Source organism: Alphaproteobacteria bacterium (genome assembly GCA_035625915.1).
In the GTDB taxonomy this organism is placed as follows: Bacteria; Pseudomonadota; Alphaproteobacteria; order JACZXZ01; family JACZXZ01; genus DATDHA01.
This window is the reverse complement of the sequence record DASPOR010000122.1, coordinates 1-57,004: the sequence shown is the minus strand read 5'-3', so window position 1 is coordinate 57,004 and position 57,004 is coordinate 1. Positions and strand designations below refer to the sequence as shown.

Sequence of the window (57,004 nt, the reverse complement as noted above, 5' to 3'; positions counted from 1 at the left end):
AGCGTTCGTCCGTCGGCTCTGGCGCCAAAGTTGGAGAGCCCCAGGGCGCACGGGCAGCCGTCGCTTCGCGCGACAATGCCGACTTGGCCGCCGCCACCCGGCTTCTGCGCCTTGAGGCGGCAGCGCTCGACGGTCTCATTGCCGGCCTCGACGGTGCTTTTGTCGCGGCACTCGATCGGCTTCAAGCGGTTGCCGGCCGCGTGGTCGTGAGCGGCATGGGAAAAAGCGGGCACATCGCGCGCAAGATCGCGGCGACTTTCGCTTCCACCGGAACGCCAGCGCTTTTCGTCCATCCCGCCGAGGCAAGTCACGGCGATCTTGGCATGATCACGCGCGACGACGCCGTACTGGCACTCTCCAACTCTGGCGAGACGAACGAGCTTGGAGATCTTGTCGCCTACACGCGCCGATTTGCGATCCCGCTCGTCGCAATCACAGGCCGCGCACAAAGTGCTCTCGCGGAGGCAGCGGATGTAGCACTCTTGGTGCCGAACGTGCCGGAGGCTTGTCCGCTAGGCTTGGCGCCGACCACCTCGACGACGGCGATGCTCGCACTCGGCGACGCAATCGCGATTGCGCTGCTCGAGCGTCGCGGATTTTCCGCGGACGATTATCAGGTGCTCCATCCCGGCGGCTCGCTCGGCCGCCGCCTGTTACGCGTGTCCGACATCATGCATGTCGGCGATCAGATTCCCGTAACGCGGCCCGAGACTTCCATGTCGGAGGCGCTCCTCGTCATGACCGCGAAGCATTTCGGCTGCGTCGGCGTCATCGACGACGCGGGGAAGCTCATCGGGATCGTGACGGACGGCGACCTGCGACGTCATATGGGAGGCGCACTCCTCGAAAAGCGGGTCGGTGACGTCATGACCCACGGCCCGCAGACGATCCGTCCGCGAGCACTCGCGGTCGAAGCGCTCAACCTGATGAATTCGCGCGGGATCGACAATCTGGGGATCGGTTGTCTTTTCGTGGTCGAGGACGGTCGGCCGGTCGGCATCCTCAACATCCACGATTGCCTTCGCGCAGGCGTAAGCTGAGCTTCGGAGAAAACCAGCGAATGGCGCAAGCCAAGGGTACCAATCCGACGGTCGAGAAACGCACGCGCATGCGGATCCAGGCGCCGCGCGTGCGTGCCGAGCTCGCCGGATCGAATTACAGCTCCTTCGTGGGGGCCATGAAAATGGTCCTGCCGGCGGTGGGGCTTGCGCTCGTCATCATGGTGATCGTTTGGCCTGAGTTCCGAAAGCACGAGCATGAGATCGTGGTCGGCGTGGCGAACATCACCCAGGACGACGTGGAGAAGCAGCGTCTGACCAATCCGCGCTACCAAGGTACCGACAAGCAAGGGGAGCCCTACACCGTCACGGCGCAGTCCTCGACCAAAAAAAACCCCAATTCGGACGTGTGGGACCTCGAGCAGCCGCAAGCCGACATCACGCTCTCACGTGGCGCTTGGGTGACGCTCCGATCCGACTTCGGCGCGTATCGCGAGGCGGATCAGCAGCTCGACCTTATCGGCAATGTCAACCTCTATCGCGACGACGGCTACGCCTTCCGCACGCTCTCGGCCCATATCGACTTCGTCAAGAACACGGCCGAAGGCGACGATCCCGTCGAAGGCCAAGGCCCATCGGGCGAAGTCACGGCGGAGGGGTTCCGGATCTACGACAAGGGCGATCGCGTCATTTTCACGGGCAAGGCTCACCTCAATCTTCGGCCGCATGCGGGCGATACCAATCCACTTGGTGGATGAAAATGCGCGCGCGCCTGCCTCATCTCGCCGTCATCTTGTCGCTTTCGCTCTCGGCGGCACTTGCCCTTCCGGGTACTTCAGCACTTGCGCAAGGGGCGAAGTCAACCGCCGGCAGCAGCGGCACAAGTCAAGCACCCTCCGAGCAAGCGCTTCCCGATGCGCCGCCTGCTTCGGTTACCGGCCCAGCGCCGAGTACGCCGCCGGCTCAACCCAAAGCTCAGGACCAGAATACGGGCAAATCTCAGGACACGGGCAAGGCTGTTGGCGCAGAGCCAGCACCCGATCAGGGTGTTCTTGGCCTCTCGGGCGGCAAGAATGGCGAGCCGGTCGCCGTCGAAGCGGAGCAGGGTATTGAGTGGCAGCAACAAAAGCAGCTCTATATCGCACGTGGCAATGCCAAGGCAAAGCGCGGTGACGTAACGGTTTATGGCGATATCCTCCAGGCCTATTATCGCAAGACCGACACGGGTGGGTCGGACGTCTGGCGGCTCGAAGCCAATGGCGCCGTCAAGATCACGACTGCGACGGACACCGCCGTCGGCGACCGCGCGGTCTACGACGTCGACAACGCGATTTTTGTGTTAACCGGTCAAAAACCCGAGCTTGATACACCCAAGGCGCGCATCACCGCGAGGGACAGCTTGGAGTATTGGCAACACCGCCAATACGCCGTCGCGCGTGGCGACGCCACCGCGATTCAAGAGGATAAATCGGTCCGCGCCAATGTCATGGAGGCCCATTTCAAGCCCGACGCCAAAGGTAACCTCCAGATGAGCAATATCGAGGCGTTCGGAAATGTTGTGATCACGTCCCCGAATGCAACCGCACGTGCGCTCTACGGCGACTATAACCTTGATAGCGGTATCGCAATCCTCAAGGGACAGGTTAAAATCACGCGCGGTCAGGATCAGCTGAACGGTGAATGCGCGGAGGTGAACACGAATACGGGGATCAGCCGGCTGTTCACCTGCGCCAAGGAAGATAGAGTGCGAGGTCTGCTGGTGCCCAAACCGCCCGACGACAATGGGACCGGACAGGACTCGTCCTCCTCGGGTGCTGCGTCGGGCGGCAAGCCAGCCAGCAAACCGTCTGCGAGTAAGGATAATTAGGAGGTGGAGCGCGTGAGCGACGGACGCAGCGAAATAGTTCGGACACCGGCGTTCGGCGAAGTGCCGCCTCGTCCGCGGCTCGTCGCGGACAATTCGGGTCTTCAGGCCAGGAACCTCGGAAAACGCTTCAAAAAGCGTCCTGTCGTGCGCAACGTCAGCATTTTTGTCCAGCGCGGCGAGGCGGTCGGATTGCTCGGCCCCAACGGTGCGGGTAAGACGACGTGCTTTTATATCATAACCGGACTCATTTCCGCCGATTACGGCAGTATCCTGCTCGACAGCCAAGACATCACGGACTTGCCGATGTATCGGCGTGCGCGTCTCGGGATCGGCTATCTGCCCCAAGAGCCGTCGATCTTTCGCGGCCTTTCGGTCGAACAGAACATCCGCGCCGTACTTGAAGTCGTGGAACAGGATCGCGACAAGCGCGAAATCATGCTCGACGACCTGCTCGCCGAATTTTCGATCACGCATTTGCGGCGCGCGCCGGCACTAGCCCTTTCCGGCGGCGAACGACGGCGCTGCGAGATTGCGCGGGCCCTTGCCTCCCAGCCGCACTTCATCCTGCTGGATGAGCCGCTGGCCGGCATCGATCCCATAGCACTCAGCGACATCCGGGACCTCGTGTCGCATCTCAAGGATCGCGGCATCGGCGTGCTTATCACGGATCACAACGTGCGCGAGACCCTCGATATCGTCGACCGAGCGTACATCATCCATAACGGTCAGGTGCTGATGGAGGGCAAGCCCGACGAGATCGTGGCGCACGAAGACGTACGACGCGTCTATCTTGGCGAACGCTTTAGCCTCTGAAGGCCGGCGTCATGGCGATCACCACGCGTCTCGATCAGCGACTAACGCAATCGCTGGTGATGACGCCGCAATTGCAGCAGGCAATCAAGCTGCTGCAGATGTCGAACCTCGAGCTCGCGGCCTTCGTCGAGCAGGAGATCGAGCAGAATCCGCTGCTCGAGCGCGTCGAGCCGACTGAGGACGCGATTGCAAGCGGCGAATCGCCGTCGGCCGAAGCGGCAGAGGAGAATGGCATCGGCGCCGCCGGCTCGGAGAGCGCCGAGGATGACGGCGAGCCTGGCGAATCCCTCGACGTAACGCAACGCGATACGGCTGAACTCGCTAACGAGACCTCGCTCGGGTCGAAGAACGACGCCCCACTCGACACCGAGTATGAAAATCTTTGGGAAGAATCGAGCGCCGCGGAGATCGCCGGCCCCCTACCCGACGGGGGATCGAGTTGGGGCAACGGGCGTGGCGGCAGCTTTGACGATCCAAGCTTCAATCTCGAACAGACGCTCACCGATACGGTCAGTTTGCGAGACTACCTGGTCGAGCAGCTCAACATGGATTTGACCGATCCGGTCGACCGCATGATCGGCGTGCACCTTGTGGATCTGCTCGACGAGGCGGGCTACCTTAGCGCCGAGCTCGAGTCGGTCGCGCAGCAGCTCGGCTGCGGCGCCGAGCGGGTGGAGGCGACACTCCTTCGGCTCCAGCAACTCGATCCGCCCGGCATCTTCGCGCGCGACCTAAAGGAATGCCTGGCCCTCCAGCTCCGTGATCGCGGCCGCTTTGATCCTTGCATGGCGAAGCTGCTCGACCATCTCGACGTACTCGGTAAGCGCGACATGGCCGCCTTGCGCAAGCTTTGCGACGTGAACCAGGAAGATCTCGTCGAGATGATGGCCGAGATCAAGGCGCTCAATCCCAAGCCCGGCCTGGCATTCGACAATATCGTGGCGCAACCGGTAACACCCGATGTCATCATGCGCCCCCATCCCGACGGGGGATGGCAGATCGAACTCAACAATGACACGCTCCCGCGCGTACTCGTGAACTTGCAGTATTACGCGCGCGTCAACAAGGAGATCAAAAACAAGGACGAGAAAGACTATCTTTCCGAGCGCTTTCAATCGGCCAACTGGCTCGTCAAGTCGCTGCACCAGCGCGCGACCACAATTCTCAAGGTCGCGAGCGAGATCGTGCGTCAGCAGGATGATTTCTTCGCCTATGGCGTGCAATTTCTCAAGCCACTGGTCTTGCGAGACATCGCCGACGCCATAGAAATGCACGAGAGCACGGTCAGCCGTGTCACCACCAATAAATATATGTCGACGCCGCGTGGCATGTTCGAGCTCAAGTATTTCTTCACCTCGTCGATCGCGAGTTCGGAGGGCGGGGCGGCGCACTCTGCCGAGGCGGTGCGGCACCGCATCAAGACGCTCATCGATGCCGAGAAGCCGGATGAGGTTCTCTCGGATGATCGCATCGTGGAAATCCTTAACAAGGACGGCGTCGATATCGCGCGCCGCACTGTCGCCAAGTATCGGGAAGCATTGCGAATTCCTTCCTCGGTGCAGCGCCGGCGGCTGAAATCGGCAGAATAATGAAAGACTTGTGTGAGAAGGGGAGGTGCGCTTGACTTGGGTTCACGGTCTCACTATGGTCCGGCGCCTCGATATCAGGCCCCCACGCGGGTGGGCCGACGCGTGAGTGTTTGACCGGGCGGATTGCGCGGAACAGATCGACCATGCAGGTTTCCGTATCAGGCAAGCAGCTCGACGTCGGCGATGCGCTGCGGAGCCATGTCGAGACGACCCTTGCGGCGGCGGTCGACAAATACTTTGGCAACGCGCTCGACGCTCACGTCGTGTTGTCGCGTCACGCGCACCTTTATCGCGCCGACATTGCGGTCCGCGTTGGGCACAACATCATGGTGCAGGCGCATTCGGATGCGGCCGAGCCCTATCCGGCGTTCGATACCGCGGCGGAGCGTGTCGCCAAGCGTTTGCGGCGGTACAAGCGGCGCTTGCGCGACCACCACAAGCGACAGGACCAGGCCGAGGCTTCGCTGGTGGCCCAGCAATACGTCCTGGCGGCGGGAAGGGACGATGATCGCGAGGAGGATCTTACCAATGGCGACAAGCCAGTCGTCATCGCCGAGCTTACGACCGCGATCGACACGATGACCGTGGGCGAGGCCGTGATGCGTCTCGATCTCGCGGAACTTCCCGCCATGCTGTTCCGCAATATTGCGCATGGAGGGCTTAACATGGTCTACCGACGGCCGGATGGAAATATCGGCTGGGTCGACCCCGCGGCGGCGAATGTCAAGTCGCCGCGGCAGAGGAGTAAAGATGGAAATTAATAATCTGATCACCCTGCAAAGCGTCGTGCCGCACTTGAAAGTAACGAGCAAGAAGCAGGCACTTCAGGAGCTCGCCAAGCGCGCCGCCGAGTTGACGAGCGTGCCGGAGCGGCGGATTTTCGAAGTGCTCATCGAGCGCGAGCGTTTGGGCACCACCGGTGTCGGAAACGGCATTGCAATTCCGCACGGAAAGCTCGCCAATCTCGACCGGCTTTATGGACTTTTCGCGCGCCTTGAAACGCCGATTAATTTCGAAGCAATCGACGAACAACCCGTCGATCTCATTTTCCTGCTCCTCGCCCCCGACCAGGCCGGCGCAGACCATCTGAAGGCACTCGCCCGCATTTCACGCCTTTTGCGCGACCGCGGTATTTGCGAAAAGCTGCGCGGCTCCGACACGGCGGAAGCGCTCTATGCGCTTCTAACCGACGCGACCGCGAGCAGGGCCGCCTGAAACCGTCAGCCAGGAAATGAGGCTTCGCCGCGGCGGCGGCACATGTGCATGCCGCAAGCGACGATGCAAAAAGTTTCACTCATTGTCGCGCGCGATTCGCTCGACCGCGGAGCGAGGTGCGCCATCGCCCCTTGAGCGGCGCAGATATCCCCGATAAATCCGGAAAATCAATGCACGCTGAGCGGTTCGAGGTCGTGCTGCTTCAAGGCGGCAATAGCAAGATCGCGCGTTTTGGCAAGTCCCAGGCGGGAACCATCTGCCGCATGAATTGCAAAGGCGGTTACACCGTCTTCGACCACTTCCTTTACATAGGCGATGTTCTGCACCCCGAGGGCAAAAAATTCCCGGGAAGACAAGTGTCGGATATCGTTGATCATGTCGCTCATGGTCGTTCTCTAATCTCTCGCGGCCCCATCATAAGCGCCGGCGTCCTCCATCCCTGATTTTTCGCACTTCACGCTCCTCGGGTCTCGATTCTCGCGGCGGGCGCCTCAATCGTCTCCACCTTCCGATTTTGACGCTTGTTCGGCGTGTCGGATTTTGCAGAGTCGATCTTGATCTGACGAATTCGACTCGCCGCGGGCGGGCGCCGCAACTCGACGTGAAGCAGGCCGTTATCCAGATAGGCCCGCACCACCTCGATGCCATCGGCAAGGATAAAACTACGTTGGAACTGTCGTGCCGCGATCCCGCGATGGAGGAAGACGCGGTCGCGCTCGTCCTCGATCTGCTTGCCGCGAATGACAAGTTGATTGTCCTCGAGCTGGATCGCGAGCTCGCCTTCGGTGAAGCCCGCCACCGCAAGCGTAATGCGCAGACCATCCTCTTCGCATTGCTCGATATTGTAAGGCGGATAACCATCCGCCGCGGCCTTCGAAACCCGCTCGAGAGCCTCCTCGAAATGGTCGAAGCCGAGCAAGAGCGGACTGTTGAAAAGCGTCAGGCGGGACATCCTGCAACCTCCTCGTCGGCGAGCGAAGTGCCATCATCCGGGCCCCTTTCGGGCGCCCCTGTGGCGGCCGGCATGGCGCCGTCACACCGTATTATCTGGGCATGCGACGCGACCCAATCAAGGAGGGCTAATGACCGCACCGAGCCGCGGCGAATTATCGACAATCGGGTCGACTGAAATTCGAATAATGGCGTTGCATTGCACTCTAGAAATTGCGCACGGCGGGAACACCGCAGTTCACGTTGAGGAGCGCTTGACGCTTCTCGACCTTGATGGCGTGCATCGCGCGTTCGAAGGCGGGCGCCAAATCCTCCAGCGTTTCGACGCGTTCGCCATAGCCGCCCGACGCCTCGACGACCTTTTCAAATGCAGGCGAGGGCTCGAGGGTCGAAAGCGGCATGCGGTTGGCGCGCAGGCTTCGGCCGTCGGGATACATCGTTTCGGTTGCTTTCCGCACGGCCGCCCAGCCCGCATTGTTCATCACGACATAGAGGATCGGCAGGTCGTGAGCGCGCGATATGTAATGGGCCGGCGTGGGATTACCGAACATGTATGAGCCGTCACCGATCGCGGCGATCACCAGGCGTTCGGGCGATGCGAGTTTGGCACCGAGGGCTGCACCGAGGCCCCAACCTAAGCCACCCGCGGAACTCGAGGAGAAATAGGTGCCGGGTTTGGTGAAATGCATGAAGTCGACGAGCACACCGAGCTCGTTGACAAGGATGCCATCCTCGCCGCGCACGCGGTCGATCGCGCGGCTTACGGCCGCGGGATGAATCGGCGTCTCGCGTGAGAATCGCGTCAGGTCTTCTTCGATCTTCTCGCGCATCGCCTTGCGCTTTGCGGCCAATCTCGGCCGACGCGCATCCACTTTCGATTTGAGGACAGCACCCTTTACCTCAAGGGCTGACTCCAGCATCTCGAGTGCCGTGCGCGCATCGCCCGTGAGCGCCAGATCTGCGGGAAATGTGCGCATCGGATATCGACCGAACAGCGGATCGGCGCCGATATGAACAATCCTCGCATCGGCGCGAGGTGCTGCACGCGATGGAACCCAAGGCACGTCACATTCGATGACGATGACGACATCCGCCTCTGCGAGGAAGGGTGCGGGATCGAAGCCGAAATGCATCTTGTGCGCCGTCGACAGGCAATAGGTCTTCGGTATATGGCACACGACCGGCAGCGCAAACCGCTCGGCGATGGACTCAAGTGCCCGTACCGCGCCAAAGTCGCGCCCAACGCTCGACGTGATGATGACCGGCCGCTCCGCCTTTGCAAGCAAGGTTGCGGCCTCCGCGATTGCATCTTTTTCGGGTGCGGCGGGCCGCGCCGACGCTTGGGCGCGATGCGCTTTACCGTAGTCCGCCGGTAAGTGTGCGGCGAGCGTTTCGCGCGGCAGCGTCAGATAAACGGGACCCTTGGGCTCGCTCTCGGCGAGAGCGAAGGCGCGTTCGACGGCTTGGCCCACCTGATCGGGCAGCTTCAGTTCATAGTCCCACTTGACGATCTCGCGCAGCATGGCCGCCTGATCGAACATCTCCTGCCCCCAATGGATATAGAGGCTGCGCGAACCTTCGTGGCCGGCATCCGTGAAGGGTGTGCGGCCGGTCGCGACCATCATTGGAATCCGTTCTCGTGCCGCGTTGAGGAGGCCGCAGATCGCATTCGCCGTGCCGACGTTCACGTGCAGCATCACGGTTTGTGGCCGGCCCGACACCATCGTATGGCCATGAGCCATTGCAATCGCCAGATTCTCGTGAGGTATTGCCAAAGCCTTCGGCGTAGGCGTGGCCTCCTCGGCAGCACGGGTCAGCGCCTCGATGATCGGTGGAAAATCGGTCCCCGCGTTCGCGAGAATGTATTCGATGCCCCTCTCGCCGAGATGCCGCAGATAGGCCTCGGCCACGGTTGGCCCAATATTGTCGTGCCCTGGCTTGCTTCTTTCCGTCACGATCGAAGCCCTCCCACGTCACTCGGCGCGATAAACTCAGTGCCGTTGCTCGCTTCACGTGTCTTGCCGAGGCATTTTGATTGAATTCACGGCGCTTGCAATCTTTATGGTAGGCTGATGCACCCTCGCAACATGAATTCGATCGAATGCGGCACAGGCAATGCATGGTCGTGCTGCAGTTGACTGCGAGTGGTGCGGCAGTCAATGCCAAGACGCGCATTGACGGGGGAATGGGCGCGGGTGGAAGCTAGGGGACGGCCCCGGGGCAATTTCCCCCGGGGAAGGAGGATGTTGTGAGTCGCGCGTTTACGAAAGAGCCCGATGAGGATCGCCTCACCGACGAACAGCTCAATCTGCCGTCGATCGAGGGGCCTGTCCTTTTGTCGCCGGCTGGGCTCGCGCGACTCGAGACGCGGCTCGCGGAGGCGCATGCGAACGTAGCGCGACTGCGCGACGCGACCTCGCCCGACGAAAGGCTTGCCTATGCGCGCGCGATGCGCGAATTACGCATTCTGGAGCAGCAGCGAGCGGCTGCGGTCGTGATCGATCCCGCGCAGCATCCGGATACGATTGCATTCGGCGCACGCGTCACCGTCGAAGACGAGGACGGCAAGTCGCATACCTACACGCTGGTCGGTGAGACGGAGGCCGATCCAGTGCGGGGACTCATCAATGTGAAATCGCCGCTTGCAGGGGCACTTCTCGGACAGCGGGTGGGCGACACCGTGACCTGGCGAAGGCCCGCGGGGGACACCACGCTCGAAATCACCTCGATCGAATACCCCGAAGCATAATCGTTCAGGATCGGGCGGATGGTCCTGCCAGGGGCGGCCTGGATACAGCAAGTCGTATGCACCCACCTCTGCGCGTCGAGCGCCAAATCCGCGCTGAATAGCTCGACCGGACGCAAGCGTTTTTCAAAGGTGACGATTCATGAAGCAACCATTTATTAAGTATCGCCGCGCACAATCGAAGATCGACACGGGAATTGACCGCCATCCTGTGCCGCGGCAATGGACGTTCGGTAGGCGCCCTTAGCCGCTCGGACGCAAGATTTGAATGAGCCGCAGATACCCGGACGCCCCTGCAATCGAAGGAACGACCTCCACGGCGCTTTCTTCCCCGACAGGATGACCGGCACCCCCATGCAAACCCGAGCAACGGCGAATTGATGCGCAAAAAAGAGAACCCCAGCGACACGCACGAGCGAATGCCGACGGACGAGGAAATTGCGGCCGCGGCAGAGCGACTGAGCCAGACTTGGCGCAATCCATCGCCGCGCGCTCATAGTGCTGGCGCAGGCCAAATCCATCAGAGTCTTACCCGAGGCCGCTCCCACACGGTGACCTACGAGATCAAGCGCTCGCCGCGCAAATCTGGCCGTACACGCTGAGCAGGGCCGCCCAAAAGGCCCTTGTCGCCGCCACGAAGCTTGGCTCGCCCCGTTCAAGCAAGATCGATGTGTGAGATCAATCGGAACCGACCCGGGTGTGCGACGCGTCTGCGCCGTGCGCCAAAGTGACGCGCGTCAGGTTCCTGACCCACCGGAGATTGGTGGAGCCGAGGGGAGTCGAACCCCTGACCTCTTGAATGCCATTCAAGCGCTCTCCCAACTGAGCTACGGCCCCGTCTGAATCCGTCTCTTCGAATCGCGCCCAATCCGTCGCCCGGCGTGCGAAGCGGGGAAAATATGTGGCCGCGGCGAGCCCGCGCAAGAAAAAACTTCGCTCGACCAGCATGCCGAGCCCTCGGCGGCTAGTCCCGATCTCCCGACCTCCGAGTGGCGCCGAGCCAGGGAGCGCGCTTACCGCTCGCCCTCCTCCTCCTCGACGTTTTCGATCACTTCGGCGACGTCGTCCTCGTCCTCCCCAAGTTCCGACGCATCCTCGATGACTTCCTCTTCCTCGCCTTCCGGGACCGGCGTGCCCGCCTCGCCTTCCTCGGCGAGTTCGGGCTCGGCGGCCGGGATCGGGGCCACGACAACGGGTGCCGCGACCGCCCGCGGCCGGCGCGCCTTCACGAGGGTTTCGGGATCGAATATTGTGCCGCATTTCGGACATTCGATCGGGCTGCGTCGCATGTCGTAAAACCGCGCGCCGCAGCTTTGGCAATTCCGCTTGGTTCCCCATTCCGGTTTCGACACCGGCAATCTCCTGCATGTGGTCAGCAAAGGGGTGCCAATGCCACTTTCCAAAAGCCCTGTCAAAAGGAAAAGGAGGCCGGTTCGGCGACCGCGGCTGACCCCCCTTCTTTGAGGCGGTGCGGGCCGGTCCGGTCATCGCGACCGACCAAGGCGCCCGTACTTTGCCGATTCCCGTCGTTTATGCTACGGACTGCCTCAGGAAGCTTAAGTGCAGTGCATCGACTGGAAATTGCGAAAGAGGACACGTGAGATCGCTCATCTCGAAGCCGATTGCTGACGCCAAAGCACCACTCAAAGGTTCGCCCTCATTGCCGGGCGATAAATCGATTTCGCATCGCGCCCTGATTATCGGTGCGTCGACCGTCGGCAAAACCGTGGTGCACGGCTTGCTCGAGGGCGATGACGTGCTTCACACGGCGGAAGCCCTCCGCGCCCTCGGCGCCGAAATTTCCCGCAACGATGAGGAAGTCTCCTGGCACGTCAACGGCGTCGGGGTCGGGGGCCTCGGTGAGGCTTCGCGCGTGCTGGACATGGGCAACTCCGGCACAGCGGCACGGCTTCTCATGGGTGTCGTTGCGAGCCATCCGTTCGTGACGTTCTTTACAGGCGACGCCTCGCTTTGCCGGAGGCCGATGGGCCGGGTCGGCGAGCCGCTGGAGCGCATGGGCGCACGCGTCGCCGCGCGCACGGGCGTGCGAATGCCGCTCGCCGTGATCGGCACGACGGAGCCGCTACCGATCACCTATCGCGTGCCCGTGCCTTCGGCGCAGGTGAAATCCGCGATCCTGCTTGCGGGGCTCAATGCACCGGGAACGACCACCGTGATCGAACAGCAGGCGACGCGCGACCATACCGAACGGATGCTCCGCGCCTTCGGCGCCAATATCGAGGTCGGGGAGCGCGACGACGGCTCCCGCGCGATCCAGCTTACCGGACAGCCCGAGCTTAGGCCGCAGGTGGTAAAGGTTCCCGCCGACATTTCGTCGGCGGCATTTCCATTGGTAGCGGCACTTTTGGTTCCGGGCTCGGATGTGGTTTTGAAAGGGGTGGGGGTGAATACCCTCCGCGCGGGCCTGCTCGCCAGTCTTTCCGAAATGGGTGCGGCCTTTCGTGTCGACCCTCTCCGCGAGGAGGCGGGTGAGCCCACTGCCGACATTGTCGTCGTCAATGCGAACAAGCTCAAGGCCGTGCACGTTCCCGCAGCTCGCGCACCGTCCATGATCGACGAATACCCGATCCTTGCCGTTGCGGCAGCCGTGGCCCACGGCGTTTCGCGCTTCGATGGCCTCGGGGAGCTGCGCGTCAAGGAAAGCGACAGGCTTGCCGCGATTGCCGCCGGCCTTGTCGCAAACGGCGTCAAGGTGGAAATCCAAGGCGAAAGCCTGATCGTCCACGGCTGCGCCGGCCCCGTTCCTGGCGGCGGCAGCGTTGCAACCCATATGGATCATCGTATCGCGATGGCATTTCTGGTGCTCGGCCTCGCCGCCAAAGCCCCGATCGCGGTCGACGACGGTAGGATGATCGACACGAGCTTTCCGGGGTTCGTCGATCTCATGAACGGGCTTGGCGCAGCCATCTCGCAGATCGAGGCGTCATGATCGTCGCGGTTGACGGACCGGCGGCGTCGGGCAAAGGGACCCTGGCCCGGCGCATTGCGAACCGCTTCGACTTGGCCTTTCTCGATACGGGCCTTCTCTATCGCGCGGTCGGGCACAAAGTGCTGGCCAAGGGTGGTAACCCTGCCATCGTCGAAACAGCCACGGCGGCAGCCCGCGAACTCGCGCTGAGCGATCTCGAGGACCCAGCCCTGGCGGAAGCCCTCAGAAGCGATGAGGTAAGCAAAGCAGCCTCCCAGGTTGCCGCCCTCGCCGAGGTCCGTGCCGCCCTTCTCGGCCTGCAACGCCGCTTTGCTCACCACCCACCGGGGCGGAAAAAGGGGGCGGTGTTGGACGGGCGGGATATTGGAACGATCATTTGCCCGAGCGCGGACGTTAAGATTTTCGTAACCGCAAGTCCCGAAGTGCGCGCCGAGCGGCGGCATAAAGAGTTGATCGCGCGGGGCGAAACCATTATATATGCGCGCGTCCTTGAGGACCTGAAGGAGCGCGATGCGCGGGATTCTGCGCGCGCGGCCGCCCCGCTCAAGCCAGCACCCGATGCTTACGTGCTGGATACGAGTGCGCTCGACGCGGATCAGGCTTTCGACGTAGCGGTCAACCTCATCCTGACCAGGATCGGCAGCCGGCTCACCTGACCGAGATGGCATGGTCAGCATCCCTCGAGGACATCGGTGCCGGGGCCCGCTTGTAGGAAGGGCTCTGAAGCGCATATCGCAACTGGGCAAAGACCACCGGATTCAACCGGCTGGCCGGAAACGACAAACGATTGGAGTTATCGATGTCTGAAGCCACTGCCCTCGCCCAAAGCGAGGAAAATTTTTCATCCCTTCTTGAGGAGAGCCTTCGCACAACCGAATCATTCGAACACGCCGTCGTGAAGGGACGGGTGGTCGGGGTAGAGGGCGATTACGCAATCATCGATGTCGGTCTCAAGGCAGAGGGCCGCATCCCGCTCAAGGAATTCGGCCATGGCCCAGGCGCCAAGGTGCAGCCGGGCGACACGATCGACGTTTATGTCGAGCGTATCGAGGACAAGAACGGCGAAGCGGTCCTGAGCCGAGAGAAGGCGCGGCGCGAGGAGTCCTGGACCGCACTCGAGAAAGCCTTCAAGGAAAATCAACGCGTCAACGGCGTTATCTTCGGCCGCGTGAAGGGTGGCTTCACGGTCGACCTGAACGGTGCGGTTGCCTTTCTACCCGGAAGCCAGGTGGATATCCGCCCGGTGCGCGACGTCTCGCCGCTCATGGGCCAACCCCAGCCCTTCCAGATCCTGAAGATGGACCGCCAGCGCGGCAACATCGTCGTCTCGCGGAGAGCTGTCCTCGAGGAGACTCGGGCTGAGGCGCGGACCGAGCTTGTCGCCAATCTCAAGGAAGGCCAGGTTCTGAAGGGAGTCGTAAAGAACATCACCGACTACGGCGCCTTCGTGGATCTCGGCGGCGTCGACGGCCTGCTCCACGTGACCGACATCGCATGGCGTCGCATCAACCATCCCTCCGAAGCGCTTCACATCGGCCAGACGGTCGATGTGCAGGTGATCCGCTTCAATTCGGAGACCCAGCGCATCTCCCTCGGCATGAAGCAGCTCGAGGCGGACCCGTGGGAAGGGGTGGCCGCCAAGTATCCGGTCGGAGCCAAGTTCAAGGGCCGCGTCACCAACATCGCCGATTACGGCGCCTTCGTGGAACTCGAGGCAGGGATCGAAGGACTCGTTCACGTCTCCGAAATGAGCTGGACGAAAAAGAACGTGCATCCCGGCAAGATCGTCTCGACGAGCCAAGAGGTCGAGGTGATGGTGCTCGATGTCGATCCGCAGAAGCGCCGCATTTCGCTCGGCCTCAAGCAGTGCATGGAGAATCCTTGGGCGGGCTTTGTCGAGAAGTTTCCGATCGGCACCGAGCTCGAGGGTGAGATCAAGAACATCACCGAGTTCGGCCTATTCGTCGGCCTGCCCGGCGACATCGACGGCATGGTGCACCTTTCCGATCTTGCCTGGGACCGCCCTGGCGAAGAAGCCATCAAGGATTACAAGAAGGGCGACAATACGAAGATCAAAGTCCTCGACGTCGACGTGGAAAAGGAGCGTATTTCCCTCGGCATCAAGCAGCTCACCGACGATCCTTTCGAGCGCACGGCGACCTCGATCAAGAAAGGCGACGTGGTCACCTGCACCGTCACCAAGGTCCTCGACAACGGCATCGAAGTCACGGTTGCGGATGGCGCCACCGGCTTCATCCGCAAGGCCGAGCTGTCGCGCGACCGTGTCGATCAGCGCCCCGATCGATTCGCGGTTGGCGAGAAGGTGGATGCAAAGGTAATCAGCGTCGATCGTTCCACCCGTCGCTACTCGCTCTCGATCAAATCGCGGGAGATCGAGGAGGACAAGCAGGCGATGGCGCAGTTCGGTTCATCCGACAGCGGTGCATCGCTCGGCGACATTCTCGGTGCCGCCCTCACCCGTGCGAGCAAGGCCAAGAAGGCCAAGGCCGAAAGCGAGGATGAAAGCGCAAACGGCTCGGAGAGTGGCGAGGAGAAGTAAGTCGCCGACATCCTTGGCGTTGAATCGCGGGTGCGCCGGCCCTCAGGTGGCGCGCCCGTTTTTTTTGGCAATTATCCAGCGTACCCCACAGCGCGCACCGCACTCTCGACCGGGGTCAAATGGGGACGGAAAAAGCACGTTATCTGAGTGACTTATCCTTGACGGCCGCCTTCCGCTCTGGCAGGCTTCCGTGAAACCCGGCACACCATTAAAGAAACTGGGGAGCCCGGGAAGGGGGGTCGATGTCGATGACCAAGTCCGAGCTGATTCTGCGCATCGCCGAGCGGAACCCGCATCTTTATCAGCGAGACGTCGAGCGGATCGTTTCCACGATCTTCGACGAGATCTCGGCCGCACTCTCGCGCGGCGATCGGGTCGAGTTGCGTGGATTCGGCGCGTTTTCGATCAAAAGGCGCGGCTCGCGCCTCGGACGCAATCCGCGCACGGGCGCTGCCGTCGCAGTGAGCGAAAAACACATTCCCTTCTTCAAGACCGGCAAGGAGCTGCGCGAGCGGCTCAATGGAAAGAAGTAAGCCCGCCGTCGCACCGCATCGTTTTTCCGGCCCGCCGAGGTGGGGTTCATGAGGCTGATCCGTTGGATCGGCGGCGTCTTCGTCGCCGTGCTTCTCATTCTCTTTGCCGTGTCGAACCGTACGACCGTCCCGTTGCGGATTGAGCCGCTGCCGTATCTGATCGAGGCGCCGCTCTATGCGGCGTTGCTGCTCAGCCTCATCGTCGGCTTCGTCCTCGGCGGCATTGCGGCTTGGCTTGGCGCCCGAAAATGGCGCCGCCGGGCCCGGGCGGCCGAGCGCGAGTGTGAACGCGCAAAAAGCGATCTCGCCGAGGCGCGCAAACAAGCCTTGGCCGCCGGGCCGAAGGCTCCTAGCTCACCGGCAGCCGCCGAGCCGCCGCGCTTGCCATACGCGAGCTGAACGAATTCAAAAAGAAGACACGACAATGCGCATGGTCGCCGCCGTCGAGGCGGTCCTCGACCAAGCGCGGCTGCTCGTTCGGTTGAGCGATAACGGCAATACCTTCTTCAATTCGTCGGCGCGGTGTTCGAGTACCTCGCGGCGGCGGCGCTGGTGACCGAGCGGCTGAGCACCCGATCCCGGCAGGCTCGGCTGTGGCTTCCTGCCGCAGCGATCTGCTATAGAGGCCGCGCAATGGCGAAACGCATGACGGAATCATGACCGTTTTGGATCGAACCTTTGCGCGCTCTGCTTCGTCGAAGGATGGGTTTCCGGTGTCGAGATGACGATTGCGGTCAAGATTTGCGGCGTCAACGATCGCGTTGCGGCGAAGGCGGCGGCGGAAGGCGGTGCGGCCTTCGTCGGGCTCGTCTTCTATCCGCCTTCGCCCCGCTTCGTGAAGCCGCGTCAGGCGGCCGACATCGTTTCGGTATTGCCGGCGGGTATCGAGCGCGTCGGCCTCTTCGTCGACGCGGGCGAGGGTGCCATCGAGGATGTGCTGAGCAAGGTGCGGCTCGACATGCTGCAGCTTCATGGGGACGAGTCGCCGGATGACGTGGTGGCGCTCAAGGCCCGCTTCGACCTGCCGATCATGAAAGCCATCAAGATCGCCGCCGCCGAGGATCTGACGCAGGGCGAGCGTTATGCCGCTGTCGCCGATTGGCTCCTCTTCGATGCGAAACCGCCCAAAGCCATGACGAGCGCGCTTCCAGGCGGCAATGCGCTGCGCTTCGACTGGGAGCTGCTTGCCGGAAGGAAATGGCCGAAACCATGGATGCTGTCGGGTGGCCTCCGCGAGGAAAATCTCGAAGAGGCGGTAAGAATCACCGGTGCAACGGTCATCGACGTTTCGTCCGGCGTGGAAATCAGTCCCGGCCACAAGGACCCCGCGCGCATTCGCGCCTTCATCGCCACCGCGAAGCGGCTTTGATCGAACGGCCATGAAGGAAAGCCATTCCATCCCCGGCCTGCGCCGGGCGGGCGCCGAAGATGCGGGACCGGTTACGTCCCTCGTCCGTACCGCCTACGGCAAGTATGTGGCACGCATCGGGCGGGAGCCCAAACCCATGACCGTCGATTATTCGCATCGGATCGCTGCGCACCAGTTTTGGCTCGTCGAGGAAAAAGGAGCGATCATCGCGGTATTGGAGTTGATCCCGGAACCAGATCATCTCCTTGTCGAAAATATCGCCGTCGATCCGTCTCGGCAGTCGAGCGGCCTCGGGCGAATGTTGATGGCATTCGCGGAAGAGGAGACGCGCCGGCAGGCCTATCGTGAGCTACGGCTTTACACGAACGACCATTTCACGGAAAACATCGCGCTCTATGAACGGATCGGCTTTCGTGAGACCCACCGGGAGCCGTACAAGGGCTCGCAGACGGTCTATATGTCGAAGCCGGTTCGGTAGCCTCGAAGTTCGACGACATCGGAGCCCCGGAGGAATTCGCCGTCAGAGCGCCTTCCGGTAAACGACGAAGCCCGAGCGCGCGGCGACCTTGTCGTAGAGCTGCATCGCCGTCAGGTTGGTCTCGTGGGTCTGCCAATAGACAACCTTCGAGCCGGCAATTCTCGCGCGTTCATAAACACCTTCGATCAGCGCACGGCCGACCCCTTTTCCCCGCGCCTCCTTGCTCGTGAAGAGGTCCTGCAAATAGCAGGTGGGGCCGAGCATGATCGTGCTGCGATGAAAGAGGTAATGCGTCAGACCGAGGAGCCGCCCACCGGATTCGGCGACAAGCGCGTGCACCGGCTCGTAGGCGTCGAAGAACCGTGCCCAGGTCATTTGCGTAATCTCCTTGGCAAGGGCAGTCTTGCCCGAGCGGCCGTAAAATTCGTTGTAGCCGTCCCAAAGCGGCAGCCACTCTGCGAAATCGGTGTGGGCGATGGGGCGAATTGTCAGGGGTGCGGACATTGCGATTCCTGCGCTGACTTCGGCGGCCGAAAAAGGCGCTCGTGATTCAATTCTAGTGTGGCGGATTTGAAGTTCCTGTCATTTAGGTGGCATCCACGTTTAGGAACTTCAAACCCGAATACCACACTCGATACATTATATTCCTCGTGTGGCTTTGAATCCGAAAATCGCTCACGGTCCCGCACCCGGATAGGGCGAATTTCGGGTTCGCCACACGAGTGTGTCGGATTTGAAGTTCCTAAGATTTTGGGTCCCGTCCTTCCGCTTTGACCTTTGCGGGCCTATGTGGTTCATTCCCCGGCCGGAAAGGGTCACAACAAGCGTCATGAGCCAGCCGAGGACGAAGGCCCGCGAGGGCGCCAACACCTATCGCGCCGGCCCTGATGAGCGCGGGCACTTCGGCGATTACGGCGGTCGTTTCGCTGCCGAAACGCTCATGCCCCTCTTGCACGAGCTCGAACGGGCCTACGCCGCGGCCAAAGCCGATGCCGCCTTCCAGGCCGAACTCAAAGGCTATCTCTCGGACTATGTCGGAAGGCCAAGTGCGCTAACCTTTGCAGCACGCCTGACGGAACGCTTCGGCGGCGCCAAGATCTATCTCAAGCGCGAGGATCTGAACCATACGGGTGCGCACAAGATCAACAACTGCGTCGGCCAAATCCTGCTTGCGCGCCGCATGGGCAAGAAGCGCATCCTTGCGGAGACCGGCGCTGGCCAGCATGGCGTCGCGGCAGCAACCGTCGCAGCACTCTTCGGCTTGCCGTGCACGGTCTACATGGGTGCGGTCGATGTCGAGCGGCAGAAACCCAATGTGTTTCGCATGCGTCTCTTGGGTGCGGAAGTGAAGTCGGTCACGTCCGGCTCGGCCACGCTCAAGGACGCCATGAACGAGGCGTTACGCGATTGGGTCGCCCATGTCGATGACACCTACTACATCATCGGATCGGTCGCCGGACCGCACCCCTACCCGACGCTCGTGCGCGATTTCCAAACGGTGATCGGCGAGGAGGTCCGCACGCAGTTAATGACGGTCGAAGGTCGGCTTCCCGGCACGCTTGTCGCGTGCGTGGGCGGAGGCTCGAACGCGATGGGACTCTTCCACCCCTTCCTCGACGATACCGGCGTGCGCATCATCGGTGTCGAAGCGGCGGGCAAAGGGGTCGAGACCGGACTCCACGCCGCAACCCTCACCGCCGGACAACCCGGCGTCCTGCATGGCAGCCGAACCTATCTTCTGCAGAGTAAGGACGGCCAGATCCACGAGGCGCATTCGATTTCCGCCGGGCTCGATTACCCGGGCGTTGGGCCTGAGCACGCCTGGCTCAAGGATGCAGGCCGCGTTGAATATGTCTCCGTGACCGATCGGGAGGCGCTCGATGCGTTCCAGCTTTGCACCAAACTCGAAGGCATCATTCCCGCCCTCGAGACCGCGCACGCGCTTGCGCATATCGCCAAGATCGCTCCCACGCTTTCGCCGGATCATCTGATCGTCGTGTGCTTTTCCGGGCGCGGCGACAAGGACATCTTCACGGTCGCCCAGACGCTCGGCGCAGCGCTGTGACAAAGCGGCCCGAGAACCGTATCGCACGGCGCTTTGCCGCCCTCGCCGCGGAGCGGCGTGCGGGGCTTGTCGCGTTCGTGACCGCAGGCGATCCCGATCCCAAGACCTCCCTGGAACTCGTCAAGGGTTTGCCCAGCGCCGGTGCCGATTTGATCGAACTCGGCATGCCCTTCTCCGATCCGATGGCGGATGGCCCTGCGATCCAGGCCGCCAGCCAGCGCGCACTCAAAGCCGGCGCCAACATGTGTGAGACCTTGGGTCTTGCAAGCGCCTTTCGAGCAGGCGACCCGGAGACACCGGTCGTGCTCATGGGCTATTACAACCCGATTTATCGCTATGGCCCCGTGGCCTTCGTGCGCGACGCGGCCGCGGCCGGCGTTGACGGCCTGATCGTCGTCGATCTTCCGCCCGAGGAGGACGAGGAGCTACGACCGCTCGCCGAAGCGGAAGGAATTGCCTTCATCCGCCTTGTCGCCCCCACGACCGACGACGCCCGGCTCGCGACCCTGCTGCGGGATGCAAGCGGGTTCGTCTACTACATCGCGATCACTGGGATTACCGGCACTCGCACGGCGGCGATCGGCGCCGTCGAGAGCGCGGTTTCACGAATCAAGACAAGGACGAAGTTGCCGGTCGCCGTCGGTTTCGGCATCAAGACGCCCGAAGACGTAGCGAATTTCGCACGGGTCGCGGATGCAGCGGTGGTCGGTTCGGCACTCGTCGAAAAGATCGCGGCCGGCCTCGACGGCAGCGGCCGCGCCACGCGGCGGCTCGTGCCCGAAGCGCTCGATTTCGTCCGCCGCCTGAGTGCCGGCGTCGAGCGCACCCGCGAGGCAGGGAGAGGGGCACCGTGAACTGGCTTACCAATTTCGTCCGTCCGCGCATCCGCGCCCTCGTCCAGAAAACGGACGTACCCGACAAGCTCTGGCACAAATGCCCCAAATGCGGACAGATGATTTTCCACCGCGAGCTTGAAAGCAATCTCGCGGTATGTCCCCATTGCGAATATCACATGCGACTCTCCGCCGAGAAGCGAATCGAGATGCTGCTCGACGGTGGCCAGTATCACAAGATCGAGCTGCCGAAGACCGTGCTCGATCCATTGAAGTTCCGCGATCGCAAACGTTATGGCGACCGCCTGAAGGAGGCGCAGACCAAGACCGGCCTCGGCGATGCGCTCGTCGTGGCGCACGGTCGCATGGGCGGTTTGCCCGTTGTCGTCGCGGCGTTCGAATTCGACTTCCAGGGTGGGTCGATGGGCGTTGCGGCTGGCGAGGCGATCGTCGCCGCGGGGCGACTTGCGGTCCTTCAGCAAGCCGCACTCGTCGTGGTACCGGCCTCGGGCGGGGCGCGAATGCAAGAAGGCATCCTCTCGCTCATGCAGATGCCGCGCACGGTGATTGCGATCGAGCAGGTGCGCGAGGCGAACCTGCCCTACATCGTTGTGCTCACCGATCCGACGACCGGCGGCGTTTCCGCCTCCTTCGCAATGCTTGGGGACGTGCAGATCGCCGAGCCGGGGGCCGTGATTGGATTTGCGGGCGCACGGGTGATCGAGGAAACCATCAAAGAGAAGCTACCTGAAGGCTTCCAGCGCGCCGAATATCTCCTGGAGCACGGCATGGTGGACATGGTCGTACACCGCCGCGAGCTGCGGGACACCATCTTGCGGGTGCTAGGCCTGCTCATGAATCGCCAGCCGGCAGCACCCGTTGTCGCCCTGAACAAGCCCCAGGTGGGAAAAGGTGCAGCCCCAGCCGAGTGACCTTGTCCTGGAGCGGCTCCTCGCACTTCATCCGAAAGCGATCGATCTCTCGCTCGGACGCATCGAACGTCTGCTCGACCGCCTTGGCCATCCCGAGAATCGGCTTGCACCTGCCGTCCATGTCGCCGGTACGAACGGGAAGGGGTCCACGGTTGCCTATATGCGAGCCTTCCTCGAGGCAGCTGGCTGTCGCGTGCAGGTTTACACCTCGCCGCATCTCGTGCGCTTCGCCGAGCGCATTCGGTTGTCGCGCGGTCTCGTCAGCGATGACGAGCTCACGGCCCTCCTCGAGGAATGCGAGCGCGTCAATGGCGGCGAGCCGATCACCTTCTTCGAAATCACGACGGCCGCCGCCTTCCTTGCATTTGCACGCGAGGAAGCCGACGTACTGCTCCTTGAAGTCGGGCTCGGCGGGCGGCTCGACGCAACGAACGTCGTAAAACGTCCCGCGGTTTCGGCAATTACGCCGGTCTCGATCGACCACACGCAATTTCTCGGCAACACACTGGAAGCAATCGCGTTCGAGAAGGCCGGCATCCTGCGCCCGGGAGTGGTGGCGGCGATCGGGCCGCAATTGCCGGGTGCGATGGGCGTCATCGAGGCACAGGCTGAGCGCCTTGGAACGCCGCTCTATCGATTCGGCGTTGAGTGGCGGGTCGATCCGACTTCCTCGGGCATACGCTACGAGGGGCAGCGCTGGCGGCTCGATTTGCCGCGGCCGGCACTTCTCGGCGCCCATCAAATCTTCAATGCGGGCGTTTCAATCGCTGCGGCGGAAAGACTCGAGGGATTCCATATGACACCCGCGCATCTAAAGGCCGGTCTTGCCAATGTGGAGTGGCCAGCGCGTCTGCAAAGGTTGGTGCTAGGACCGCTGCGGAACCTGTTGCCTGAACCGGCATGGGAGCTGTGGCTCGACGGCGGGCACAATGCCGCGGCGGGCGAGATTCTTGCAGCCCAGGCGTCGCAATGGACCGATAAGCCGCTGGCACTCGTCTACGGCATGCTCAAGACGAAGGACGCCGCACATTTCCTCGCCCCGTTGGCGCCCTATTCCACAGCCCTTCGCGCCGTGACGATTCCCGGCGAGGTCAATAGCCTGCCCGCGGAAGAAGCGTGCGCCTACGCTCGCGCGGCGGGCCATCGGGCCGAGGTCGCCGACACCGTCGACGCCGCGGTGCGCGAGCTTGTCGCCACACTCGACAGGCCAAGCAGAATTCTCATCTGCGGCTCGCTCTATCTCGCCGGCAAGGTGCTGGCTGAAAACGGATGACGCCCTTGGGCCTACCCTACCGTGCTGCTGCATCATTTCGCGATCGAATGAACGATCGCACGAAAACCACGATCACAACGGAATTGCGGTTGCATACTTGACGCGCGAGAGACAAAAACTCGTTCGGAACCGCTTTATATTGTGCTCGCTCGCAAGCACGCGCCGGGCAAAGCCGTTGTAGCTATCGATGTCAGGGCAGGTGACGACGAGGAGGTAGTCGATCTCACCCGACACGAAATAGCATTGTTGCACCTCCGGCTCCGCGGAAATTTTGTGCTCGAAACCGGTCAGCGCGTCGGCGCGTTGCCGGTCCAGCTCGACACCGACGAAGGCAATAATGCTTTGGCCGACCTTCGCGGGATCGACCAATGCAACGTCCCGCTCGATGACGCCAAGGTCCCGCAGACGCCGCACGCGCCGCAAACATGGCGGGGGCGAAAGCCCGACACGTTCGGCGAGCGTAAGATTGGTGACTTGATTGTCCTCTTGGAGGATCGCGAGGATCTTGCGGTCGATGGCGTCGAGCTCGACGGGTTGTGCCGCAACCGGGTCGGCGCGCTTGCGTTTGGCTTCGACCATGATCTTTCCTTAAATTTCGCGAAGACCACCTTCACCTATTTCACCATGAAAAGAATGAAATGATAATAAGAAATTTCTTTATTTTGATTTCGCACTAAACTTTCGACGCTCGAGACACAGGAGGAGCGATATGGCCCGAGACACGGGAGCCGCTGCAAACCGCATCGAAATACACGACCCTGGCGCCTTGGCCGCAGCGCGTGCCGTTCTCGACGCGTGCGCCGACGCGCGCGAGATGGGTGACGCCGTCAAGGCGGCGGTAAAACGCAACGCGCGCTGGCGCGGCGAGCAATGCATCAACCTCCTCGCCCCCGAGGCGCCGACGAGCCCGTCGGTCCGCGCCATTCTCGCGAGCGAGATCGGAACCCGGGCGGCCGAAGGCCATATCGGCCCGGTCAATCGCTGGTTTGCCGGGACAAAGCATATCGACGAGCTTGAAGCGCTTTGCGTCGAGCTCCTGAAACGCTATTTCCGGTGCAATTACGCCGATCACCGGATGTGCGCGTCCATGATCGGAAATGCCGTCGTCTACACGGCACTGACTGCACCCGGGGACATCATCATGTCGGCGGCACAGCCGGTCGGCGGACATTCTTCGAATAGGATCGACGGGCCGGCTGGCGCCATGGGCCGCAAGATCGTCGATATCCCATTCGATCCGAAGGAACTCGTCGTCGATCTCGATGCATTCCGCGTCTCTGCCCCCCTCGTGCGCCCGAAACTTATCGCCCTCGGGCTTTCGATGACCCTCTTCCACCAGCCGGTCGCCGAAATGAAGCAAATGATCGGTGAGTGGGGCGGACGGCTCTTTTTCGACGCGGCCCACCAACTCGGCCTGATCGGCGGCCGCCAGTTCCAAGACCCGCTTGCCGAGGGCGCCGATATCATGACGGGATCGTCCGGCAAGACATTTTCGGGCCCGCAATCGGGCATCATCTTGTGGGACGATCCGGAAATCGCCGAAGCCGTGACGACGGCGGTATTTCCCGTCTGGGCGGCGACACATCAGGTCAACCGGGTCGCTGCACTCGCTCTCGCGGCGGCGGAAGCCGTCGCATACGGGGAGCCTTTCATGGCGCAGATCGTGAAGAACGCAAAGGCGCTCGCGCAGGCACTCGATGAACGCGGCATTCCGATGTTGGGCGCTCACAAGGGCTTCACCGAAACGCATCAGGCGATTGCCGACGCGCGCCGTTTCGGCCGAGGGCTCGAGGCGGCGCGACGGCTCGAACGCGCAAATCTCATCGTCAACAAGAACCTCATCCCCGACGACGAGCCCAAGAACTGGGATTATCCCGGCGGCTTGCGCATGGGGACCATCGAAGTGACGCGCCTCGGCATGAAGGAGCGACACATGGAGGCCATTGGCGAGTTGATCGCGCGCGTGCTCGTGCGTGGCGAAGAGCCGGAAGTGGTCAAGAAGGACGTCCTCGACCTGCGCGAAGCATTCCAAACGCTCTATTATTGCTTTGAAACGGGGCTGCCTCCGGCGTAGGTCACGATCCGCCGGCCGGAATGGCGCGGGGGCGGTCGATTGGGCCAACCACACGGCGGAGAGGGAGCACTTACGTAAAACGAAGACCCCGCCGTCGCCGGCGGGGTCTTCTCAAATCAAAAATGAATTAGTCTCCGATCAAAGCACCGACTGCACCCATTCATAAAGCTTGCTCTTCGCGAGGGTGCCCATCTTCATCGCCGCGACTTGCCCGCCTTTGAAGAGCATGAGCATTGGAATCCCGTTCACGCCGTACTTCTGAGGGGTCTTGGGATTCTCATCGACATTGAGCTTGGCCACCTTGATCTTGGCCGACATATCCCTCGCCAGATCCTCGAGTGCCGGCGCGATTTGCTTGCAGGGGCCGCACCACTCGGCCCAGAAGTCCACAAGCACTGGGCCGGAAGCCTTGAGAACATCGGCCTCAAACGAACTGTCCGAAACATTGGTCGTCGTCATTTATTAGTCCTTTCAATGAGTTGGACCCAGCTAGCGCCCCTACGCCAAGCCCTTGTTGTGAAAAGAATCTAGGGTCGAGATTGGTCCAAGGTCAAGGCGCGTAAGGGTCGAGCACAGCGTCTGGGAGCGGCATGAGGCGGGGGCCATCCGTCCAGAGAAGGGCACAGCGCACACGCCGGGGCGGGTAGATCGCGCGCAAAAGTGCGCGGTATGCCGCCATCTGCCTGAGATAGACGACCGCGACATCCCCGACCTCGACGGGTGGGGGGCGGTTCGTCTTGTAATCGAGGATTATGACATCCCGGTCCCCGACCAGAAGGCGATCGATTTGGCCTGAAATGATCTCGTCCCCGCGCTGGCCAGCGATCGTGCCGACGACCGGCACTTCGGCGCGAGAGCCCGGACCGAAAAGGGGTGCAAAAGCAGGATCGGACAGAACGGCGAGCGTTTCGCGCGCGATCTCGGTTCGTTCGATCTCACCGAGCTTATGCACGGGCCGCGCAAGAAAGCGCTCCGCGGCACCTTGGCGGGCTTCGGGCGGCAGGTTCGGCAATGTTTCGAGAAGGCGGTGGACGAGGTTGCCCCTGCGGAAGCGCCAACCATCGTCGGGCCCGAGCGGCGAGCGCACCGGCGGTTCAGCCTCATTCGGGCGGGAGGGAGCGAACGGGCGAGCGGGCACTGGCTCCGCGAGCGGCATCCGCTTAGTCCATCTGGGCATGGCCTCGTCGGATTTGGGGTCTCCGGCCTCGCGCCGCGATAGAGCGGGCTGTGCCGTTTGTTTCGACCGAAGCCGCCAACCTCGCCCGCTCCAGCCTTCCGCGGTCTCACCGGCACAGTCGAAGTCGAAGGGCTCTGCAATCCGTTCGAGGCCCTTCGCGACGAGGTTATGCCACGATCCCTCTACCGGCTCTTTCACGCCGCGCCAGCCGCAAACATAGAGCCTGTCTTCCGCGCGCGTCATCGCAACGTAGAGGAGGCGGCGATATTCTTCGTCGCGCCTTTTGTTCGCATTCTCGCGCAATTTCGATGCAACTTCTCCCTCGTGCGCGCGCCGCGGCGGCCAGAGGAACAGATCCTTGTCGGGTTCACCCCATAGCAGCCTCGGGCTTTGGGTCGGCACTTGCATGGTATCGGGGAGGATGACGATTGGCGCCTGCAAGCCCTTTGCGCCATGGACCGTCATCATGCGCACCTCGGCGCGCGCACCCGATTCGGGATCCCGCTTGATTTCGCCATCGCCCGCCTCGATCCAATGGAGAAAGCCTTCGAGGGACGGGACATGGCCTCGCTCGTAGAGGAGCGATTGGGCGAGAAACTCGTCGATCGGTTCCTCCGCCTCGAGGCCAAGTCGGGCCAGGATTCGTTCGCGTCCGCTTGACTCGCCCGGTTGACCGAAGTTGCCGAGGATCTCGGCGAACAGCTCGTAGGGCGGGACGAAATCCACTCGTTTCAAAAGCGTGGAAAGGTAGGCATGCGCGCCCGCGAAGGCCGGATCGATGCCGGCCCGGTGAATCAGCGATTGCCAAAGGGTGCGCGGCGCGCGGCCGTAGGCGAGTTCGAAGAGTTGCGTTTCGTCGAGGTCCACGAGCGGGCTTTTCAGGACCGTGGCGAGCGTCAGATCGTCTTCGGGCAAAAGAAGGAATCGGGCGAGCGCCAACAAGTCCATGACCGCGAGCTGTTCCGTCAATATCATGCGGTCGACCCCAGCGACCGGCACGTTTGCGGTTTTGAGCGCGCGCACGAGTTCCTCGACGAATAGGTCGCGTCGGCGCACCAGGACCATGATGTCGCCCGCCTCAATGGGACGGTTCTTCGATTCGAGAATTTCCTTTCCGTCGATCCAGCGCTTTATTCGCGCTGCGATGAGCGCGGCAAGCCGTGCTGCCGGCGAGTCCACACTTTCGCGGGCCAGGGGCAGCGACCACGGCTCAAAATCCGGCCGCTCGCGCGGGGCCACCGCCGGCCAAAGCTCGACGAGGCCGGCATGTCCCTCGCGATGGGCACGATGGCGTATCGCGCTGCCGGGTGCTGCCACGCCATCGCTTGCGGGCTCGATCGCAAAAACGGCGTCGACGGCCCGAAGTATGGCGGGTGCGGAGCGGAACGATATCTCGAGATCGACTGAGCGCCACGATTGCTCGGCCGACTTCACGCGCTCGGCAAAATGCCTGCGCATGTCGTCGAATGCCTTGGGATCGGCGCGCTGGAAGCTGAAGATCGATTGCTTGGCGTCGCCGACGGCGAAGATTGTCCGCGTCTCGGCTTTTGCACCCTCGCCCGCGAAGAATTCTTCCGCGAGCGCTGCGACGATCGACCATTGATCGGGGTTCGTGTCCTGCGCCTCGTCGATCAGGATGTGGTCGAGACCCAGGTCGAGCTTATAAAGGACCCATGCCGCGCCGGGCACTTCAAGAAGCTGCCGAGTTTTGAAAATGAGGTCGTCGTAATCGAGGCGGTTTGCGCGTTCTTTGTCGTGCTCGTACGCATCGAGCATGGCCGCACCCAGGCGCAGAAGGGCCGCCGTGGCAGTCGCCGTGATGGCCGCATTGCGGCGATCCTCGATGTCGAGAAGACGTAGCGCCTCGGCGCGGAGCGCTTCCTCGGCATGGGGTGCTGCGTCGCAAACCGCCTTGCTTGCGAGCTTCGCGCGAATCGACCCCTCTTTGGTCAAGAAGATCGAGCGATACGCCTCGAAACTATTCACGCGCCGCTCGGGTGCGGCAAGCCAAGCGGCAAGCTTCGCACCCCGTTCCCGGTCGGTGGACGTCCCCGCCGCGAGCGCTTCGGCCGCCGCGGACAGACCGGCCGCATCGAATGCCTCGTCCGCAAAGGCGCGCGCCAGGATTCCCGCAGGGGTGTCGGCGCTATTCAGTCCGAGGCGGCAATAGACGGCGGAGACCGCACCCTCGATCCCGCCGGCGTCGTCGAGCCCGCCCGAGAGCCGGCTTCGCTCTCGCACGAGATCGGCCATCAGTGCTCCGAATTCCTCTTCCGCGACGTGACTCGTCACTTCGGCAAGTGCGCGCGCCAGCGTATCTTCGCCCCCGGACCGCGCACGAGCGAGAAGGCTGTCGCGCGCGCGCGCCATAAGCTCGGCCGCACTACGCTCGTCCATCACTTCGAAATGTGGCGAAAGCCCCGCCTCGAGAGGAAAGCGGCGTAAGAGCGATTGGCAGAAGGCGTGAATGGTCATGATCTTGAGCCGGCCGGGCGCGTCGACGACCTGGGCGAACAGTCGTCGCGCGCGAGCGCGCCGGTCGCCCTCCGCCTTCGCTTGCGGAAGATCGTCAAGCATCTTGTCGAGTTCCGCGTCCGAATCGCTCGCCCAGGCGCCGAGGCGGATTGCGATGCGGTTCGCCATCTCAGCCGCCGCCGCCTTCGTGAAGGTGAGGCAAAGGATGCGCGTCGGCGGCGTGCCGGCAAGCAGCAAACTCAGCACGCGCTCGGTGAGGACCGACGTCTTGCCCGTGCCCGCTGATGCCGAGACCCATACGGATGCCGCGGGATCGGCCGCAAGGCGCTGATCCTTGCGTGGATCGAGCGGCGCCGAGGCCGTGCTCATTCGGTTTCCCCGTTTTGCGCTGACCATTCCTTGACGCGTGCCAGATGCTCGTAGTCGCTGAACCGAGGTGCGTAGTCGGGCCGTGGCCGGGCCTCATAACCGGTCTCGATCTGATCGAATTTCGCGATCAGATGCAAAAGTCCGGCAAGGGCATCGTGCGCGAGGTCAACCGGATTTGCCTTGAGCTCGATGATCTCGCCCGGCCGTTGTCCGCCGGTGAGACGCCAAAATGCAAGCTCCGTCACGTCCTCGGCCGAGACACCGCGAAAGGCGCCCTCCATTGCCATCGCTGCTTCTAGCGAAAGCTGGGGTGCGAGACCCGCCTTCACGTCGCCGATCTTCGGCACCGTGCCGGTCTTGTAGTCGACGATGGCAAGCCCACCGGCTTTCAGCCGGTCGATGCGGTCGGCGCGTCCGGTGAGCGTGAAAAGCCTGCCGGCCGTTTCGAAAACGAGGGCACCGGTGACTTCGCTTAGCGACTCCTCGATCCGCGGTCGCCGGTCATGCTCGCTTTCGACGAACCACGCGGCAATACGCTCGAAGCGCGGCCACCAAAAGGTGCGCACGCCGGGTCGGTCCAGCAAGGAGCGAAAGACATCCTCGCCGATCTTGAGGAGTTCCCCAAAAGCCTCGGGCGGCAACGCGCCCGGGAATTTCCTGACGAAGCGGTCGAGAATGCGGTGAATAAAGATGCCTCGATCGGCGGCACCGGGGTCCGCGTCGAGCGGATCCAGCGGATCGAGACGCAGGATGTGGCGGGCATATATGGCGTAGGGATCGCGCATCCAGGTTTCGATGTCCGTGACGCTGAGCCTGCGCGGTCGCGCGTCGAGCGGGGGCTTGGGTGCTGGCGGCAATATTGACGTCGCGGGGTGCGGCGGACGGTCGAGATTTCGATACCAGCCGAGTAGCGTGCTTGGAAAATTCCGCTCAAGCCGAAGTCCGACCGCTCGCAGAAGGTTGTCGAGGCGCAACAACCAGCGCGCGGGTACCGTCGGCGTGCCATCGACCTTGAGCGCGCGCGTCAACACCACCTCGCCTGCAGCGCTCGCTTGCGCAAAATCGTGTGCGGAAAGCCCAATACGACGCTCGGGCTCGGGCAAGCCGAAATCGATCCGCATCGGACGAGACATCCACGGGTCGACCGCCGGCTCCTGCGGCCAGGTGCCTTCATTGAGCCCGCCGAGGATGAGAAGGTCTGCGTGCTGGAGCCGTGCTTCGAGGGGACCCCAGATGAAGAGACGCGGGTGACGGCCGTATTTCGCCCGCACCACGAGGCCGGAGAGAAGCGCGCTAAAGAAGCCCGGATACGCAACACTATCGATTGCGGGAAATCGCAACGCGGCGGCGCGAAGTTCTGCGATGAATCCGGCCGCCTGTTCGCCCGCGTCCCCCGCCCAGAGTCGGGCGAAACCTTCTTGCGATCCGCTCGTCGCTAGCGCCTCCGCCGCCTTGACGTGCGCGTCGATCGCTTGTGCGACATCGAGGGTGCGGCTTTGGAAAAGATCGTAAAAAGGCGCCAATGCGGCCTCGAGCCCGTCGACGACCTTCAGCAGTGACGACCGCTTACCGACTTCGACCGAGATGAGGGCCTCGCGCAAGCCGTTGAAACCGGGTGCTGGGCGCGCACCGCGCAACACTGCCATTTCGAGAGCCCGCACGCGACGGCGAAACTCGCCGGGCTCCTCGCCGCATGCCGCCAACGGGTGTTTGAGGAGCGAGACGAGCGGGACGGGTGCGAGGTTTTCCGCCGCGGCCTCGGCCAGAAGGCGCAAAAATGCACCCGGTGGCGTGGCGTCGAGCGGCGTCCCCGCCGAATCGTCGACTTCAATCCCCCAACGTTCGAGATCGACCGCAACACGCCGGGCAAGTGCGCGATCCGGCGTCACCAGTGCAGCCGTACGGCCGGGCGTTTCAAGGGCTTCGCGCATCAAAAGGGCGATGGCTCCGGCCTCCTCTCGTGGGGTCGGACAATCGACGCGGTTCAGGCCACGGGTGACATTATCTGGCAGCGCTTCGAGCCGGCGCCAAGCATCGGTGGTGGCGGCGGGGCGGAGCGCTTCGGCGAGAAGCAATGCCCGCCCTGGATGCGCCGCCTCGATGCCCTCGCAAGGCCAATCCTCGACGTCGCCACGCTCGATTCCGATGCGCTCCAGAAGGCGCTTCAGGGCGAACTGCGGGTGACTTGGCTCGAGTGCATTCCAAGCGTCGGAGTCGGTGTGCCGGTCGAGTCCCGGTACGACCACGCGCCCATTCGACAACCGCGCGATTATGGCTAGGAGCTCCGCGGTCGCCGGAATACTGCCGGTCGAACCTGCCGCGACGATGGGGTCCACGGGTGGGTTGGCGCGCCACAATGCGGCTTGCGCATCGAGGAGACGATTGCGCCGTGCGGAAGGGTCGATCGAGCCTTCCTCCTCGAGCACTTTCGGCCAGTGCTCGGTCACGATCCGCAGAAAATCGAGCGTGATCTGCCAGTGCGCCGCATAGCGCGCGGGCACAAGGGTCGCGAGCCGATCGAAGCCGAGACGCTCGGTCTCGGCCTGGTCGATGAGCCGCCCGAGTTCGGCGGCGAGGCGCACAGCCTGCTCGGGCGAGCGCCCGTCCACCTTGCGCGCGAGCTCGGCGAGTAGCAATCGACGGCGCAATTCGGGAATTGCCGGGGGAATGTCCAGATTTGCGTCCGCGAGTGTCGGGTCGGCGCTCGTGAAAATCAGTTCGTCTTCGTCCATATCGCCGATCGGCGTCATGCGGGGTAGAAGCAGCGCCTTGCCCACCGAGCGGCGAAGAAATGCCTCGCGCAGGCTGCGCGAAGCGCGCCGTGTCGGCAGGAGCACGGTATAGCGTGCGAGCCGCTGCGGGTCGTCGCGGCACTCCGCGAGCAATGTGGCGGCAAGGGCGTCGACGAAGGGAACGCCAGGTGGAATCGTAAATACGTGCGTGGGGGCGATGCTCATTCCATCTCGCCGTTTGCGCGTTTGACGAGATTTCGTTCCGCCAGTACGAGCGCTTCGGGCGTGCCGACGTGAAAATAAGCACCTTCATGGCGAAGGCCGTGCAGCCTGCCCGATGCGGCGGCGCGGTCGTAAAGCCGGTTAAGCGAAAATTTCCCGACCGCCAATCCCGTGAAGAGCCGGGGCGAGAGGATTTGTAGGCCGATGAATAGGAACGGCGCTGACGCACCCTTGGCACGGCGTGTGAGACGCCCTTCTGGCCCCAGATGGAAATCGCCTTTTCCGTCGTAGCCGCTCGCGAGTTCGACGGGCTTCAAGAGGAGAAGTGCATCCATGTGCGCATCATCCCACGCACTTGCCAAGCGATGGAGAGTGTCGACAGCACCGTCGAGCCAAAGCGAGTCGCTGTTGATGACGAAGAAGGAGCCCGGCAGCAAATGCGATAACGCATTCGCCACGCCCCCACCAGTATCGAGAAGTTCGACCTCGCGAGAGATTACGATATGCGGACGCCGGCGCGCCGCAACGTGCCGCTCGACGAGTTCCGCCAAATGGAAGGTGTTGACGACGACAGTTTCCACGCCGGCAGCGTCGAGCCGATCAAGACAGCGGTCGAGCAGGGTGCGGCCCGCCACGGTCACGAGCGGCTTCGGAATCCGGTCGGTGATCGGGCGCATACGGACGCCAAGCCCGGCGGAAAGTACCATGGCGCGCTTCGGAACACTCATAGCGCAAAATCGCACGGCGGGATCCGCCGCAGATGCGGTGGTATATTCAAGTCAAGCCAGGCCTTGACGGGCAAGAGAGCCGGGTGGCCGAGCGCATGGTCGACAAGACGCCAGACGCGGGGCAGATGCCGCAAGTAGTCGGGCTTGCGGTCGCGCACGCAAAGGCGCGTGAAGACGCCGACGATGCGCATGTTGCGCTGAGCGCTCATGACGGCGCACGAGGTGCTGAACGCCGCGCGGTCGAGTGCCTGAAACGCGTTGAGATAGCGCCCCAGCATCGCGTCCCGAAGTGAGGCCGGCACATCGCGCCGCGCATCCTCGAGGAGCGAGACGAGATCGTAGGAGATCGGGCCGATCACCGCGTCTTGGAAGTCGAGGAGGCCGCATGCGCCAACGCCCTCGCGGCCTTCGAGCAGCATAAGGTTTTCGGGAAAAAAGTCGAAGAGCACGAGCGTCTCCGGCACCCCGTTCGCAGCCGGCAGCACTAGCCGCCACGCGTTGAGATATTCCGCGCGCAAATCTTCGGAAGTCGGCCGGCCCGTGACCGCGGGCAGATACCAATCGAGGACGTAGCCGACTTCACGCAATGGCCGTTCTCCGACGAAGGGAAGGACAGGTGCTGCCACCGCACCGGGATGACGATGGAGTGCGATAAGCGTGTCGATGGCAAGTGCGTAAAGCGGCGCCTTGTCGCCGGTGCCGTCGATCAGCCGCGCCATGTTGGCATCGCCGAAATCTTCGAGCAAAAGCAAACCAGCCTCTTCGTCGATTTCGAGGATGTGTGGCGCTGAAAGCCCCAGGGAGGCAAGATGGCGCGCGAGGGCTGCAAAGGTGCGAACGTTTTCGCGCTCCGGCGGCGCGTCCATCAACACCGCCTTGGCCCCTGTCGCACGAACGAGTCGCTCATAGCGTCGAAACGAAGCGTCGCCCGCGAGCGGTTTTCGCGCGGCCTGGCCCCATCCGATTTCGCCGAGGAACAATTCGATCCGGGCCTGACGTGCCTCAGTTTGGCGTGGGCTCAATCCGCGAGCTCCCGAAGGCGTGTCACCCAGCGTTCGTCATAGGCAATAAGGCGTGCGTGCCGTGCATCGCTGGCATCTTGGAAGCTTAGCATAATATCGAGCCGCTCGTCCGGCAGCAGCGGGCCCAGGCGCTCGGGCCATTCGATCAGGCTGATGCCTTCGGAAAATGCGTCTTCGAGATCGAGTTCATAGGCGTCGGTAAACCGCTCGAGCCGATAGAGATCGAAATGGAACACGCTCACACCGCCTATGTCATAGGTTTGTACGAGCGTGAAGGTCGGGCTCGGCACCTCCTCCGCCCCACCCAGAGCGCTAATGTAGGCGCGGGCGAATGCTGTCTTCCCCACGCCGAGAGGGCCCGAGAGTGCCAGGATATCCCCGGGAAGCGCTCCATTCGCCAGCGCTTGTGCAAGGCGCTCCGTCGCGGCCAAATCGCCCAGCACCAAATCCCGCGTCAAGCCATCCGCGCGCTTTTCCCCGGCCCTGCACCCGTTGGGAAGGGTCATCCGAGCCGCCTCCGAATCGTCTGCGCCTCTCGCCGTTCGACCCACATCTGTAGTCGCATCTTGCGATTTCTCGATCAAAATTTGGCGCTTGCCCAGCAAATCCCGCCCGACTGTCATTTTTGTCCGCGAAGTACCGCGCGTAAAGGGCGGCCTCTGCGGCGTCATTCATATGAACGGATCGACCGGGGAGCAGTTCATAAAGGCCGGCAAGGCATAATGCTACGCGATTTCGAAGTCCATCACTCTCAAATCGATGCGCTCTAATCGCCCCCACCGGCGGCTTGACTGTTCTCGACCGCGACGCGCTCTTCGGCGCTTGGACTCGGGACTGCTTCGAGGCGCCGAATCGGCAGATAGCAGCGCACTGTCGTCCCGATCTTGGGCTCCGATTCGATTTCGACGCGGCCGCCATGGAGATTGATAAAGCTACGCACCAGGGAGAGGCCGAGCCCCGCACCGCCGCTGCGCCCCCGTTCGAATTTCTCGAAAACTCGCGCCTGGTCCTCCCGCGGTATCCCGATGCCATTGTCCGAAACCGAGAGCACAAGCTCGTTGCCTTCGCGTCTCGCCGACAGGGCGATGCGCCCGCCCGAGGGCGAAAACTTGATCGCGTTACTCACAAGGTTGAAGAGCGCCTGCTTCAGTCGGCGCTCATCGGCCATAATGGCGCCGATGTCCGCCGGACAATCGAATTCGAAGGTGAGGTTCTGCTTGCGGCCCCATTCGCGGGTCAGGCTCATCACCGAGACGAGAAGTGCGTGGATCTGGACCGCCTCGCGCTCGAGCGTCATGCGCCCCGCTTCGATCAGGGCGAGATCGAGAATGTCGTTAATGAGGGAAAGAAGGCGATTTGAGGCGTCGAGTATGCCGCGCATGTACTCGACTTGCTTGACGTTGAGCTCGCCGAAGTACTGATTATTGAGGATTTCCGAGAATCCGATGATCGCGTTGAGCGGTGTCCGCAGCTCATACGAAACGTTTGCGATGAATTCCGACTTGAGTCGGTCGGCGGTGATGAGCGCTTCGTTTCGTTCGCGGAGTGCGCGCTCGACGCGTATGCTGTCCGTGACGTCGAGATAGCTCAGCACCACGGCACCGTCGGAGAGCGGGACCTTTGCCCAATCGAGCACCGTGCCGTCGGTCCGCTCGAGCCGGCCGCTTTGGGAGGTGCGATCGCTTACTGTCGCAATGATGTCCTCCTTCAGTCCGGCCCAATCTCCGCCGTAGTCGAAGAGGTGGCGTGCCGCATCGAGGAGGTCGACAAGGTGGATTTCCGCCGCGTCGCTGCCCTCCGGGATTCCCCACATTTTGGCGAAGCTCGGATTGTGAAGCTTCAATCGCAGGTCGCTGCCGAACACGCCGATCGCCTCGTGGAGCGTGTCGATGGTTTCGCGCTGGACCGCGATCAGCGTGTTGTAGTTGCGCTCGAGTGCGAGCTTGTCCGTCACGTCTTCGAACGTGAGAAGCAGGCCGCCGAAGGGGTGCGCAGTGATCACGGCCCGCAGCGTCGTGCCGTCCGGAAGGTGCTGAAGCTCCTCGTGGCGTTCGATCAGCGAGGTGAACATCTGCAAGAGGCCACGCTTGAAGGCGGGAAAATCCGCGTGCTCGGGCAGGCGCCGACGTTCACGCTGGACTTCGAGCACTTCGCTCATGGTCGGCTGGGTCTTCAGCCAATCCTCGTCGAGGCGCCAAAGCCGCGCATACGCCGTATTGGCGAAGCGCACCCGCTGGTCCGGGCCGTATGTGGCGATCGCGGTGCCAAGTTGCTCGAGCACATTGGCCTGGGCGGCGATATGGCGGTCGAGTTCGGCCCGCGCCTCGTCGAGGTCGGTCAAGTCGAGTGCATAGCCGAACGTGCCGCCGCCGCCGAGGGGGGTCTCGACGATCTGCAAGAGGCGCCGGCTTCCCCCGATCACGACATAGCCTGTCGTGCGTTTCGTCGCCTTCGCGCTCACCGCCTGTTCGGCAAGCGCCTTGCCGCGTTTTGGAATCGCGCCAGCCGCAAGCTCCCGATCTTCCGTGGCGACCTCAGCCACGGAGGCGCTTTCGACGGCGTCGATATAGGCTTTGTTGCAGTCGATCAAGCGCAACTCCGCATCGCGCTGCCAGAGGGGGATGGCAATGCGATCGAATATGGTGCGCTGCAGTTGACTCGCGCGCGTGCTCGAATCGGCCTTCGCACGAAGATCGCCAAGGTCCGCTTCCCGCGCCGCCGCGAGCGAAACGAGTTCCGCTGTCCTGTCGGCGAGGCGGCGTTGTTCGCGCTTGAGCGATGTCATGCGCAGGATCGCGAGCGCCAGCCCCGCGAGAGCGGCGCACGCAATACTCGCAGCGATACCGAACGCCCAAGCCGAAAAGATCGCCCCTCCCTCTCCCGCTCCGAATGCGGGGGTGCAGACGAAAACGCCGCAGAAGGCGACCGGGAGGGCAAGCCCGAGCCTCGACCGCTCCCCGCTCGAAACCGTCATTCCCCCGTGCCCCTATCCGCCCAAGGTCAGCGCCGACCTGCTTACAGCCGCGGTCCTTTTGTCGTGATTATACAGGCTTTTAGGGTAATAGCCTACATTAGTAACGATAGTGGTCCGGCTTATACGGCCCCTTTTGGGAAAGCCCGAGATACTTGGCTTGATCGCTCGTCAGCTTGGTAAGTTTCGCGCCGACCTTATCGAGATGAAGAGCGGCTACTTTCTCGTCGAGGTGCTTCGGCAGCACATAGACTCGGCGCTCGTATTTGCCAGGATTCGTCCAAAGCTCGATCTGCGCCAAAGTCTGATTGGTGAACGAAGCGCTCATCACGAAGCTCGGGTGACCCGTGGCGCAGCCGAGGTTCACGAGCCGTCCCTCGGCGAGCAAGATTATCCGCCGGCCGCTCGGGAACTCGATTTCGTCTACCTGGGGCTTCACGTTGTGCCATTTGTGGTTGCGCAGGGCTGAGACTTGTATCTCCGAATCGAAGTGTCCGATATTGCAAACGATTGCGCGGTCCCTCATCTTGCGCATGTGGTCGATCGTGATAACGTCGACGTTACCGGTCGCGGTCACGAAAATGTCCGCACGCGGAGCGGCGTCCTCCATCGTCACGACCTCATAGCCTTCCATCGCCGCCTGGAGCGCGCAGATCGGGTCGATTTCCGACACGAGCACGCGCGCGCCCGCATTGCGCAGGGACGCAGCGGAGCCCTTGCCCACATCGCCGAAGCCGCAAACCATGGCGATCTTGCCCGCCATCATGACGTCGGTTGCCCGGCGAATCCCGTCGACGAGCGATTCGCGGCAGCCATAAAGGTTGTCGAATTTCGACTTCGTGACCGAGTCGTTCACGTTAATCGCGGGAAACAGTAACGTACGGTCTTTCGCCATCTGGTAAAGACGATGGACCCCGGTCGTGGTTTCTTCGGTGACGCCCTTAATCGCGGAACCGATCCGCGCATAAAAGCCCGGCCGCAGCTTGAGCCGTTTCTTGATCGCGGCGTATAGAGCCTCTTCCTCCTCGTTGTGGGGATTGGCAAGCACCGAAGCATCCTTCTCGGCGCGCATGCCGAGATGGACGAGGAGTGTGGCATCCCCGCCGTCATCAAGGATCATGTTGGGCGTGCCACCGTCGGCCCATTCGAAAATTCGATGTGTGAATTCCCAATATTCCGTCAGGCTTTCGCCCTTGTACGCGAAGACGGGCGTGCCCGACTCCGCGACCGCCGCCGCGGCGTGATCCTGGGTAGAGTAGATATTGCACGACGCCCAGCGCACATCGGCGCCGAGCGTCTTGAGCGTTTCGATGAGGACCGCCGTTTGAATCGTCATGTGGAGCGAGCCTGCGATCCGCGCACCCTTGAGCGGCTTTTTCTTGCCGTACTCGGCCCGCACGGCCATAAGGCCGGGCATTTCCGTCTCCGCAATCGCAAGCTCGCGCCGGCCCCACGCTGCGAGCCCGATATCGGCAACGGCATAATCCCTGTTCTTGGCTGACTTCACGGCGAGCTTGGCGACGGACATGAGGCATTCTCCTGAGGCGGAAGTGGGACGCCGTTCGTCGCACCGAGAGAGGCGGCGTGCGGCCGGGCGCGTGCGTCTATAGCAGTGGAAAGGTGTCCTTGCAAGGTAAATATAAAGAAATCTTTATATCGTTATATTTCGCTTCCAGGCCGGTTTGCATTGGCAATCTTGGGGCCTTTCCCCCATCTTAATCCAACGGCACCATAGCCAAGAAAGGGGGACGGAACCATGCGGCGTGCTGGCATCGTCGCCATATTCGGTCTCGCCGCCATGTGGATACTCGCCGGCGTGGGTGGGGCTGCCAGCCTCGACGGCGCACGCGCAAGCTTTGACGGACTCGGTGCTGTGAAAATCGGCATGAAGGTCGCCGACGTCGAGCGCGCGCTCAGCATCCCGCTCGCCGTCGATTCGTTCGGCAACAAGGATATGCCCTGCGAACGCGTTTGGCCGAGCAGCGGTTCGGCGCAAGTACACTTCCTGGCCGTGAAAGGTACGATCCAACGCATCGACATCGAGGATCAATCGATTGCGACCGAACAAGGTGCGAAAATCGGGGACAGTGAAGCGCGTATCAGGTCCCTCTACCATGAGCAGATTCTCGAGCGACCCGATCCCGACTTTCCCGAAGGCCATTACCTGATCGTGACGAGTCCCGATGGGAAGCGCGCCTTTCTTTTCGCGACCGACGGCGACGTGGTTCTCACCTACCGGGTCGGCTTGCGCAGCTCGATCGAAAATATCGCGGGGTGCGAGTAGCGCAATCCGAGGGGGCGGTTGCCGACGTATCGGCCGACCTCACGTCAGGGCGTCGAAATCGTCGAGCAAGGTCGCGATGCGGCCTGAGTCCCATTGGTTCATGATCAGCTCTGCGCGTCGCGTCGCCTCCCGCAGGTCCAAGTTGCGGATGCGCTGCTTGATGCGCGGCAAGGCGCTGACCGACATTGAAAAGTCACGGATACCCAAGCCAAGCAGCAACGACGTGTAGCGCGGGTCGCCCGCTATCTCGCCGCATAGGCAGAGCGGGATGCGCGCCCTGAGTGCTGAGCCCGCCGCGAACTGAATAAGGCGCAGGACCGCAGGATGAAGCGGATTATAGAGATGCGCCACCTGCTCGTCGCTGCGGTCGATGGCAAGCGTGTACATCGTGAGATCGTTCGTCCCGATCGCGAAGAAATCGCTTTCCATCGCGAGCGCGTCCGCGGCCAGTGCCGCACCGGGTACCTCGATCATGACGCCGAGCTTGGGCGGCTCCACGTCGATCTTCGCCCCCTGGCGAATGAGCCGCGCGCGGACTCTCTTGACGATCGTCTTTACCTGCCGCACTTCGGCAATCGAGGAGATCATCGGCAAGAGGATACGAATCGGGCCATGAGCGCCCGCGCGCAGCATGGCGGCAAGCTGGGTCTCGATCAATTCCACGCGCTTGAGCGAGAGACGGATGGCCCGCAGGCCGAGAGCCGGATTGGCCGACTGGCCGAAATGGTCGCCGAGGGTAAGGGCGAGCTTGTCTCCGCCGATGTCGAGCGTTCGAATCGTAACCGGACGTCCGTCCATGCCTTCGACGAAGGCCTTGAGCTCGCGGTATTGCTCCTCTTCGTCAGGAAGATCTTCGCGATTCATAAAAAGGAATTCCGTGCGCAGCAGGCCAATGCCCTCGGCCCCTGCCTCGCGCGCATGTTCGACTTCGCGCGTCAGCTCGACATTGGCCTGAAGCACGATCTGAACACCATCGCGCGTCTCGGCAGGAAGCCTGGCAAGCCGAGAGAGCTGGCGGCGCTCACGCAGCAGTTCGCGCTGACGCTCTTCGTACTCAGCGAGGGTCTTGGCACTCGGATTGACGACGACGCGCCCGTTGGTGCCGTCGATCACGACTATCGTGCCCGGTTCAGCACCCCCCATAAGCCCGGCGACACCGAGCACTGCCGGCAGGCCGAGCGAGCGCGCCATGATGGCCGTATGGCTCTGCGGCCCGCCCAGCACGGTGGCGAAGCCGCCCACCCGCGAGGGATCGAGGAGTGCGGTGTCGGCCGGGGTCAACTCCTCCGCGATGACAATGCTTCCGAGCGGTAAATCGGAGAACGCGTGGTAGGGCTTCTGCAAAAGATTGCGCACGAGTCGCGCGCCGACTTCGCGGATATCGTCGACGCGGCTTGCGAAATAGGCGTCATCCATTTGGCTGAAGCTCTTGCCGATCTCGTGGATCTCCGCTTGAACGGCGGCCTCCGCATTTACATGGTCGCGCCGGATACGCTGGTCTGCACCGCGAACGAGCCGCGATCCGGTCAGCATCTGAAGATGCGCATCGAGAAGATAGCCAAGTTCCTCCGCCGCAGCGCCACGGAGTGCGGCCGCCTTGGCCTTGAGCTGGTGGACTTGCATCTTCGATCGCTCGATGGCCGCAGCGAGGCGCTTATGCTCCACCTCGAGCTTCTGCGGCGCTATCGCGTACTCGGGAACCTCGAGTGCACCCGCTTCCCGAACGTGCGCAGGCCCGATCGCCACCCCGGACGAGACGCCGAGCCCTTGGAAGACGCGCTCCCCCTCCCTCGACGTAATTATCGAGCCTTGCGCGCCTTCACGTCGCTCCGCTCCCGCTCCGGCCGATTTTTTCGCCCGCGTCGTCACTCGTCTTCGCCGAATCTTGCGCCGACCAGCGCTTCAAGCGCTTCGAGTGCTTCGAACGCTTCCGGCCCCGTCGCGGCCACCTCGATCGCCGTTCCCGGCCCAGCGCCCAGCATCATCAACCCCATGATCGAAAGCCCGGAGACCACGGTGTCTTTCTTCGTGACGGTGATCTCCGCATTAAATTTTTCGGCACACTTCACGAAGCGCGCCGCAGCTCGCGCATGCAGGCCACGTTGGTTGCAAATAAGGAGGGTGCGGCTCAACGCCGGCGCATGCATGCCGGCATTTGGGACGCTCTCGTTCATCGCTTGTCCTTTTCCTCCGCCAGGAGCGCTGACGCCACGTTGATGTATTTGCGCCCCGCTTCCTGTGCCGCCGAGACCGCTTTTGCAAGTCCTTCGGATTGCCGAATGCTGGCAAGCTTGATCAGCATCGGCAGATTGACGCCAGCAATGACCTCGACCTTCGCGTTGTCCATAATGGAAATGGCAAGGTTCGACGGCGTGCCCCCGAACATGTCGGTCAACAGAACAACCCCACTTCCATCGTCCACCTCCGCGACCGAACGCAGAATGTCTTCGCGCCGCTTTTCCATGTCGTCGTCCGGCCCGATGCACACCGCGCCGACGCGCTTTTGCGGCCCGACCACATGCTCGAGTGCGGAGATGAACTCCTTCGCGAGATTGCCGTGGGTAACGAGAACCATGCCGATCATGAGCGATCCCTTTATTCCACTTTGGCCTCAAGCATCCCGCTGACGATCGATATCCCGATGCCGCAGCGACACTTGCCGACCGAGTCCACGAAGCCATTCCGCGACCGTTTCCGCGACCGCAACGGAGCGATGCCGCCCACCGGTGCAGCCGATTGCGATGGTGAGATAGCTTTTGCCTTCGCGCTCGAAGCGCGGGAAGAGGGGGGCGAGCCAGCTTTTGAACCCGGTGAGGAAGGGGGCAAAGCCCGGATCCTTCGCCACATAGGCCGCGACCGCCGCATCCTTGCCGGAAAGCCCCGAAAGCTCCAGCACGTAATGCGGATTGTCGAGGAACCGCGTATCGATGACGATATCGGCCTCCCGCGGCACGCCACCCTGGTAGGAAAACGACATAACCGTCACCAACATGTCCGGGCCGCGGTCGAGGCCGAAATACTCCTTCATCGCCCGCTTGAAGTCGCCGAGTTTCATGCTCGTCGTATCGATCACGACGTTGGCCCGCTCCTGAATCCGCGCCATGAACGCGCGTTCGAGACGGATGCCGTCGACGATCGGGCGATCATCGGCAAGGGGATGGCGTCGCCGCGTTTCCGTGAACCGACGTTGCAAAGCTTCGTCCTCGCAATCGACGAAGAGAAGCCTTGGGGCGACACCCGTCTGCGTCATCAAACCGTCGATGGCGCGCAGGAGCGGATCGACCGCAAAATCGCGCGTGCGAATATCGACGCCGATCGCGAGCGGACGGCCAAGTCGATCGCCGGGCCGAACGAGGTTGGAAAGAAGCGAGAGCGGAAGGTTATCGACCGCCTCGTAGCCGAGGTCTTCGAGAATCTTGAGTGCCGTCGATCGCCCTGCACCCGAAAGACCGGTGACGAGCACCACCTTGGCCGCATTCCCCGTCGAATGGCGCGACGAGTCCTTGCGGGGCGCGGTCGACGCTTCTGATCTGGCGGCGGGTTCGTTCATCATGGTGCCATTATAGAGCGGCTTCGGCAGGGGGGTGCGCCAAACTGCGGGTGGCCATCCTGACCTTTGCGGCGGCGGACGCCTCGAACGGCGCGAGCTCGATCCGGCGAACTTCTATGCCGAGGAAATCGCATGCGGCCGGGTCCGGCATGCGCTCAGCACCGCCAGATGCCACGAGATCCACCACAAGTGCGAGACGCGCCTCGGCGACAGCACTCACTTCGACGATGCCCAGCCCACGCACCTCGATTCGTCCCGCGATGGGCTGCGGAGCACTCGCGATCAATTTCTTGCCGCGCGAACGCAGATCGACCCGGTCATCGGCGACCAGGCGCGCGCCGCGGTCGATCAGTCGAAGCGCCAAATCCGACTTGCCGCTCCCCGGCGGACCTCGCAGCAAAACGGCCAAGCCCCCGACTTCGACGCAGGTCCCGTGGACCTGGATCATGCGCCACCCTTCCCCAGACCTGCCCCTACATTTAATCCAGCGAGGCATTCGGATTTGAAGTTCCTAAATATGGCTGCCGCCAAACCATAGGAATTTCAAATCCACCGCACGATGCCTATGGGCGGGGAGGGTGGCGTCGGAAGCCCGCGCTGTCAATCCTGAGACGGTACCCCCTCGATTTGCGCCAGCAGGCGCACGATGAAGCGGGCACCGCGCACGCGCCCACCCGCGTCCCGACGGTTCTCGGCCCGAATGGTGCCGCCGTGGACATCCACGATCTGCTTGGAAATCGAAAGTCCGAGGCCGGAGTGCGTCCCGAACTTTTCGCCCGCAGGACGCTCGCTATAGAAGCGCTCGAAAATCGTCTCGAATTTGCCCTCCGGCAAACCCGGACCCTCATCCTCGACGACCGCTTCGATCATCTCGCCGTCGTGGCGGAGGGAGAGTGTTACCGTCCCACCGGGCGGGCTGAATGAAAGGGCGTTCTCGATGAGATTCCGGAACACCTGCGCCAGCCGCCCTTCCAGTCCGCTCACCAGGAATTCCCCCTCGTCGCCCGCATAGAGACGCAGCCTCGGGGCCTCGGGCTTGCCGGGATCGCCATAGACATCGCAAAGCGTGCCGAGGAGCGCGCCGAGATCGACGGATTCGACCGCATCGCGGCTCAACGCCGCATCGAGCCGCGATGCGTCGGAAATGTCCGAAATCAGGCGGTCGAGACGATGGACGTCCTCGAGGATTATGGCCATGAGCTTGCGTTGTTGTTCTTGTTCCTTGACGCGCGCGGCCGTTTCGACAGCACTCCGCAGCGACGAAAGCGGATTCTTGATCTCATGGGCGACGTCGGCGGCGAAGCGCTCGATCGCTTCCATACGTTGAGAAAGCTGCGTTGTCATGCGTCTCAGGGCCGCCGAGAGATAGCCGATCTCGTCGCGCCGGGCGGTGAAATCGGGGATTTCTGCGGCGTGGCCGTGGCCGGGTCCGATGCGTTCGGCGGCGAGCGCGAGGCGACGGATCGGCCGCACGATGGTGCTGCCCAGATAAAACGAGAAGAAGACCGTGATCAGGAGTGCGACGCCAAACGCCTTGAGGATGTCAACACGCACGTTTCGCATGGCGGCGTCGATCTCGGCGCTGTCCTGCGACACCATGAGCGCCCCCACGACCTCCCGGTAATGCTGCACCGGCACGGCGACGGAAAGGATCATGCCGCGCGGCGCGTTGTTGTAGACGACCGCCGCCGTTTCACCCGAAAGAGCACGCACGACCTCGCGGTAGTCGCTTGCATGTTGCTGAGCTTGCTCGCGATAGCGCGGCAGGTTGCCCAATCGGCCGGCCGCACCGACGAGCCAGTCGTAGACGCGGTCCGGCAGGCGCTGCAAAAATCCCCGCTCGTCCGGCGGCGGTAGCGGCTCGATCTGAATTGCACCGCCCGGCCCTTCGAGATAACGGCTGTCGACCACGAGATCGCCAACGCTATCGAACAGCCTGGCGCGCGCGCGCGTCGGTTCGATCAGCCGACGCAGCAGAATGCGGCTTTCGGCGGCCTGGAGCTCGGGCGGCTCGTCGCCTATGTTCTTCACCGCGCTTTCGCCGAGTGCCCCTGAAAATATCCGCGCCTGCGTCGCAAGCGAGTCGAGTTGCCCTTGAACGAGATTGCGCTGGTATTCGCCGAGATAGACGAGGCCGACCACGAGAATCGCAAGAGCCACCACGTTGAGGACCAGGATCCGACGCGTGAGCGGGGAGAATACGAGCGAGCGACCGAAACGCAAATGCGCAAAGCGGACCAGCACGGCGGGGCGACGCTTGCGCGCGCCACTCGAGCGGGCGTGTTTGAGGTCTCGGCCGAGCGCCTTTCCTTGGCCCGCCTGCCTTTCAGGGGAGATGTCGGCGCGCGATGGCGACTCAGTCTCGACGGCCATGGTCCATGCCCATCAGGCCGAAGCCGGCTTAGCCTTCTTTGTAGCGATAGCCGATGCCATAGAGGGTCTCGATCTCATTGAAGCTATCGTCCACGGCCCTCAGTTTCTTCCGTACTCGTTTGATGTGGCTGTCGATCGTGCGGTCGTCCACGTAGATGTGCTCGCCGTAGGCGGCATCCATGAGCTGATCGCGGCTTTTCACAAGGCCGGGACGCTGTGCAAGCGCCTTGAGGATCAGAAACTCCGTAACCGTGAGATTGACCGGGCTGGCTTTCCAACTGCAAAGGTGCCGACTCGAATCGAGCAGGAGATCGCCCCGCGTGACGATCGCTTCGCCATTCGGGCCCTCGCTCGCCGCGTCCTTGAGCTCGATCCGGCGCAGCAACGTGCGGATACGCTCGATGAGGAGACGGAGGGAGAACGGTTTTGTGATGTAATCGTCGGCTCCCATGCGCAAGCCCAGCACCTCGTCCACCTCGTCATCCTTGGAGGTGAGAAAAATGATCGGCATGACGGTGTTCTTGCGCAGGCGGGAGAGCAGCTCCATCCCGTCCATGCGCGGCATTTTGATGTCGAGGACGGCCAGATCGGGGGGCTGAGCGGTGATGCCGCGTAGTGCCTCATCGCCATCTGTAAAGGTGCGCACGGCGAAACCCTCTGCCTCGAGCGCCATCGCAACCGAGGTCAGAATGTTGCGGTCGTCGTCAACGAGCGCGATCGTGCGCTTGAGCGGCATATTCCCTCTGCCAACGCTGTGGTTCGGACCGGGCTTCGCGGATAATTTCCCCTCACGGCAATAGTGGCATCGCCGCTGACCTCGAGTATTTTGCAATATTGGGTCTAATTTGTGGCTTTTCCAGGCAAAATCGGCGACCTAGGCCACGGGGGGCGTCGCCCTACCCACACACATCGAGAGATGCAGCGACCTGCTTGACCCGTCGGGCTTCAATGACCACGTTGGGCCAAACGGTGAAGTTTCCAGAAGAAACTGGAGACGATATGATCGAAAAGGCGAATATGTCATCCACCCGACAACTTTTCGGCCTTGCCGTCGCCCCTTTCCTCCTGATTTCCGTGACGGCGTCAAACGCCCAGGACTACACGGCGGGAGACCTTCTCATTGCTCGCCCTTGGGCGCGCGCAAGTGTCGCCAGCAACGGGGTCGTCTATTTTACGATTACGAACGGCGGACCGCAGGCGGACCGGCTCATCGCGGTCTCGACACCGGTGGCCAAATCCGCCGAGCTTCATACGACGATCGAAATGGCGAATGGGGCCGTGGACATGGCGCCCCTGGCGGACGCCGAGATTGCGCAGGGCAAACCCGTCGAATTCCGGCCGGGCGGCAATCACGTCATGCTGATGGGCCTATCGCGGCCGCTAAAGAAGGGTGAGCGATTTCCGATGACGCTTACCTTCGAGCATGCCGGGGCGGTTACGGTCGAGGTACGCATCGAAGCGGTTGGGGCGATGGCGCCGGCGGCTGCCGCGCAGCCATCAGAAGGTCAATCGCCAGGCCAGTGACCGTCTTTGCCCCCACTTGCGCGTTATCGCGAGAGGAAATTTCGCCCGATGCAAGAACGCGACGAGAAGCGCCGGGATTTGCGGCACGAAGCGAAAGAACCGCCTGAGGCGACCGCGCGCGCGCTCATCCGCACTTGCGCCCGCGCCACGCTCGCGAGCGTGCTCCGCCGCGACTTCGCGGTCGGCTGGCCCTACGCCTCCCTTGTTCTTGTCGCGTGCCGGCCGGATGCAACCCCGATCCTATTGCTCTCCGATCTTGCCGATCACAGCAAGAACATCATGGCCGACGACCGCGTCTCCCTCCTCTTCGATGGAACTGAGGGACTTGCAGAGCCGCTCGCAGGCACACGTCTCACCCTCGTCGGACATGCTCGCGAGACGACCGAGCCCTCGGACCGCGCGCTTTATCTCGCCCGCCACCCAAGCGCTGCACGCTATGCGGGCTTCAAGGATTTTCGCTTTTACCGGATCGACGCCGTGGGCGCCCACCTTGTCGCGGGATTCGGCCGCATTCACTGGCTCGACGCCAAGGACGTCCTCGGAGGCGGCCCGTCCGCCGCGCGCGCCGGCTAGCGCGGTGGATTTCGCTGCTTCCACGGTGTTGCGACAGAAACGCTCGGCCGCCTCAATTACATTGCATATTCGAGATTTTCTCTCATATGTTTAGTTTAGGTTGCGGCTTCCGTGCGTGGCCGGCTCGATTGCAAACCCCTTCGCGAGTGCGACGCAAAGGTTGCGAATTAAAAATCGGGAGGAAGGTTCGATGCAGCAGGTGGGTCCGGTCATCAGTCATCATGGCCTGAGCCTTCAGGGCCTGCGAAAAATCCGGACGGCCTATTGGAACCTCACATCCCCGGCTCTTTACGAAGAGGCGATCCGCCGCGACGAGGGCATTGTCGGCTTGGGCGGCGTTTTCATCGTCGAGACCGGCCAGCACACCGGCCGCTCGGTGAATGACAAATTCATCGTCGAGGAGTCGGACAGCAAGGACGAAATCTGGTGGGGCAAAATCAATCGCCCGATCGGGGAGAGCCAATTCGACGCTCTTCACGAGCACATACTTGCCCATTTCGAGGGCAAGGACGCTTTCGTGCAGGACTGCATCGCAGGGGCCGATTCGGGTTACAGCCTGCGCGTGCGGGTCGTGACCGAAAATGCGTGGCACAGTCTTTTCGCCTACAACATGTTCATCCGGCCCGCGGCGGCACACTGCGAAACCTTCACACCCGATTTCACGGTCATCCACGCGCCGCGCTGCCTCGCCGATCCCGCCAGGCACGACACTAATTCCGAAACGTTCATCCTCGTTAATTTCAAGAAGCGCACAGTTCTCATCGGCGGCTCGTCCTATGCGGGCGAGATCAAAAAGTCCGTGTTCAGCGCGCTTAATTACCTGTTGCCGGCGCGCGGCGTGCTTCCAATGCACTGCTCGGCGAATGTGGGACCGAAAGGCGATGCGGCAATTTTCTTCGGGCTCTCCGGGACAGGCAAGACCACGCTGTCGGCGGACGCCACGCGCACGCTGATCGGCGACGACGAGCATGGCTGGTCCGAGCGGGGCCTGTTCAATTTCGAGGGCGGATGCTACGCGAAGGTGATCCACCTTTCGCCCCAAGCCGAGCCGGAAATTTACGACACGACTCGGCGCTTCGGCACACTGCTCGAGAACGTCGTCTACGACCCGATGACACGCATCCTCGACCTCGACGACGCGAGTCTCACGGAGAACACGCGCGCGAGTTACCCCATCGACTTCATCCCGAACGCGAGCAGAACCGGAGTCACGCATCATCCCGACAACGTCGTCATGCTTACCGCCGACGCCTTCGGGGTGCTGCCGCCCATCAGCCGGCTAAGCTCCGAACAAGCGATGTATCACTTCCTTTCCGGCTATACGGCGCGGGTCGCCGGCACTGAGAAGGGCCTCGGCAAAGAGCCCCAGGCGACGTTCTCGACTTGCTTCGGCGCGCCGTTCATGCCGCGACATCCGACGGTCTATGCGAAAATCCTGGGCGAGCGGATTTCCGAGCACAACGTGAAATGCTGGCTCGTCAACACGGGCTGGTCGGGTGGAGCCTACGGAACCGGACAGCGAATGAACATCGCGCATACCCGCGCCATGGTGCGTGCCGCCCTTGACGGACGGCTCGCGCAGGTTTCGACCGTCAGGCTCGACGAATTCGGACTTTCGATTCCGAGAAGCTGCCCCGAGGTGCCAAGCGAGGTACTCAATCCGAAGGAGACCTGGCAGGACAAGCGCGCCTATGATCGGACCGCACGCGAAGTCGCCCAACGCTTCGAGAACAATTTCAAACAGTTCGAGTCATACGTGGACGAGCGCGTGAAGGCTGCCGGAATCCACGCAGCTGCTTGAGACAAGCGCTTACTTTGCACCCTATCTTTCATCCTCGACGTGAATAGCTGCGACTAATCCCGATGAATATCTCGCTTTGCTTTTTTGCGCGCACCGTGTCTCGGGTGCGGACACCCCTGTCGTTCCATATACCCCGGATTGTTCCTGGTCATCTCTCTCCGCTTCGTGTATGACGGTTTTCATTCGGTTTTGGGACAGAAAAAAATATCCCAAGACCTGCGACATTGAACGAAGCTCGGGCACGGGCTTCGAATAAGAAACGGTGACGTCGCAAGAGGGGGGTGGATAATGCCGAACGATCGCGAAAGCGAGCGGAACGGCCGTGTGCGAGGAGTGCGACGGCGAGATCTGCTCGGATGGAGCGCAATAGCTTGCGCTCTACTGCTGCCGACGGGGGCGCTAGCACGGATCACTCCGTCGGATAAAGAAAAGACCCTCAAGCTCTACAATCTTCATACCGGCGAAAGCATTGCTTCGACCTTTTGGGCCGATGGCCGGTATGTTCCGGAGTCGTTTCGCGATATCGACAAGATGCTGCGCGATCACCGCACCGACGGGACGATCGCGACGGACCGCAGGCTTGTCGAGCTCATGTTCCAGATCCAGACGAAGCTGAATACGGAGAAGGGGCTCGACGTCGTGTGCGGCTATCGCTCGCCCGCGACGAACGCCGAACTCGTTCGCGAAGGCCGAACGCATGCGCGCAACAGTTACCATCTCCGAGGCCAGGCGCTCGATTTCCGCGTGCCGGGTCGGGATTTGCCCCACGTGCGCGAGCTTGCGATGAACTTGCAAGCGGGTGGAGTCGGCTATTACCCGCGCGCAGGCTTCGTCCATGTCGACGTGGGGCCCGTTCGCCACTGGTAGGGACAGGGCGTATCGTCGTGCCGGGCGGCAGTGACGCCGCTCGCGCGGGCGCCGTGCGTCAGCGGGCGAGAATCTTGTTCATCTCCGCGTGCGGCACGGCATGCTCGGCAAAAGAGAACGTCCCCGCATTGCGCAATTCCTCGGCTGCGCGCTGGAGAAGGCCCATGGTCGCGCGCTGCAAGCCGCCGCCGACCGTCACACGCCGAACGCCGAGCGATTCCAGTGCCGGGATCGGCGGAGTCTTGAATCCGCCGAGGATATTCACGGGTGCATCGATCGCCTTGACGAGGCGAGCGATGAGGTCACGATCCACAACACCGGGTACGAAGATGCAATCGGCACCCGCCTTGCGGAACGCATTGCCGCGCCGGACGGCTTCGTCGAAAGCGGCGGCACCCTTATCGCCGGGGCTCATATAGGGGTCCGTGCGCGCATTGACGACGAAGGGTATTCCAGCCTCGTTGGCTGCCTCGCGGGCCGCGCGAATACGCTCGACGGCGAGGGAGAATTCGATGAGCGGGCTTCTCTGATCGTCTGTTCCATCCTCGATATTGGCGCCGACAGCACCTGCTTGAAGTGTGGCGCGCACCGTCTCGGCAACCGCATCTGGATTGAGGCCGTATCCGCCCTCCATGTCGGCGCTGACGGGCACGTCGACGCGGCCCGCGATCCGGCGAACCGCGTCGGCCATCTCCGCACGGCTGATACGCTGCCCATCGGGATAGCCGAGCGAAGCGGCAACACCCGAACTCGTCGTCGCAATCGCTGGGAAACCGGCACGGACGAGCACGACCGCACTCGCCACGTCCCACGCGTTCGGCAGCAGCAGAAGCTTCGGCCCTGCGTGCAGGGACAGGAGCTTTTCGGCTTTTTCTTTAAGGACGCTCACGACGCACCTCCTTTGATGGCGTTAATGGGCGTCGGCCCAATTTTCGGCGACACCGGCATCGACCACGAGCGGAACTCGCAGATGCGCCGCATTTCCCATCACCTTGCGCACGATCTGGATCGTCCGCTCGATTTCCGCCTCGCGCACCTCGAAGAGCAATTCGTCATGAACCTGGAGAAGCATGCGCGCCGAGAGTTTCGCATTCGCCAACGCATCGGGCACGCGGATCATAGCACGCTTGATGATGTCGGCAGCCCCTCCTTGGAGGGGGGCGTTGATCGCTGCACGCTCCGAAAAGCTGCGGCGCGCCGGATTCGGATCCTTGATTCCCGGCGTGTGGATCTTCCGTCCGAAGATCGTTGTCACGAAACCTTGCTTGCGCGCGCGGTCCTTCGTGCCGTCCGTGTAATCGCGAATGCCCGGATACCGCGCGAAGTAGGCCTTGATGTATTCCGCGGCCTCGCCCTGGGGAATGCCGAGCTGACGGGCGAGGCCAAAGGGGCTGATGCCGTAGATGATGCCGAAATTTATCGCTTTCGCCTTGCGTCGCACCATCGGGTCCATGCCTTCGACCGGCACGCCGAAAACCTGGCTCGCCGTGAGCGCGTGGATGTCGAGCCCCTCCTTGAAGGCGCGTTCGAGGGCTTCGATGTGCGCCACATGGGCGAGCAATCGAAGCTCGATCTGGGAATAGTCGAGCGAGACGAGCTTGTTGCCCTTGTCGGCCACGAACGCACGGCGAATGCGCCGGCCTTCCTCGGTTCGGACCGGGATGTTCTGGAGGTTGGGTTCGGTCGACGATAGCCGTCCGGTCGAGGCGATCGCCATGCCATAGGATGTGTGCACACGCCCGGTTCTCGGGTTGATCTCCTCAACGAGCGCGTCTGCGTAAGTACTTTTCAGCTTTTGGAGCTGGCGCCAATCAAGAACGCGCGCCGGCAGGTCATGCCCTTGTGCGGCGAGGTCCTCGAGCACGTCCGCGTCGGTGACATAGGCGCCGGTCTTGCCTTTCTTCCCGCCTTCGAGGCTCATCTTGTCGAAAAGGATTTCGCCGAGCTGTTTCGGCGAGCCGACGTTGAACGTCTCGCCCGCAAGCTTGTGGATCGCCTTTTCGAGATCGCGGAGCCGGAGTGCGAAATCCTCGGAAAGGCGGCGCAACTCCTCCACGTCGACCTTGATCCCCTCGGCTTCCATGCCCGCAAGGATCGGCACGAGTGGACGCTCGATGGTCTCGTAAACGCTCACGAGCCGATCGGCCAGAAGCTGCGGCTTGAGCACGCCGTGGAGACGAAGCGTTACATCCGCGTCCTCGGCAGCGTATTCGCATGCCTTGTCGAGCGCGACTTCGGCGAAGCCGATCTGACCCTTTCCGGTGCCCGTCACATCTTTGTATTTGATCGTGTCGCGATCGAGATGGAGCTTTGCAAGCTCGTCCATTCCATGGCCGTGGAGTCCCGCCGCGGTCACATAGGACATCAGCATCGTGTCGTCGATCGGCGCGATCTCGACGCCGTATTTGCGGAGGACGACCATGTCGTATTTGATGTTGTGGCCAATCTTGAGAACGCTCGGGTCTTCGAGAAGCGGCTTGATGGCTTTCAACGCAAGATCGCGTTTCAGTTGATTGGGTCCACCCATCTCGTCGGCCGCCTTGGCACCCTCGCCGAGATCGAACGTCCCCTGACGTGCCGGCGCGCGATGACCGACCGGCACGTAGCACGCCTTGCCCGGCTCGACCGAAAGCGAAAAGCCCACAAGCTCCGCCTCGTTGGCCTTGAGCGACGTGGTCTCCGTATCGAATGCGACAAGACCGGCATCTTGCGCGCGCGCGATCCACGCTTCGAGGGCGGCCATGGTCTGCACCAGTTCGTAGGCGTCTCCTACGGAGGGTTCCGTCGTCCGCGCTGTTTTGCGCACCTCGGACTTTGGCGCTGGCCTCTCGAGAGCGCCCCTGTCCGGCGTTGCCTCGGCCGACTTGGCGCCAGCACCCGCGACAGCGCCCGAAGCACCCTCGATGCGCGCAAGAAGCGAGCGGAACGCCTGCGCCTTCAGGAATGCCACGAGCTTGTCGCGGTCGGGCGCGCGCAACGTCAATTTTTCAAGCGGCACGGCGAGCGGCACGTCGTTCTTGAGCTCGACGAGACGGCGCGAAATCCGTGCCTGCTCGGCGAATTGCTGCAGGGATTCGCGCCGCTTCGGCTGTTTGATCTCGCCCGCGCGCGCGAGAAGCGTTTCAAGGTCGCCATATTCGGTGATGAGCTGCGCGGCGGTCTTCACGCCTATGCCGGGCACCCCGGGCACGTTGTCCGTTGAGTCTCCGGCGAGCGCTTGCACATCCACCACCTTCTCCGGGGACACGCCGAATTTTTCATGAACCTCGTTCGGCCCAATCGGCTTCTGCTTCATGGGATCGAGCATGCCGATCCCGTCGCTCACCAGCTGCATCAGATCCTTGTCGGAAGAGACGATCGTGACCTTGGCGCCCGCTTGGCGCGCGAGCCTTGCGTAGGTGGCGATCAAATCGTCGGCCTCATAACCCGGCTGGTCGATCGACGCGAGATTGAGGGCGCGGGCAGCCTCGCGCACAAGCGGAAATTGCGGAATCAGCTCCTCCGGCGTTTCGGGGCGGTTCGCCTTGTATTGCGGATAGATTTCATTGCGGAACGTCTCGCGCCCGGCATCGAAGATCACGGCAATGCAATCGGCGTCCGAGTCGTTCAAAAGTTTGATGAGCATGTTGGTGAAGCCGTAGACCGCGTTGACGGGCGTGCCGTCCGGCCGGGTCATGGGCGGGAGCGCATGATAGGCGCGGAAAATGTAGCCCGAGCCATCGACCAGATAAACATGGCGCGGCTTGAATTGAGCGGCGGATTTTCTCGACGCGTTCACGCGCCGAACATGCCGGAACTGTCCGCGGGAGTCGAGGGGCTTAGCCGATGGGCTCCGAAGTCAATGCTCGCCGGAAGCTGCCGCACCGTTCTTCAGCTTGAAAAGGCGGTCGCAATAGGGGCACTCGACTTGCCCTTTGTCACCCATATTGAGGAATACGCGCGGATGGCCGAGCGGACCCTCGCCACCATCGCAGGAAACTTCCGTCGTCTCGACCTCGATGATCTCGGGGGCCGCGGGTGCCTGGACCATGCGTCCTGTCCTCGTTCCGGGAAGCCATGCGGCAATGCTATTCCATTGCCATAGCCGCGGGCGGATGATACCCATTGCTCGCCGACATTCAACCGCAAGATTCGGCCCGGTACCGGCCCTGTCCGGATCCGGCGCATTTCCAACGCGAACCATTGGGTAGCACCCGCCCCGACCATGGCTGCCCCTGCCGCACCGTCGAACGAGACCCAGCCCCTTCCGGATTTCGCCATCGAGGCCGAGGGCCTCGACAAGGTTTATGGCGCCAACGCACGCGGTGGAAGAGGTTCGACGGTCCACGCACTCAATGACGTAAGCCTCAAGATTCCGCGCGGCTCCCTTTTCGGGCTTCTCGGGCCGAACGGTGCTGGCAAATCAACCTTCATCAACATCCTGGCGGGCCTCGTCCTTAAATCCGCGGGCCACGTGCGGGTATGGGGCATCGACATCGACAAGGAGCCGAGAAACGCCCGTGCGGCAATCGGCGTGGTGCCCCAGGAGCTCAATCTCGATGCCTTTTTCACGCCACGGGAACTGCTCGACCTCCATGGCGGACTCTATGGAATACCCGCCCCGGAGCGGCGGACGGACGAAGTGTTGGAGATCGTCGGCCTCCGCGACAAGGCCGATGCCTATGCGCGCACGCTCTCGGGCGGGATGCGCCGACGGCTCATGGTCGCGAAGGCCATGGTCCACAGCCCGCCGATCCTCGTGCTCGACGAGCCGACCGCAGGTGTCGACGTCGAGCTTCGCCGGCAACTCTGGTCGCAAGTTCAGGAACTCAATCGTCAGGGTACGACGATCCTGCTCACCACTCATTATCTCGAGGAGGCCGAGCAGCTCTGCGACCGTATCGCCATCATCAATCACGGCCGGGTGATCGCGTGCGACGCCAAGGACGCGCTTATCCGGCAGCTCGACCGCAAAGAGCTTTCGGTCATCCTGACGCAGGATCTGGCGGCGATTCCGCCAGCACTTGCCGCCTTCAACGTCGAACTCATCGGCGCGCGCCGCCTCGTCTTCCATTATCGGCCGAGCGAAACGCGCATCCGCGACATCCTCACGGGGCTGCGCGACGCAAGCCTCGGAATCGCCGACCTCACGACGACGGAAGCCGATCTCGAGGATCTCTTCCTTGAAATCACGCGCGAACGCCCGCCCGCCGATAAGATCCGCACCGTGGGACGCGGATGAAATTTTCGCGGACGTCCCATTTCGGAAGCATCTCGATAATCTGCGCCTTCATCGCACTCACGGCCTGCGCCCCTCGCGTGGAGCCGGCCGGCGAAGCGATGTCCACTCCCGCATTGGCAGCGGACGAATACGTCGCAAGCGATGGGGCCAAGCTTCCGATCCAGCGTTGGCTTCCTGACGTGCCACAGGGCGATCCACCCAAAGCCGTCATCCTCGGACTCCACGGCATGAACGACTACGCAAACGCCTTCGCGATGCCGGGGGCATGGTGGGCGCAACACGGGATCGCCACTTACGCCTACGATCAACGCGGGTTCGGTCGGGCCCCTCATCCGGGCTACTGGCCCGGCGAGGCGACGCTGGTCGGCGATCTCGATGCCATGGTCGGTCTCCTTCACGCGCGTTATCCAGGCACACCGCTCTACTTACTCGGCGAAAGCATGGGTGGTGCGGTGGTCATGGCCGCGATGGCGAGACCGGATCGGCCGAAGGTCGATGGGGTTATTCTTTCGGCACCCGCCGTTTGGGGGCGCACGACAATGGATATCGGCAAGCAGGTGGCGCTCTGGGCCTCGGCGCATACCGTGCCCTGGTGGACGGTCACGGGAAAGGGGCTCGACATCACGCCATCCGACAACCGCGAAATGCTTGTCGCACTCTCGCGCGACCCTCTCGTCATCAAGGAGACGCGCATCGACGCGATTTGGGGGCTTGTCAATTTGATGGACGACGCCCTCGCGGTAGCGCCGAAGCTCGACGGCGTTCCCGTGCTCATCCTCTACGGCGAGCACGACGAGGTCATCCCCAAGGATCCGACCCTGATCATGATCGAGCACCTGCCGCCCTTCCCGACAGCCCCTCGCACCATTGCCGTCTATCCCAAGGGCTATCACATGCTGTTGCGAGATCTTGAGGCAAAGACGCTGTGGGAGGATGTGCTTCACTGGGTCGATGATCCGCGTGCACCGCTGCCCTCGGGCGACGACCGGGTCGGGATACAAGCGCTCGAAGGCCAGTGATTCGATAAATGTCGCCACCATTCGAAACGTCGGCTTTCGGATGGGGGCGTCTAAATGGCTGGAAAAGAAACGTTTGCCGCAACGGCGGGGTTTCCCCTATAAAATCCCTGCCGCCGAGCCGCTCAGTGCCACAGCAGCAAGTGGGTTGCGTTGATTGCTTGGGACGCGGGCGATCGAAGGGCAAAAGCGCTCGTGTGGCGAGCCCGTCAGACTAGGAATATCCGGTGACCGACGCGATACCAGCAGGCGAGCCGACGATGGAGAAAGCGGCATGAGCATCGCGGCACTCGCCGCACCGACGCCCAGGATTCGCCTGCCGTTGACGCTCGGCTTCTATTTGCTGCGCACTTATATCGCCTCATTCCTGATGTTGCTTGCCGCATTCATGGCGATCTCGTTCCTGTTCGATCTGGTCGAGATGTTGCGGCGGACCATCGGGCGCGAAGGGGTCACGTTCAAGATCACCTTGACGATGTCGCTCCTCAAGCAGCCGCATCTCGCCCTTCAAATCATGCCGTTCGCCGTGTTGTTCGGAAGCATGCTGACCTTCTGGCGGCTTACGCGCAGCCAGGAACTGGTCATCATGCGCTCGGCTGGCGTCTCGGTGTGGCAGTTCATCATGCCGGTCGTGCTGTGCGCGATGACACTGGGCGTGATCAAGATCGCCGTGATCAATCCGGTCGCCTCGGCAATGCTGTTCCGCTACGAGGCGATGGAAAGCAAATACATAAAGGGAGCCGTCAGCATTTTCGCGACATCGGAGAACGGCCTTTGGATCCGACAGGTCGACGAAGCCGGCGAATCCGTGATCCATGCCGACAAGGTGAATGCAGCGACCTTCGAGTTGCGG

Annotated in this window: 54 protein-coding genes and 1 tRNA gene (1 of these 55 cut by a window edge); 30 read left to right on the top strand and 25 right to left on the bottom strand. The window is 62.5% G+C overall.

Annotated features, from left to right (window positions below; all coding sequences use genetic code 11):
- The 7 genes from VEJ16_10270 to ptsN form a co-directional block, all read left to right on the top strand.
- On the top strand, positions 1-1,040 hold the 3' portion of the coding sequence (locus VEJ16_10270) for a KpsF/GutQ family sugar-phosphate isomerase (GenBank protein HYB10045.1). It extends 22 nt beyond the left edge of the window; 1,040 of the gene's 1,062 nt are visible here — the last part of the coding sequence; its start codon lies off the left edge, out of view; its stop codon occupies positions 1,038-1,040.
- A gap of 20 nt (positions 1,041-1,060) precedes the next feature.
- Positions 1,061-1,756: an LPS export ABC transporter periplasmic protein LptC gene (gene lptC / locus VEJ16_10265; GenBank protein ID HYB10044.1), complete on the top strand. Its 696-nt coding sequence runs from the start codon at positions 1,061-1,063 to the stop codon at positions 1,754-1,756.
- 2 nt (positions 1,757-1,758) lie between these two features.
- Positions 1,759-2,865, top strand: a complete 1,107-nt coding sequence (locus VEJ16_10260; GenBank protein ID HYB10043.1) for an LptA/OstA family protein — start codon at positions 1,759-1,761, stop codon at positions 2,863-2,865.
- 60 nt (positions 2,866-2,925) lie between these two features.
- A complete protein-coding gene (gene lptB, locus VEJ16_10255; GenBank protein HYB10042.1) occupies positions 2,926-3,678 on the top strand; it encodes an LPS export ABC transporter ATP-binding protein in 753 nt (250 codons plus the stop codon).
- Positions 3,679-3,689: 11 nt separating this feature from the next.
- Positions 3,690-5,267 carry an RNA polymerase factor sigma-54 gene (rpoN, locus tag VEJ16_10250; protein ID HYB10041.1) on the top strand — a complete coding sequence of 526 codons (1,578 nt, stop codon included), beginning with the start codon at positions 3,690-3,692 and terminating at the stop codon, positions 5,265-5,267.
- A 143-nt stretch (positions 5,268-5,410) separates the two neighbouring features.
- On the top strand, positions 5,411-6,028 hold the full coding sequence (gene raiA, locus VEJ16_10245) for a ribosome-associated translation inhibitor RaiA (protein ID HYB10040.1): 618 nt from the start codon (positions 5,411-5,413) through the stop codon (positions 6,026-6,028).
- On the top strand, positions 6,018-6,482 hold the full coding sequence (ptsN, locus tag VEJ16_10240; protein HYB10039.1) for a PTS IIA-like nitrogen regulatory protein PtsN: 465 nt from the start codon (positions 6,018-6,020) through the stop codon (positions 6,480-6,482). The genes raiA and ptsN overlap by 11 nt, the downstream gene beginning before the upstream one ends.
- A 167-nt stretch (positions 6,483-6,649) precedes the next feature.
- On the opposite strand, the gene VEJ16_10235 is transcribed toward ptsN, so the two are convergent.
- The 3 genes from VEJ16_10235 to VEJ16_10225 form a co-directional block, all read right to left on the bottom strand.
- A complete protein-coding gene (locus VEJ16_10235; GenBank protein HYB10038.1) occupies positions 6,650-6,868 on the bottom strand; it encodes a DUF1150 family protein in 219 nt (72 codons plus the stop codon).
- Between the two features lie 68 nt (positions 6,869-6,936).
- Complete coding sequence (locus VEJ16_10230; GenBank protein ID HYB10037.1) at positions 6,937-7,434, bottom strand: Hsp20 family protein; 498 nt, start codon at positions 7,432-7,434, stop codon at positions 6,937-6,939.
- Between the two features lie 205 nt (positions 7,435-7,639).
- The gene (locus VEJ16_10225) at positions 7,640-9,388 is read right to left on the bottom strand and encodes a thiamine pyrophosphate-requiring protein (protein HYB10036.1); all 1,749 of its coding nucleotides are present in this window, start codon (positions 9,386-9,388) and stop codon (positions 7,640-7,642) included.
- Positions 9,389-9,681: 293 nt separating this feature from the next.
- Between VEJ16_10225 and VEJ16_10220 the strand changes: the two genes are divergently transcribed.
- Together VEJ16_10220 and VEJ16_10215 are read left to right on the top strand one after the other, a co-directional pair.
- Positions 9,682-10,182, top strand: coding sequence for a GreA/GreB family elongation factor (locus VEJ16_10220; protein HYB10035.1), 501 nt, complete (start codon positions 9,682-9,684; stop codon positions 10,180-10,182).
- Positions 10,183-10,559: 377 nt separating this feature from the next.
- Positions 10,560-10,781, top strand: a complete 222-nt coding sequence (locus tag VEJ16_10215; protein HYB10034.1) for a hypothetical protein — start codon at positions 10,560-10,562, stop codon at positions 10,779-10,781.
- Positions 10,782-10,940: 159 nt separating this feature from the next.
- On the opposite strand, the gene VEJ16_10210 is transcribed toward VEJ16_10215, so the two are convergent.
- Together VEJ16_10210 and VEJ16_10205 are read right to left on the bottom strand one after the other, a co-directional pair.
- Positions 10,941-11,016, bottom strand: a tRNA-Ala gene (locus tag VEJ16_10210).
- A 176-nt stretch (positions 11,017-11,192) separates the two neighbouring features.
- Positions 11,193-11,531 (bottom strand): TIGR02300 family protein, encoded by a 339-nt coding sequence (locus VEJ16_10205; GenBank protein ID HYB10033.1) that lies wholly within the window; start codon positions 11,529-11,531, stop codon positions 11,193-11,195.
- A gap of 257 nt (positions 11,532-11,788) precedes the next feature.
- Here VEJ16_10205 and aroA point away from each other — a divergent pair, with 257 nt between their 5' ends.
- The 8 genes from aroA to VEJ16_10165 all read left to right on the top strand — a co-directional run bounded on the left by aroA (position 11,789) and on the right by VEJ16_10165 (position 18,069).
- The gene (aroA, locus tag VEJ16_10200) at positions 11,789-13,129 is read left to right on the top strand and encodes a 3-phosphoshikimate 1-carboxyvinyltransferase (GenBank protein ID HYB10032.1); all 1,341 of its coding nucleotides are present in this window, start codon (positions 11,789-11,791) and stop codon (positions 13,127-13,129) included.
- Positions 13,126-13,785 carry a (d)CMP kinase gene (cmk, locus tag VEJ16_10195; protein HYB10031.1) on the top strand — a complete coding sequence of 220 codons (660 nt, stop codon included), beginning with the start codon at positions 13,126-13,128 and terminating at the stop codon, positions 13,783-13,785. The genes aroA and cmk overlap by 4 nt, the downstream gene beginning before the upstream one ends.
- A gap of 143 nt (positions 13,786-13,928) precedes the next feature.
- Complete coding sequence (rpsA, locus tag VEJ16_10190; GenBank protein ID HYB10030.1) at positions 13,929-15,689, top strand: 30S ribosomal protein S1; 1,761 nt, start codon at positions 13,929-13,931, stop codon at positions 15,687-15,689.
- A gap of 248 nt (positions 15,690-15,937) precedes the next feature.
- Positions 15,938-16,222, top strand: a complete 285-nt coding sequence (ihfB, locus tag VEJ16_10185; GenBank protein ID HYB10029.1) for an integration host factor subunit beta — start codon at positions 15,938-15,940, stop codon at positions 16,220-16,222.
- Between the two features lie 48 nt (positions 16,223-16,270).
- Complete coding sequence (locus VEJ16_10180) at positions 16,271-16,621, top strand: LapA family protein (GenBank protein HYB10028.1); 351 nt, start codon at positions 16,271-16,273, stop codon at positions 16,619-16,621.
- Positions 16,622-16,646: 25 nt separating this feature from the next.
- The gene (locus VEJ16_10175) at positions 16,647-16,778 is read left to right on the top strand and encodes a hypothetical protein (GenBank protein ID HYB10027.1); all 132 of its coding nucleotides are present in this window, start codon (positions 16,647-16,649) and stop codon (positions 16,776-16,778) included.
- Between the two features lie 165 nt (positions 16,779-16,943).
- Positions 16,944-17,591, top strand: coding sequence for a phosphoribosylanthranilate isomerase (locus tag VEJ16_10170; protein ID HYB10026.1), 648 nt, complete (start codon positions 16,944-16,946; stop codon positions 17,589-17,591).
- A gap of 10 nt (positions 17,592-17,601) precedes the next feature.
- Entirely contained in the window at positions 17,602-18,069 is a 468-nt protein-coding gene (locus VEJ16_10165) for a GNAT family N-acetyltransferase (protein ID HYB10025.1), read from the top strand.
- 42 nt (positions 18,070-18,111) lie between these two features.
- Here VEJ16_10165 and VEJ16_10160 read toward each other — a convergent pair whose 3' ends face one another.
- Entirely contained in the window at positions 18,112-18,573 is a 462-nt protein-coding gene (locus VEJ16_10160) for a GNAT family N-acetyltransferase (GenBank protein HYB10024.1), read from the bottom strand.
- A 325-nt stretch (positions 18,574-18,898) separates the two neighbouring features.
- Between VEJ16_10160 and trpB the strand changes: the two genes are divergently transcribed.
- Genes trpB through VEJ16_10140 form a run of 4 tightly spaced genes read left to right on the top strand, consistent with a single transcriptional unit; the run spans position 18,899 to position 23,172 of the window.
- Positions 18,899-20,134: a tryptophan synthase subunit beta gene (gene trpB, locus VEJ16_10155; protein ID HYB10023.1), complete on the top strand. Its 1,236-nt coding sequence runs from the start codon at positions 18,899-18,901 to the stop codon at positions 20,132-20,134.
- Entirely contained in the window at positions 20,131-20,988 is an 858-nt protein-coding gene (trpA, locus tag VEJ16_10150; GenBank protein ID HYB10022.1) for a tryptophan synthase subunit alpha, read from the top strand. The genes trpB and trpA overlap by 4 nt, the downstream gene beginning before the upstream one ends.
- Positions 20,985-21,899, top strand: coding sequence for an acetyl-CoA carboxylase, carboxyltransferase subunit beta (gene accD, locus VEJ16_10145; protein HYB10021.1), 915 nt, complete (start codon positions 20,985-20,987; stop codon positions 21,897-21,899). The genes trpA and accD overlap by 4 nt, the downstream gene beginning before the upstream one ends.
- Positions 21,880-23,172 carry a folylpolyglutamate synthase/dihydrofolate synthase family protein gene (locus VEJ16_10140; protein ID HYB10020.1) on the top strand — a complete coding sequence of 431 codons (1,293 nt, stop codon included), beginning with the start codon at positions 21,880-21,882 and terminating at the stop codon, positions 23,170-23,172. Before accD ends, VEJ16_10140 begins: the two co-directional genes overlap by 20 nt.
- Before the next feature lie 72 nt (positions 23,173-23,244).
- On the opposite strand, the gene VEJ16_10135 is transcribed toward VEJ16_10140, so the two are convergent.
- Positions 23,245-23,751: an Lrp/AsnC family transcriptional regulator gene (locus tag VEJ16_10135; GenBank protein HYB10019.1), complete on the bottom strand. Its 507-nt coding sequence runs from the start codon at positions 23,749-23,751 to the stop codon at positions 23,245-23,247.
- A 130-nt stretch (positions 23,752-23,881) separates the two neighbouring features.
- Between VEJ16_10135 and VEJ16_10130 the strand changes: the two genes are divergently transcribed.
- Positions 23,882-25,246 (top strand): aminotransferase class I/II-fold pyridoxal phosphate-dependent enzyme, encoded by a 1,365-nt coding sequence (locus VEJ16_10130; GenBank protein HYB10018.1) that lies wholly within the window; start codon positions 23,882-23,884, stop codon positions 25,244-25,246.
- Between the two features lie 138 nt (positions 25,247-25,384).
- Here VEJ16_10130 and trxA read toward each other — a convergent pair whose 3' ends face one another.
- The 8 genes from trxA to ahcY all read right to left on the bottom strand — a co-directional run bounded on the left by trxA (position 25,385) and on the right by ahcY (position 38,470).
- Positions 25,385-25,705, bottom strand: a complete 321-nt coding sequence (trxA, locus tag VEJ16_10125; protein ID HYB10017.1) for a thioredoxin — start codon at positions 25,703-25,705, stop codon at positions 25,385-25,387.
- Between the two features lie 91 nt (positions 25,706-25,796).
- Positions 25,797-29,267, bottom strand: coding sequence for a double-strand break repair helicase AddA (gene addA / locus VEJ16_10120; protein HYB10016.1), 3,471 nt, complete (start codon positions 29,265-29,267; stop codon positions 25,797-25,799).
- A complete protein-coding gene (gene addB / locus VEJ16_10115; GenBank protein HYB10015.1) occupies positions 29,264-32,224 on the bottom strand; it encodes a double-strand break repair protein AddB in 2,961 nt (986 codons plus the stop codon). The genes addA and addB overlap by 4 nt, the downstream gene beginning before the upstream one ends.
- A complete protein-coding gene (locus VEJ16_10110; protein HYB10014.1) occupies positions 32,221-32,949 on the bottom strand; it encodes a nucleotidyltransferase family protein in 729 nt (242 codons plus the stop codon). The genes addB and VEJ16_10110 overlap by 4 nt, the downstream gene beginning before the upstream one ends.
- Entirely contained in the window at positions 32,946-33,971 is a 1,026-nt protein-coding gene (locus tag VEJ16_10105) for a phosphotransferase (GenBank protein HYB10013.1), read from the bottom strand. The genes VEJ16_10110 and VEJ16_10105 overlap by 4 nt, the downstream gene beginning before the upstream one ends.
- Positions 33,968-34,477 (bottom strand): tRNA (adenosine(37)-N6)-threonylcarbamoyltransferase complex ATPase subunit type 1 TsaE, encoded by a 510-nt coding sequence (gene tsaE, locus VEJ16_10100; protein ID HYB10012.1) that lies wholly within the window; start codon positions 34,475-34,477, stop codon positions 33,968-33,970. The genes VEJ16_10105 and tsaE overlap by 4 nt, the downstream gene beginning before the upstream one ends.
- A gap of 260 nt (positions 34,478-34,737) precedes the next feature.
- Positions 34,738-36,945, bottom strand: coding sequence for an ATP-binding protein (locus VEJ16_10095; protein ID HYB10011.1), 2,208 nt, complete (start codon positions 36,943-36,945; stop codon positions 34,738-34,740).
- 97 nt (positions 36,946-37,042) lie between these two features.
- A complete protein-coding gene (ahcY, locus tag VEJ16_10090; GenBank protein HYB10010.1) occupies positions 37,043-38,470 on the bottom strand; it encodes an adenosylhomocysteinase in 1,428 nt (475 codons plus the stop codon).
- 228 nt (positions 38,471-38,698) lie between these two features.
- On the opposite strand from ahcY, the gene VEJ16_10085 reads away from it, so the two are divergent.
- Positions 38,699-39,226, top strand: coding sequence for a hypothetical protein (locus VEJ16_10085; GenBank protein ID HYB10009.1), 528 nt, complete (start codon positions 38,699-38,701; stop codon positions 39,224-39,226).
- Positions 39,227-39,265: 39 nt separating this feature from the next.
- Here VEJ16_10085 and ptsP read toward each other — a convergent pair whose 3' ends face one another.
- The 7 genes from ptsP to VEJ16_10050 form a co-directional block, all read right to left on the bottom strand.
- Complete coding sequence (gene ptsP, locus VEJ16_10080; GenBank protein ID HYB10008.1) at positions 39,266-41,095, bottom strand: phosphoenolpyruvate--protein phosphotransferase; 1,830 nt, start codon at positions 41,093-41,095, stop codon at positions 39,266-39,268.
- Positions 41,092-41,400 (bottom strand): HPr family phosphocarrier protein, encoded by a 309-nt coding sequence (locus tag VEJ16_10075; protein HYB10007.1) that lies wholly within the window; start codon positions 41,398-41,400, stop codon positions 41,092-41,094. The genes ptsP and VEJ16_10075 overlap by 4 nt, the downstream gene beginning before the upstream one ends.
- Positions 41,397-41,810: a PTS sugar transporter subunit IIA gene (locus VEJ16_10070; protein ID HYB10006.1), complete on the bottom strand. Its 414-nt coding sequence runs from the start codon at positions 41,808-41,810 to the stop codon at positions 41,397-41,399. The genes VEJ16_10075 and VEJ16_10070 overlap by 4 nt, the downstream gene beginning before the upstream one ends.
- Positions 41,811-41,837: 27 nt before the next feature.
- A complete protein-coding gene (rapZ, locus tag VEJ16_10065) occupies positions 41,838-42,779 on the bottom strand; it encodes an RNase adapter RapZ (protein HYB10005.1) in 942 nt (313 codons plus the stop codon).
- Positions 42,780-42,786: 7 nt separating this feature from the next.
- The gene (locus tag VEJ16_10060; protein HYB10004.1) at positions 42,787-43,224 is read right to left on the bottom strand and encodes an HPr kinase/phosphatase C-terminal domain-containing protein; all 438 of its coding nucleotides are present in this window, start codon (positions 43,222-43,224) and stop codon (positions 42,787-42,789) included.
- Positions 43,225-43,376: 152 nt separating this feature from the next.
- On the bottom strand, positions 43,377-45,149 hold the full coding sequence (locus tag VEJ16_10055) for a stimulus-sensing domain-containing protein (GenBank protein HYB10003.1): 1,773 nt from the start codon (positions 45,147-45,149) through the stop codon (positions 43,377-43,379).
- A 28-nt stretch (positions 45,150-45,177) separates the two neighbouring features.
- Positions 45,178-45,885 carry a response regulator transcription factor gene (locus tag VEJ16_10050; GenBank protein HYB10002.1) on the bottom strand — a complete coding sequence of 236 codons (708 nt, stop codon included), beginning with the start codon at positions 45,883-45,885 and terminating at the stop codon, positions 45,178-45,180.
- Between the two features lie 263 nt (positions 45,886-46,148).
- On the opposite strand from VEJ16_10050, the gene VEJ16_10045 reads away from it, so the two are divergent.
- The 4 genes from VEJ16_10045 (at position 46,149) to VEJ16_10030 (ending at position 49,914) form a co-directional block, all read left to right on the top strand.
- The gene (locus tag VEJ16_10045; GenBank protein ID HYB10001.1) at positions 46,149-46,673 is read left to right on the top strand and encodes a copper chaperone PCu(A)C; all 525 of its coding nucleotides are present in this window, start codon (positions 46,149-46,151) and stop codon (positions 46,671-46,673) included.
- A gap of 48 nt (positions 46,674-46,721) precedes the next feature.
- The gene (locus VEJ16_10040; GenBank protein HYB10000.1) at positions 46,722-47,246 is read left to right on the top strand and encodes a pyridoxamine 5'-phosphate oxidase family protein; all 525 of its coding nucleotides are present in this window, start codon (positions 46,722-46,724) and stop codon (positions 47,244-47,246) included.
- A gap of 190 nt (positions 47,247-47,436) precedes the next feature.
- On the top strand, positions 47,437-49,047 hold the full coding sequence (locus VEJ16_10035) for a phosphoenolpyruvate carboxykinase (protein HYB09999.1): 1,611 nt from the start codon (positions 47,437-47,439) through the stop codon (positions 49,045-49,047).
- Positions 49,048-49,335: 288 nt separating this feature from the next.
- Positions 49,336-49,914 carry a DUF882 domain-containing protein gene (locus VEJ16_10030; protein ID HYB09998.1) on the top strand — a complete coding sequence of 193 codons (579 nt, stop codon included), beginning with the start codon at positions 49,336-49,338 and terminating at the stop codon, positions 49,912-49,914.
- A gap of 58 nt (positions 49,915-49,972) precedes the next feature.
- On the opposite strand, the gene VEJ16_10025 is transcribed toward VEJ16_10030, so the two are convergent.
- The 3 genes from VEJ16_10025 to VEJ16_10015 are packed head-to-tail and all read right to left on the bottom strand — an operon-like array spanning position 49,973 to position 53,944.
- A complete protein-coding gene (locus tag VEJ16_10025; protein ID HYB09997.1) occupies positions 49,973-50,803 on the bottom strand; it encodes an isocitrate lyase/phosphoenolpyruvate mutase family protein in 831 nt (276 codons plus the stop codon).
- 21 nt (positions 50,804-50,824) lie between these two features.
- Complete coding sequence (gene polA / locus VEJ16_10020; GenBank protein ID HYB09996.1) at positions 50,825-53,692, bottom strand: DNA polymerase I; 2,868 nt, start codon at positions 53,690-53,692, stop codon at positions 50,825-50,827.
- 60 nt (positions 53,693-53,752) lie between these two features.
- Positions 53,753-53,944 (bottom strand): zinc-finger domain-containing protein, encoded by a 192-nt coding sequence (locus VEJ16_10015; GenBank protein HYB09995.1) that lies wholly within the window; start codon positions 53,942-53,944, stop codon positions 53,753-53,755.
- A gap of 174 nt (positions 53,945-54,118) precedes the next feature.
- On the opposite strand from VEJ16_10015, the gene VEJ16_10010 reads away from it, so the two are divergent.
- The 3 genes from VEJ16_10010 to VEJ16_10000 form a co-directional block, all read left to right on the top strand.
- On the top strand, positions 54,119-55,135 hold the full coding sequence (locus tag VEJ16_10010) for an ABC transporter ATP-binding protein (protein ID HYB09994.1): 1,017 nt from the start codon (positions 54,119-54,121) through the stop codon (positions 55,133-55,135).
- A complete protein-coding gene (locus VEJ16_10005; protein HYB09993.1) occupies positions 55,132-56,154 on the top strand; it encodes an alpha/beta hydrolase in 1,023 nt (340 codons plus the stop codon). The genes VEJ16_10010 and VEJ16_10005 overlap by 4 nt, the downstream gene beginning before the upstream one ends.
- Before the next feature lie 271 nt (positions 56,155-56,425).
- The coding region (locus VEJ16_10000) for an LptF/LptG family permease (protein HYB09992.1) at positions 56,426-57,004 on the top strand (579 nt) is incomplete at its 3' end.

What these genes read in the sequence shown, in the direction of transcription:
- lptC (HYB10044.1), top strand. Translation starts at nt 1,061, where the DNA reads ATGGCGCAAGCCAAGGGTACCAATCCGACGGTCGAGAAACGCACGCGC.
- VEJ16_10260 (HYB10043.1), top strand. Translation starts at nt 1,759, where the DNA reads ATGCGCGCGCGCCTGCCTCATCTCGCCGTCATCTTGTCGCTTTCGCTC.
- rpoN (HYB10041.1), top strand. Translation starts at nt 3,690, where the DNA reads ATGGCGATCACCACGCGTCTCGATCAGCGACTAACGCAATCGCTGGTG.
- raiA (HYB10040.1), top strand. Translation starts at nt 5,411, where the DNA reads ATGCAGGTTTCCGTATCAGGCAAGCAGCTCGACGTCGGCGATGCGCTG.
- ptsN (HYB10039.1), top strand. Translation starts at nt 6,018, where the DNA reads ATGGAAATTAATAATCTGATCACCCTGCAAAGCGTCGTGCCGCACTTG.
- VEJ16_10235 (HYB10038.1), bottom strand. Translation starts at nt 6,868, where the DNA reads ATGAGCGACATGATCAACGATATCCGACACTTGTCTTCCCGGGAATTT.
- VEJ16_10230 (HYB10037.1), bottom strand. Translation starts at nt 7,434, where the DNA reads ATGTCCCGCCTGACGCTTTTCAACAGTCCGCTCTTGCTCGGCTTCGAC.
- VEJ16_10215 (HYB10034.1), top strand. Translation starts at nt 10,560, where the DNA reads ATGCGCAAAAAAGAGAACCCCAGCGACACGCACGAGCGAATGCCGACG.
- cmk (HYB10031.1), top strand. Translation starts at nt 13,126, where the DNA reads ATGATCGTCGCGGTTGACGGACCGGCGGCGTCGGGCAAAGGGACCCTG.
- rpsA (HYB10030.1), top strand. Translation starts at nt 13,929, where the DNA reads ATGTCTGAAGCCACTGCCCTCGCCCAAAGCGAGGAAAATTTTTCATCC.
- ihfB (HYB10029.1), top strand. Translation starts at nt 15,938, where the DNA reads ATGACCAAGTCCGAGCTGATTCTGCGCATCGCCGAGCGGAACCCGCAT.
- VEJ16_10180 (HYB10028.1), top strand. Translation starts at nt 16,271, where the DNA reads ATGAGGCTGATCCGTTGGATCGGCGGCGTCTTCGTCGCCGTGCTTCTC.
- VEJ16_10175 (HYB10027.1), top strand. Translation starts at nt 16,647, where the DNA reads ATGCGCATGGTCGCCGCCGTCGAGGCGGTCCTCGACCAAGCGCGGCTG.
- VEJ16_10170 (HYB10026.1), top strand. Translation starts at nt 16,944, where the DNA reads ATGACGATTGCGGTCAAGATTTGCGGCGTCAACGATCGCGTTGCGGCG.
- VEJ16_10165 (HYB10025.1), top strand. Translation starts at nt 17,602, where the DNA reads ATGAAGGAAAGCCATTCCATCCCCGGCCTGCGCCGGGCGGGCGCCGAA.
- VEJ16_10160 (HYB10024.1), bottom strand. Translation starts at nt 18,573, where the DNA reads ATGTCCGCACCCCTGACAATTCGCCCCATCGCCCACACCGATTTCGCA.
- trpB (HYB10023.1), top strand. Translation starts at nt 18,899, where the DNA reads ATGAGCCAGCCGAGGACGAAGGCCCGCGAGGGCGCCAACACCTATCGC.
- VEJ16_10135 (HYB10019.1), bottom strand. Translation starts at nt 23,751, where the DNA reads ATGGTCGAAGCCAAACGCAAGCGCGCCGACCCGGTTGCGGCACAACCC.
- VEJ16_10130 (HYB10018.1), top strand. Translation starts at nt 23,882, where the DNA reads ATGGCCCGAGACACGGGAGCCGCTGCAAACCGCATCGAAATACACGAC.
- trxA (HYB10017.1), bottom strand. Translation starts at nt 25,705, where the DNA reads ATGACGACGACCAATGTTTCGGACAGTTCGTTTGAGGCCGATGTTCTC.
- addA (HYB10016.1), bottom strand. Translation starts at nt 29,267, where the DNA reads ATGAGCACGGCCTCGGCGCCGCTCGATCCACGCAAGGATCAGCGCCTT.
- addB (HYB10015.1), bottom strand. Translation starts at nt 32,224, where the DNA reads ATGAGCATCGCCCCCACGCACGTATTTACGATTCCACCTGGCGTTCCC.
- VEJ16_10110 (HYB10014.1), bottom strand. Translation starts at nt 32,949, where the DNA reads ATGAGTGTTCCGAAGCGCGCCATGGTACTTTCCGCCGGGCTTGGCGTC.
- tsaE (HYB10012.1), bottom strand. Translation starts at nt 34,477, where the DNA reads ATGACCCTTCCCAACGGGTGCAGGGCCGGGGAAAAGCGCGCGGATGGC.
- VEJ16_10095 (HYB10011.1), bottom strand. Translation starts at nt 36,945, where the DNA reads ATGACGGTTTCGAGCGGGGAGCGGTCGAGGCTCGGGCTTGCCCTCCCG.
- ahcY (HYB10010.1), bottom strand. Translation starts at nt 38,470, where the DNA reads ATGTCCGTCGCCAAGCTCGCCGTGAAGTCAGCCAAGAACAGGGATTAT.
- VEJ16_10085 (HYB10009.1), top strand. Translation starts at nt 38,699, where the DNA reads ATGCGGCGTGCTGGCATCGTCGCCATATTCGGTCTCGCCGCCATGTGG.
- VEJ16_10075 (HYB10007.1), bottom strand. Translation starts at nt 41,400, where the DNA reads ATGAACGAGAGCGTCCCAAATGCCGGCATGCATGCGCCGGCGTTGAGC.
- VEJ16_10070 (HYB10006.1), bottom strand. Translation starts at nt 41,810, where the DNA reads ATGATCGGCATGGTTCTCGTTACCCACGGCAATCTCGCGAAGGAGTTC.
- rapZ (HYB10005.1), bottom strand. Translation starts at nt 42,779, where the DNA reads ATGATGAACGAACCCGCCGCCAGATCAGAAGCGTCGACCGCGCCCCGC.
- VEJ16_10060 (HYB10004.1), bottom strand. Translation starts at nt 43,224, where the DNA reads ATGATCCAGGTCCACGGGACCTGCGTCGAAGTCGGGGGCTTGGCCGTT.
- VEJ16_10055 (HYB10003.1), bottom strand. Translation starts at nt 45,149, where the DNA reads ATGGCCGTCGAGACTGAGTCGCCATCGCGCGCCGACATCTCCCCTGAA.
- VEJ16_10050 (HYB10002.1), bottom strand. Translation starts at nt 45,885, where the DNA reads ATGCCGCTCAAGCGCACGATCGCGCTCGTTGACGACGACCGCAACATT.
- VEJ16_10045 (HYB10001.1), top strand. Translation starts at nt 46,149, where the DNA reads ATGATCGAAAAGGCGAATATGTCATCCACCCGACAACTTTTCGGCCTT.
- VEJ16_10040 (HYB10000.1), top strand. Translation starts at nt 46,722, where the DNA reads ATGCAAGAACGCGACGAGAAGCGCCGGGATTTGCGGCACGAAGCGAAA.
- VEJ16_10035 (HYB09999.1), top strand. Translation starts at nt 47,437, where the DNA reads ATGCAGCAGGTGGGTCCGGTCATCAGTCATCATGGCCTGAGCCTTCAG.
- VEJ16_10030 (HYB09998.1), top strand. Translation starts at nt 49,336, where the DNA reads ATGCCGAACGATCGCGAAAGCGAGCGGAACGGCCGTGTGCGAGGAGTG.
- VEJ16_10015 (HYB09995.1), bottom strand. Translation starts at nt 53,944, where the DNA reads ATGGTCCAGGCACCCGCGGCCCCCGAGATCATCGAGGTCGAGACGACG.
- VEJ16_10010 (HYB09994.1), top strand. Translation starts at nt 54,119, where the DNA reads ATGGCTGCCCCTGCCGCACCGTCGAACGAGACCCAGCCCCTTCCGGAT.
- VEJ16_10005 (HYB09993.1), top strand. Translation starts at nt 55,132, where the DNA reads ATGAAATTTTCGCGGACGTCCCATTTCGGAAGCATCTCGATAATCTGC.